Origin of the sequence: Bradyrhizobium archetypum (assembly GCF_013114835.1) — a bacterium.
In the GTDB taxonomy this organism is placed as follows: Bacteria; Pseudomonadota; Alphaproteobacteria; order Rhizobiales; family Xanthobacteraceae; genus Bradyrhizobium; species Bradyrhizobium archetypum.
In genome coordinates this window covers 1-55550 of the sequence record NZ_JAAVLW010000004.1, presented here as the reverse complement: position 1 = coordinate 55550, position 55550 = coordinate 1, and the positions used below count along the sequence as shown (strand labels likewise).

Sequence of the window (55550 nt, the reverse complement as noted above, 5' to 3'; positions counted from 1 at the left end):
ATTGCGCGAGAGAACCTCACGGCGTTCTCGCCGGATAGAGCCGTCCGGCCGGGCTTTCGGTTCGCGGATCGGGCGCCAAGGCGCAAAAACTCCGGCCGCTGATCGCGACCGGAGTTCTGTTTGGAGAACAACCCGATGGAGGAGCCGGGTTTCCTCCAGGCGGCACTTACCGGCTAGTCGCGGGAGGGCTAGCCGCGCCGCCCGTCGCTTTGGGCGCGGCGCCGCCGGCTCCGACGGTGCCTTTCGTGCCGGCACCGGTCTTGGCACCGGCCCTGTGGCTGGTGGCGCCCGCCGGCGCATCCTCGTCCATGCTGCCCGACGCGCCGCCTTGCATCTGGGTCGTGCCCTTTGCTCCGCCGCGAATCTGCGTGTCGGTTGAGGCGCCTTGCGCCAGTACAGGGCCGGCAAGCAGGGCCGAGATTGCAACTGCGATCGCCGAGGTTTTCACTAGCTTCATCCATTTCTCCAGTCTGGTTGGCGATGAACCGTCCGGTGATCCAAGCGCCGCTCGTAGCCCGAACATGTTCGTCGCCGGATCGGTCGTGTGGTGAGCGACGCCGCCGCCATGCAAGCCGTGCGATGTGGTGATCGTGCAGGGATTTCGAGGTCATTTTGCGAATCGTTGGCCACATGCGAACCGCATATGCGGCGCCTCGGCAGCACCCGAAAAGTTCCGTAAAAATATTTTGAGGCACATGCATTTGACGAGGTAGCCGCGTAAAATCGTATTCCAACCTCGAATCAAACCTTGGAATTCATGCCCGTCCGCCAGCTTCCCGAACAAGTCGTCAACCGCATCGCCGCCGGCGAAGTGGTTGAACGTCCCGCGAGCGTGGTGAAGGAGCTGGTCGAAAACGCCATCGATGCCGGCGCCAGCCGCGTCGACATCTTCACCGATGGCGGCGGCAGGCGCCGCATCGGCATCACCGATGACGGCAGCGGTATGACCCATGGCGATCTCGCGCTCGCCGTCGATCGCCATGCCACTTCCAAGCTCGACGATGAAGATCTGTTACGCATTCGCACGCTGGGCTTTCGCGGCGAGGCACTCCCCTCGATCGGCGCGGTGGCGAAGCTCGGCATCACCACGCGCCACGCCAGCGAACCGCACGCCTGGTCGCTCTCGGTCGAGGGCGGCGTGAAATCGCAGATCATGCCGGCGGCGCTGTCGCAGGGCACCCGCGTCGAGGTCAGCGATCTCTTTTTCGCGACTCCCGCCCGGCTGAAATTCCTCAAGACCGACCGCACCGAAGCGGAAGCGATCCGCGAAGTGGTACGGCGGCTCGCCATGGCGCGGCCCGATATCGCCTTTACGCTCGCCGGCGAGGAACGCGCGCCGGTGACCTGGGCTGCAGCGCTACCGGGCGCCGCCGGCCGGCTGACGCGGCTCGGCGATATCCTGGGAAGCGATTTTCGCTCCTGCGCCATCGAAGTGCGCACCGAGCGCGAAGGCGTTGTAGTCGAGGGTTTCGCCGCCGCACCGTCACTGACCCGCGCCAATGCGCTGGGACAATATCTGTTCGTCAACGGTCGTCCGGTGCGCGACAAGCTCATCCTTGGTGCGGTGCGCGCAGCCTATTCGGATTACCTGCCACGCGACCGCCATCCCGTGGTGGCGCTGTTCGTGGCGCTGGAACCGCAGGAAGTGGACGCCAACGTCCATCCGGCCAAGACCGAGGTGCGGTTTCGCAATGCCGGCCTGGTGCGTGCGCTGATCGTGCACGCGCTGAAGGAAGGTCTTGCCCGCGAGGGCCGGCGCACCGCCGCCAATACCGATGGCGCGGCGCTATCCGCATTCCGTCCATCCTTTGCGCCACGGCCGACCAACTGGGACTGGCGCAGTTCGCCGGCCTATCCGGTCAGGCCCGCGCCTTCGTTTGAAAGCGCGGTAACTGCGTTCGCCGAAGCGGGACAGGCCGCGTTCGATGTCGGCGCGCCGACTGCCGACGTGCGCTTCGAGGCGCAGCCATCCGCGGATCTGCTGGACCGGCCGCTCGGCGCGGCGCGGACACAAATCCACGAGACCTATATCGTCTCACAAACCCGCGACGGGTTGATTGTTGTCGACCAGCACGCTGCGCATGAGCGGATCGTCTATGAGAAGCTGAAGGCGTCGCTGGCGAAGAACGGTGTGCAGCGGCAGATCCTTCTGATCCCCGAGATCGTCGAACTCGACGAGGCCACGGTGGAGAAGCTGCTCGATCGCGCCGACGAACTCGCCTCCTTCGGCCTCGCCATAGAATCCTTCGGCCCCGGCGCGGTGGCAGTGCGCGAGACGCCGTCGCTGCTCGGCAAGACCAACGCGGTAGGATTGCTACGTGATCTCGCCGAGCACATGGCCGAATGGGACGAAGCGCTGCCGCTGGAGCGACGCCTGATGCATGTCGCCGCCACCATGGCCTGCCACGGCTCGGTCCGCGCCGGCCGCCGCCTCAAGCCGGAAGAGATGAACGCGCTATTGCGGGAGATGGAAGACACGCCGAACTCCGGCCAGTGCAACCACGGCCGCCCGACCTATGTCGAGTTGAAGCTCGCCGACATCGAGAAGCTGTTCGGGCGACGGTAGTCGATCCCACACACTCACTTGTCGTCCGCCCGGCGAAAGCGGGCGATCCAGTATTCCAGAGACATCAGCAATTCAGGTGAGGCGCCGCGGCGTATTGGATGGCCGCCTTCGCGGGCATGACAGATCAGGATTGGGCAGCAGCCCGCAGAAACACGAACTCCGTATCATCATACGCGCGCCGCTCCAGTTCTTCAAAGCCTTCAGGCACAGCGAACCCCGCCGCCTTCGCTTCTTCCACCACCAATAGCGCATTCGCGGTCAGCCAGCCGCCATCGCGCAACGAAGCAAGCGCCTTCTCGGCAAGCCCCTTGCCATAGGGCGGATCGAGAAACACCAGCGAGAACGGCTCGACCGGATGCGCCGGGCCAAGATTGGTCGCGTCGCGGCGATAGACTTTCGTAACACCGCCCAAGCCGAGCGACTCGACATTGTTGCGCAACAGCGCGCGGGCTTCGGCACCATTGTCGACGAACAGCGTGAACGCGGCGCCGCGCGATACCGCCTCGATGCCGAGCGCGCCGGTGCCGGCGAACAGGTCGAGCACCCGCGCGCCCTCGATCGGGTTGTCGTAGGCGTGGATCAGGATGTTGAACACGGATTCGCGGAGGCGGTCCGCCGTCGGGCGGATCGCCTGCGTGGATGGCGAGGCCAGATTGCGGCCCTTCAGTCTTCCACCGACGACGCGCATAGGCCGGCTACTCGTCCCGCGGCTTCAGATCGCGCTTGCCGTGATAGCCGCGCTTCGGGCGGCGCGGCGGGCCGTAGCCGCTGGCTTCGTCCTCGTTGCGCGCGCGGGCTTCGTCGCTGCCGGTTCGCTGCACCAGCACGCGGCGGCCCTTGCGGTCGGCGATCAACGCGCTCTTGCCCGCCGGCTTGAACGGCTTCTTGCCACGCGGCGCATCATCCTCGGTTTCGGATTTTTCTTCCGGCAGCGGCCGGTTGAAATCGGCCCCTGCGAGGGCAGCGATCTTCTCGCCGAGCTGTTCGCGCAGTACCCGGGTCTTGACCTCCTCGACCTGTCCCTCTTCGAGCTCTCCGAGCTGGAACGGCCCGTAGGAGACGCGGATCAGCCGGTTCACCTCAAGGCCGAGATGCGCCATCACATTGCGTACTTCCCGGTTCTTGCCCTCGCGGATTGCGAACACCAGCCAGACATTGGCGCCCTGGTCGCGCTCCAGCGTCGCATCGATCGGGCCATATTTGACGCCGTCGACCTCGACGCCCTTCTTCAGCTCATCAAGCTGCGCCTGCGTGACCTCGCCATGGGCGCGCACGCGATAACGCCGCAGCCAACCGGTGTCGGGGAGCTCAAGCGCGCGGGCGAGCCCGCCGTCATTGGTCAGCAGCAAAAGCCCCTCGGTGTTGAAGTCGAGCCGGCCAACGGAGATCAGGCGCGGCAATCCTTCCGGCAGATTGTCGAACACAGTTGGCCGCCCCTCTGGATCGGCATGCGTCGTCATGAGGCCGCGCGGCTTGTAATACATGAACAGCCGCGTGCGCTCGCGCGGCGGCAGCACCTTGCCGTCGACGGCGATCACGTCATTGGCGGTGACGTCGAGCGCCGGTGAATTGATCACGCGGCCGTTGACGGTGACACGGCCCTGCGTGATCAACTCCTCGGCATCGCGGCGCGAGGCAAGTCCTGCGCGCGCCACCACCTTGGCGATCCGCTCGCCGGCCTTTTTCGGCTTCGGCTCCGGGCGTGGTGCGCGCTTGTCTGCGTCAGGCGTGCGCTCGCGATAGGCGCCGCGGCCGCCGAAGGCGGGGCGTTTTGCAAAAATCTTGCTGTCGTCCTCATTGTCGCGGCGCGGCCGGTCGCGAAAGCGCCCCTCGCTGCGCGGATGTTCCTGCCACTCGGTGCGGCCCGCCGGCCGCCCGCGGTCATGATCTGGGTGCTCGCGTGGACGATCGAATTTCGGCCGGTCCTCGCGTGCGCGCGAAAACCGCGGACGCTCGTCGCCACCACGATCATTTCGCTTTTGCCAGGGCTTGTCTTCACCACGTTCGGGCCGGTCGCCAAAATCATTGCGCGGCCCGCGCGAGAATCGCTTCTCGCCATCGCGCAGCGGACGATCGCCAGAGGTCCGATCGCCACGCGGACGGTCACCGCCCTTCCGAAAGCCTTCGCCGCGCGGCGTGTAAGGCCGCTTGTCGCCGAACTTCCTGTCCTGGAAACGCCCCGCCGCTCGGCCCTCTTCGCGGCCACCGGAGTCGCGCGTGCGACCCTGACGCGCGGGCCGGTCGTCGCGACCATAAGTCGGCCGCTCGCCACGCGGCTTGAAGGACCTCTTGTCGCCATCGCGATCGTCGCGCGCGCGAAAGTCCTTGCGTGGGCGGCGCGCCGGACGGTCATCGTCGCGGCGGAACGAACCACCTTCCCGCTTGCCTGCGTAAGGCTTCTTGCCGACCGATTTTGTGCCCTCGGATTTTCCGGCATAGGGCTGCCGCTCGCCGCCACGCTGATCGCCGTCATCTCGCCGGCCAAATCCGCGCTTGGCGAACTTCTTCTCCGGCCCCCTCGCCGCCCCCGAGCGGCTCTTGCCGCCGCCAGGCCGGTCACGCGCGCCGCGGGAATCGTTGTTTTTGTCGTTATCGCGGGGCATGAATGGTCTCTCGAGAACTGATGAAATGGCTATCAGGCTGATGCGGATGGGCTGCCATAGCGGTAAGGCGCGCGCGCTTCGTTCAAGGCGCATTCTCACGCAAAACCGGCATCCACGTTTGCTGAAGGCGCAGCTAGTAGCAGGTTTCTTTCGATGATACGAGGCATGACAGCCCCTTCTTTCATGGATTTGGCGCTGCAAACGGCCGAAAACGCCGGAAAAGCCGGCGAAGTTCCAATCGGCTGCGTCATCGTCCGGGATTACGAGGTCATCGCGACCGCCGGCAACCGGACCCTGACCGACCGCGATCCGACCGCGCATGCCGAAATCCTGGCGATCCGGCAGGCGGCCGAGGCCATCGGCGCCGAGCGGCTGGTCGATTGCGACCTCTACGTCACGCTGGAGCCCTGCACCATGTGCGCAGGCGCCATCTCCTTCGCCCGGATCCGCCGGCTCTATTACGGCGCTGTTGACCCCAAGGGCGGCGCGGTCGATTCCGGCGTGCGGTTCTTTGCCCAGCCGACCTGCCACCACGCGCCGGAGGTCTATTCGGCCGTCGGCGAGAGCAAGGCCGCAGCGCTGCTGCGGGAATTTTTCAGGGAGCGGCGGTAGGCTGTCGCGCCTCGCACACCGCTGTCATCATCCGCCTTGTGCGCAATTGCGCACTGGGGCGGATGATCCAGTATTCCAGGTACAGCAGATGAACCGAGAGGCTGCGCCCTGGATACTCCGCTTTTGCGGAGTATGACGAGTTCGATGTGCGGCTAGATTTTCGTCTCACGTCCCCAGGAAAAATTCCCGCAGCAACGTCGCCGTCGCTTCCGGATTCTCTTCCGTGAGAAAATGCCCCGAATCCACCGGCGCGCCGCTCACATTCGTCGCCCATTTCTTCCAGGTATCGAGCGGCGTCGTCGCCGCCGGAGCTATGCCTGCATCGCCCCACAGCGCCAGCATCGGGACCGTGATCTTCCTGCCGGCGTCGAAATCGGCCCTGTCGATCTCGTAGTCGGCATAGGCGCCGGCGCGGTAGTCCTCGCACATCGCGTGCACGCGTGCCGGATCACGGAAGGGCGCGAGATAATGCTCCAGCGCGCGCGGATCGATGGCATCTAACGTCTTCGACTTTGTCTGGCTTGCCATCTTGTACCGGAGGAAAAACTCGCCATTGCTGGCGATCAGCGTCTCCGGCAGCGGATGAGGCTGCGCCAGAAATGCCCAGTGGTAGATTTTCAGCGCCGACAGCCGGTTCAACCTCTCCCAATAATCATAAGTCGGCGCGATATCGAGCACGGCGAGCTTCGACAGCCGGCCTGGATGATCGAGCGCCAGACGGTACGACACGCGGCCACCGCGATCATGGCCGGCGAGCGCGAAATGAACATGACCGAGTTGCTCCATCGCCTCCACCATCGCCTTCGCCATCGCGCGCTTGGTGTAGGGCGTATGGTTCTCGTCGCTGCGGGGCATGTCCGACCAGCCATAGCCGGGCAGGTCGGCAATGATCAGCGTGAACCTGTCGGCCAGTTGCGGCGCGACCGCGTGCCACATCACATGCGTCGATGAAAATCCGTGCAGCAATAGAAGCGGCGGCCCGTTGCCGCCGACGCGGGCGAAAATGCGGCCCGACGAGGTGTTGATCCATTCGGACGCATATCGGGGAAACAGATCGGCAAGATCGGGCATCTTCGCACTCTCCGCTAGCTTCTCTCCGCCTCCACCGCCTGCCAGGCAATGTCGCGGCGGCAGAAGCCATCCGGCCACGTGATCCGATCGACGGCCTGATAGGCACGCGCTCTCGCTTCGGTCACGGTCTTGCCCATCGCGCACACATTCAGCACACGGCCGCCATTGGCAACGATGCCGCCGTCCTTCGACGCCGTGCCAGCATGGAAGATTTCGACGCCTTCGATCCTGGCGGCGTCATCGAGACCGTCGATGCGCGTGCCCTTCTTGTAGTCGCCGGGATAGCCTTTCGCCGCCATCACGACCGTCAGCGCCGGATCGGGGAACCAGCGCAGATCGAAGTTTTTCAACTGACGGTCGCAGGATGCCAGGAACGCCGGCACGATGTCCGACATCATCCGCAGCATCAGCACCTGGCATTCGGGATCGCCGAAGCGGACGTTGTACTCGAACAGCTTCGGTCCGTGTTCCGTCAGCATGACGCCGGCGTAGAGCACACCGCGAAACGGCATGCCGCGCTTCTTCATGCCGGCAACCGTCGGCAGGATGATCCGCGCCATGATCTGATCGTGAATTTCCGGCGTCACGAACGGCGTCGGCGAATAGGCGCCCATGCCGCCGGTGTTCGGGCCCTCGTCATGATCAAACACGCGCTTGTGGTCCTGCGCCGCGGCCAGTGGGATCGCGGTCTCGCCGTCGCACAGCGCGAAGAAGCTGATCTCGCGGCCGGCGAGGAACTCCTCGATCACGACCTCGGTGCCGGCGGCGCCGAATGTGCCCTCGAACATCATGGCGATGGCGGCTTCGGCCTCCGCCAGTGTCTTCGCCACCACGACGCCCTTGCCGGCCGCCAGCCCGTCGGCCTTGACGACGATGGGCGCGCCCTGCGCGTGCACATAGGCCAGCGCATCCGCCGCATTGTCGAAGCGGCGATAGGCGCCGGTCGGGATATTGAACTCGCTGCAGAGGTCCTTTGTGAATCCCTTTGAGCCTTCGAGCTGCGCCGCCTGCTTGCTCGGCCCAAAGGCCTTGATGCCGGCTTTAGCGAGATCGTCGACGACGCCGAGAGCGAGCGGCGTCTCCGGACCGACCACGACGAGGTCAATAGCGTTGGTTTTGCAGAAATCGATCACACGCGAATGGTCAGCGATATCCAGCGCCACGCATTCGGCTTCCTGCGCTATCCCCGCATTGCCGGGCGCGCACCACAATTTGGTGAGCAGCGGGGAAGCGGCGATTTTCCACGCCAGGGCGTGTTCGCGACCGCCGGAACCGAGCAGGAGAATGTTCATGGGGAGTTGCAGCCAATTGGAGGGTTGCCGGCAATTGCGCGACGGTTTAGCACGACAGGGGCCAGCCGCAACACGCGTCCATTCCTGTGTGGATATGTGCCGTGACGCTCCCGTGATGGCCTTGGTACCTTGCGGAGTCGCCGGAAAAGGCCGATTCTAAGCCCTGATATGCCTGCTGAGAACCTGATCAACGCGCCCGAATTCACCGTCTCGGAACTTTCCTCCGCCCTCAGGCGCACGGTGGAGGACCGATTTGGCCACGTCCGCGTGCGCGGCGAAATCTCCGGATTCCGCGGGCCGCACTCCTCGGGCCATTGCTATTTCGCGCTGAAGGACGAGAGCGCCAAGATCGAAGCGGTGATCTGGAAGTTCGCCCACGCCCGGATGCGGTTCAAGCCGCAGGAAGGGCTGGAGGTCATCGCCACCGGCAAGCTCACGACCTATCCGAACTCCTCGAAATACCAGATCGTCATCGACTCGCTCGAGCCGGCCGGCATTGGCGCGCTGATGGCGCTGATGGAGGAGCGCAAGAAGAAGCTCGCGGCCGAGGGCCTGTTTGACGAGGGGCGCAAGCAGTTGCTGCCCTGGCTGCCGGAAGTGATCGGCGTCGTCACCTCGCCGACGGGCGCGGTGATCCGCGACATCCTGCACCGGCTGCAGGACCGCTTTCCCCGCCACGTGCTGGTGTGGCCGGTGAAGGTACAGGGCGAAGGCTCGGCCGAGCAGGTCGCAGCCGCCATTCGCGGCTTCAATGCGCTGCCGGAAGGCGGGCGAATTCCGCGGCCGGACCTGTTGATCGTCGCGCGCGGCGGCGGCTCGCTGGAGGATCTGTGGTCATTCAACGAGGAGATCGTGGTGCGCGCCGCCGCCGACAGCATGATCCCGTTGATCTCGGCTGTCGGCCACGAGACCGATATCACGCTGATCGATTTTGCCGCCGACAAGCGCGCCCCGACGCCGACGGCAGCGGCCGAAATGGCCGTTCCCGTGCGCAGCGAACTGTTCGCCGAGGTCGAAAGCCTGGCACGGCGCACGATGCTGTGCTGGCAGCGCGGCCAGGAGAGCCGCCGCAATGAATTGCGCGCTGCCGCCCGTGCGCTACCGACCCCGAGCGAGCTGCTCGCAATTCCCCGGCAGCGGCTCGACCACCTCGGTGCCGCCCTGCCCCGCGGCCTGAAGGCCAATACGCACGCCCATCACCGCCGGTTCTCGCATCTGAGCGCCGGCCTGACGTTGAAGGTGCTGCACGGACAGGTCGCGCAGGCCAACCATCGCCTGACCGTGTCGGGCGAGCGCATCCGCCTCGCCGCCCGCGCGCTGCTGCGCAACCGGCGCGAACGGTTTGCCGGCCTGGAGGTCAGGCTCAAAGCGTCAAAGCTCTCCAACGCCCAGGCGCAGCGCAATGCGATCGCGCGCGACCGCGAGCGCACGCAACGGTTGGCCGAGCGCGCCCGCCGTGCGCTTCTGACCGCCATGCAGCGCCTCGATGCGCGGGTCGCCCATAGCGGGCAATTATTGTCGGCACTGTCCTACCGCGGTGTGCTCGCGCGCGGCTTTGCCCTGGTGCGCGACGAACATGGCCATGCGGTCCACGCCGCCGCTGCGGTCGGACCAAATGCACGCCTCTCAGTCGAATTCTCCGACGGCCGCGTGGGCGTCACCGCGGATGCCGATCGTCCGGCCGCGACGACCGCCACCACGGGCCCGGCCAAGCCGGCCCCGCGGGAGATCAAGCCCGCCACACCGAAGCGCGTGCCAAAGCCGGTTGATCAGGGAAGTCTGTTCTGATTCCTAGTTTGACGCGTTTTCTTAGCGCGGAACCGGTTCCAACTTCGCTCGAAACCACTCTAACGCGCCAGCCACTCCGTGACACGCTGCTGCGCATCCTTTCGAGCGTCCGCATCGGTGCCGATATGACCGTGTTCGGGCAACGCGGCGTCGGCGCCTGCGATCGCACGCAGCGGAAGGTCGGCGCGGTCGAAATCGTGGGCCGCGCCGGGATAGACCACAATCCGCGCCAGCGCGCTGCGGCCCCGGGCGCCGTCCACCACCTGGCGGCAGGCCGATGGCGAACTGACGTCGTCCTTGGCGCCGATCAGCAATAGCGTCGGCACGCGCGTGCTCCAGCCGAGGCCCGACGAGATCCGGCAGTCCGGATAGAACGCGATGGCCGAGCGGAAGTCCGGTGCAGCACCGCGCGACGATTGCGGACGCACCGCCCACAGCACGGCGCTCGCGCCGTTCGCCCATCCCAGCAGGCTAATCCGGTCACGCGCCGCCCAGGGTTGCTGCAACAGCCATTGCCGCGATGCGCTGATGTCGGCGACCCGCTCGCGGCGGGCCAGCACACGGCGTTCCTTGACGCGGCATTGCGGACCAAGCTCGCGCGAGCCGTAACTGTCCGGCAGCAGCACGGCGTGGCCGGTTTTCACGAGCTGTTCCGCCCACTCAAGGTAGCGCGGCAGCACCGGCTCGGCCTGTCCGCTCAATCCGCCGCAGCCATGCAGCGCGATCACGGTGGGAAACGGGCCGTCGCCGTCGGGCTTGTAGAGCTGCGCATGCAACGTCAGGCCGGCTGCGGGGATATCGACCTGCCGCGGCGCCGGCAATGGCGCCGCGTTTGCCGTGCAGGCCGCGGCGAGGAGCGTCAGGGATAACGTTGCTGACAAAAAACGCATCGGTTTTGGCCGGATGATTGTGGCGCCGCGGGCACAGCGAATTCCAGGCTATCATGCGCCCCGGCACAAAATCATCACAAGTCGGTGGGTTTCCGGGGCGGACAGTACGACCTATCTATGATAGATCGAATTTCGGAAAATACATTTGAGGCCCTCGCGGGCCTGCCTATCGGAGAGTTTTGGCGGTGCTCAATAAATTCGGCCCCTCGGGCCATGGCGAGGCGCAGGTGCAATATCTGGACGGCGATTTCCGCGTGATCTCGCCCGGAACCTATGTGCGATGCGCCATTACCGACGTGCGAATTCCGCTCGACGAGTTGAAGTACTGGAGCGTCGATCTGCAAGAGGCTTACTCGGTTCCGAGCGCCGTGCTGCAGCGGCATTTTCCGGGCGCGCTGAAATCGCAGGGATGAACCCTACGGCCTCTCCCGCGCCTTGAATAACCGATCCGCGACGAACGTCCGCAACAGCGCCGCGTCGTCGAATTCGAGCGTCACCGCGAACGGCACGATCTCTACCGCCCAACCCGGCAGGCTCCCGCCGCGACGCAGCCGCGCCATATCCTTCTCTGTCGTCACCAACGTTAGACCGTCACGCCTGGCCTCAATGATCAGGCTTTCGATCTCATTCTGAGAATATGGATGATGATCGGCGAAAGCGCGCTGCTGGACGACATCGATGCCGCTGGCGCTTAGCGTGTTGAAGAATCGCGCGGGATCGCCGATGCCGGCAGATGCCAGCACGCGTTGCCCTTGGAGCCGTGCCACCACGGCCTGATCCGGCTTCAGATGCGCACGCAACACCGGCTTGCCCTGGGCTACAATCTCGGCCGCCACCGGATCGGCGGCATGGCCGTCGCCGACAATGATCAGTGCGTCGGTGCGCGCCAGTTGCGGCCGCAGCGGCGCGCGCAGCGGACCCGCCGGGAATACCTGCCCGTTGCCGACCCCGCGCTGGCTGTCGATCACGATCAAGGAGGCGTCCTTGACGATCGACGGATTCTGGAAGCCGTCGTCCATCAAGATAACGGTGGCGCCTTGCGCCCGCGCCAGCGGCACGCCTTCGGCGCGCTGGCGCGATACCACCACCGGCAGATGACCTGCCAACATCAGCGGTTCGTCGCCCACATCGGCCGCCGCATGCTGCTCCGGATCGACCCTGACGGGCCCGCGCAATTCGCCGCCATAGCCGCGGCTCAGCACAACCGGTGTCTCGCCGAGCTCGCGCATGAGTTTTGCCAGCGCCAGCACGGTCGGCGTCTTGCCGGCACCGCCGACGTGATAATTGCCGACACAGAGCACCGGAATGCCGGCATTCAATCCCTTGCGCCGCAGGCGCTTGGCGGCGATGGCGCCATAGAGCGCGCCAAGCGGTTTCAACAGATGCGAGTTCAGCGAGGACGGGCCATGCCAGAAGCCCGGCTCACGCATTGGCGGCTCCCATCTCGATCCGCAATTGCAGCAAATACGGCTCAAGTGCCGAGAGCGTTCGCTCCAGCGCGCCGCCGAGCTGACCGACCACACGCTCGGAGGCGGTAAGCACGGCCTCGCGCGCCCTGGGATCGGCGAGCATCTGCCCGAACTGCTTCACCAGCGCTTCCGGCGTATCGGCCCGCCGCGCGCCGCCGGCCGAATCGAGGGCTTCATAGACGTCAGTGAAATTGAAGACGTGGGGACCGTGGACGATCGACGCACCGAGCTTGATCGCCTCGATCGGATTTTGCCCGCCATGCTCGACCAGCGATCCGCCCATGAACACGATCGGCGCCAGGCGGTAGAACAATCCCAGTTCGCCCATGGTGTCGGCAACATAGATGTCGGTGGTGGCGGTCGGCAATTCCTCGCGCGAGCGCAGGCTGGGATTGAGGCCACTTGCTGCGATCATGCGGGCGATCGCTTCGCCGCGATCGGGATGCCGCGGCACGATCACGGTCAACAGCTTTGGAAAATAGCGGGCGAGCGTGCGATGGGTTTCGGTCAGGATCTCTTCCTCGCCGGGATGCGTGGAGGCCGCAACCACCACCGGGCGGCCGCGCGTCATCGACATCAACATATCCAGCTTGTTCGCATCGGCCGGCGGAGCGGGCACATCGAGCTTGAGGTTTCCCGTGACAATGACGTTGCGGCTCCCCAGCGCGGCAAAACGATCCGCATCGGTCTGCGACTGCGCCAGGCAGACGTCGAACTTGTCCAGCAGCGCCGAAATGGTGCCGGCGACCCGGCGCCAGCGCGGAAACGAGCGTTGCGACATCCGCCCGTTGATCAGCACCATCGGCAGCCGCCGCGCGGCGCTCGACAGAATCAGGTTCGGCCACAGGTCGGATTCGATGAACATCGCAAGCGACGGACGCCAGTGATCGAGGAATCGGGCTACGTAGCGTGGCGAGTCGTAGGGCACGTATTGATGGATGACATCGCGGGGAAACCGCTTGGCGACGATCGCGGCCGAGGTCACCGTGCCCGAAGTCAGGAGGATGCGCAGGTTCAAGGCCCGCAGCCGCTCGATCAGCGCCGCCGCCGCCAATACCTCGCCGACGCTGGCGCCATGAATCCACACCAGGGGACCTGCGGGACGAACATCGGCGCTCATGCCGCGGCGCTCGCCGACCCGCGCCGGGTCCTCCTTGCCGAGCCTCAACCGCCGACTGATCAGCGCAGGCGATAGCGGCACCATCGCGGACGACAGTTTCCGGTAGACGCGCAGCGTCATCGGCAGCGAGTTAGCCAAGAGCGGCCTCCGGACGCCCGACGGCCTTATAGGCGCGACGAGTCGCTTCGTTCAGATAAGCTTCTACCTGAAGACGCAGCTTTTCCATAGTCTCGGCATCGGCGTCCGGCGGCACATGAACCGCCTCGATGCCGACCAACGCACCGCGGCCGAATGGCAAATTGATGGTGGTGGAGTCCCAGTTCTTCAACCGGATAAAGCGGCTGGTCACCATCGCAAAGGGCATGATCGGCCGGCCGGACTCCCGCGCCAGCATGATGACGCCAAGGCCCGCAATGCGGGCGCGCTTGGGTACGTCGGCGGTGGTTGCAACGTTCCAGCCACCTTCCAGCGCCTGCACCATCTCCCTGAAGGCGCCGACGCCGCCCTTGCGGTGAAACGCGCCACCATGGTCGCCCGATCCCCTGATGGTTCCGATGCCGAGCCGTTCGGCAGCAATCGCATTGAATTCGCCGTCGCGGTGCCGCGAGATCAGGACCTTGGCGCGGTAGCTCTCCTTGGTCTTGATGAACGGCGTCATGAAGTGCTGGCCGTGCCAGAACGCGAAAATCGCCGGCATCTCCGGCTCGACCCGCTGATAGACGTCGGCCGGCTCATAGCTAAAGCGGTTGGTCAGCCAGACCAGCCGCAGATATTCGGCCGCAAGCACACCCAGCGCGCGCTGAACGAAGGTGCTGCGCAGCAAATCGCGAAGGAGGCGTTTCAACTGGAGGACTTCGTGTCTTGACCTGGATCCAGCAGCCGGTGGAGGTGAACCACGAAGTAGCGCATGTGGGCGTTGTCCACGGTCTGCTGCGCCTTCGCCTTCCAGGCCGCATAAGCGGACGCGTAATTGGGATACACGCCGACGATGTCGACCTGGTCGAGATCCTTGAACGTTACGTGTTCGAGATCCGTCAACTCGCCGCCGATGACGAGATGCAGCAGTTGCTGCGGGGCATTATCTGGCATGATGGTCTTTCCTAACGAGATGCCCGGCAAGCATGAGCGATATCGTGAATCGCGGTATGAATGGGATGATTTGTGGCACGGATTTCGACCGATTCAGGGCAACCGACGATCCCGGAAATGCTCGACAATGCGCGCATGCCGATCGTGTCCTGCCGCCACCAGCATCCCGTGCACCACCTCCCGGCGATTGTACTCAATCGCATCCCCCGAGAGCGCGGTCATTCTACCATTCGCTTCCTGCACGATCAAATTCGCTGCGGCAAGGTCCCAGTCCCGACTCTGGCCGCCTGCAAAAGCGGCATCGAGACTGCCGTCGGCGACTCGGCACAGCCGCAGCGCCAGCGATCCGATTCGCGGATGCAGCCTGATCTCGTTCGGCGACGAACTCAGCCGCTGCACCAGCGGCTTCGGGCCAGCCATGCGGGAAAAATCGAGATCCGTTCCTGCGGTTGCGCGCACCGGCCTGTCGTTGAGCGTGGTGCCCTTGCCGCGCATCGCGAAGAAGAATTCGTCGCTGGCCGGCGCGAACACCGCCGCCAGCACCGGCACTGATCCCACGATCAGCGCCACGCTCACGCACCAGTCTTCGCGGTGTCCAAGATAGGCGCGGGTGCCGTCGATCGGATCGACGATCCAGACCAGTTCCTTGCCAAGTCGCGTATCGTCGTCGACGCTTTCCTCGGACAGCCAGCCATAATCCGGCGTTGCCGCGCGCAGCCGCTGCTCGATGAGATCGTTGACGGCGATATCAGCCTCGGAGACCGGCGACGAAGCGCCCTTGGTCCAGTTCTTCAACTCGGTGCGAAACAGCGACAGCGCCAGCGCGCCGGCTTCGCGCACGGTGCCCTTGAGCAGCGCGGCATCGCGCGCCCAGACCCGCTCGGCGGTATCAACGTCCGCCAAGCGTCAGCCCCTCGATGCGCACGGTCGGCGCGTTGATGCCGTAACGAAATTCCAGATCGTTGGCGGGAACCAGCGATTTGAACATCGGCAGCAGATGGCCCGCGATCGTCACCTCGCTGACGGGATAAGTGATCTCGCCGTTCTCGATCCAGAAGCCCGAGGCGCCGCGGCTGTAATCGCCGGTCACGCCGTTGACCCCGGAGCCGATCAGGTCGGTGACGTAAAACCCCTGCTTGATGTCGGAGATCAGTTCCTTCGGCGTCAACTCGCCCGGTTCGAGATGCAAATTATACGATCCCGGTGAGGGCGAGGACGATACGCCGCGATGGGCATGCCCGGTCGTGACCAGTCCAAGTTCGCGCGCGGTGGCGCAATCGAGCAGCCACGTGGTCAGCACGCCCTCGTCGATGAGCGCGAGCTTCTTCACCTTGACGCCCTCGGCGTCGAAGGTTTGCGAGCGCAGGCCGCGAACCCTAAGCGGATCGTCGATGATGCGGATGTTCTTGGCGAACAATTGCTCGCCCATCCGGTCTTTCAGGAAGCTGGTCTTGCGCGCGATTGAGGCGCCGTTGATTGCGCCGACGAGATGGCCGATCAGGGATCCCGATACCCGCGGATCGTACACGACCGGCACCTTGCAGGTCTCGACCTTGCGCGGATTGGCGCGGGCGACGGTGCGCTCGCCTGCCCTGCGGCCGACGCTTTCGGGCGAATCGAGGTCGGACGCGTGCGGCGCCGAGGTGAAATCGTAATCGCGCTCCATGCCGGTGCCTTCGCCCGAGATCGCGGTCATTGAGATGCCGTGGCTGGAGCGAAGGTAGGAGCCGTGGAAGCCGGTCGAGGTCACCAGCACCATGCCGCCGATGCCGCTCGAAGCAGACGCGCCGCCCGATTTGGTTACGCCCTTGACCGCAAGGGCCGCGGCCTCCGCCTCGCAGGCGCGGCGCTCCAGTTCGCTCGTCGTCGGAATATTGCGGTCGAGCAGATCGAGATCGGCGAACTCGCGCGCCAGCAGCGCGGGATCGGCGAGACCGACATATTTATCGTCAGGTGCGACGCGCGCCATCGCGACCGCCCGCTCGGCGAGCTTGGCGACGCCGTCGCCGGATATATCGTTGGTCGATACCACCGCCTGGCGCTGGCCAACCAGCACGCGCAATCCGACGTCGTCACCTTCGGACCGCTCGGATTCCTCGACCCGGCCATCGCGGACCTCGACCCCTTGCGACACCCCGCGCACCGCCACCGCGTCCGCCGCGTCCGCGCCGGCGCGCCTGGCGGCCTCGACCAGCCGCTGCGCCAGTGTCGAGAGCGCCGATTGATCGAACAGGTCGGAAGCCTCGGAAGCTTTTGAAAGCGGCGACGCGCTGGATGGTGAAGAGTTCACAAACAAAATCCCTGACATTGAAGGGGGGGCCGAGGGCGCAAATCGCCAAGGTCTTCAGATGTGCCGGAATCACGGGGATTTCAAGCATTTTGCGCCGCCAAATACCAAACATTTTCGGTGTTGGCGCAAGGTCTCGTCAATCATGCGCGCCAAGGTCTTGTCAATCATGCGAGGAGATCCAGGGCGGGTGACCACTCCTTAACCAGGCTTTTTAAGGCGAAACGGAAAGGCTTCCGCTAAGGTCTCGCGCATCGACCGGGAACATAATCCCGGCGGGGAGATGAGAGCCGTGAGGCGTCAAACATCAACAAGCGGGATCAATCCCGCCGGGTCGAGCCGTGCACTGCGGCTCGACCCTCTTTCTCTGCCGCTCAGCTTCCATGCGCATGACACCCGCGCAGACGGCGGCGTGCGCAGGATCGAACTTCATCGCGAACGCGTCGTGCTGCACCGTGCCGTCAAGGGCATGCGGATGGCGATCAACGTTCGCGTCAGCGACTTTCTTGGCGTTGCGCTGCGTGGTCTCGACCACGACGCACAGATGCTGGTGCTGGCGCATCGCGACCCATCCTTGAACATTCCCTTGTGCGTGAGCTCCGACCACGAGGAGATCGCCTCCGCCTGGCAGATGTGGAGCGACATCTTCGCGCTGCCGCTGCTGGCGGAAGGTGACGATCGCGAACCGGCCGCGCGCCGCCGCCGCCACAACGCGATCCGCGCCCGGCGCCCGAAATTTTTGGTGCGGCGCCGGCTCGGCAATCTCGGCAACAGCGAGACCGTTCATCACGACGAGCGCGAGATCATCGCGCGGGATTGAGTTTGGACGCATCAGCCGCCGCATGGATTGCTTCGCTTCGCTCGCAATGACGCTGCGTTAGCACCGCACACACCGCTGTCATCCCCGTGAAGGCGGGGATCCAGTACGCCGCGGCTTCTCGGTTCGATCACTGCGCTTCTGGAATACTGGATCCCCCGCCTTCGCGGGGATGACGACTGAATATGCGGCGGCGATCTCGCGACATGAACTGCCCGAGCTTTGCGTCTTCTTTGCCCGCCCTCTCCAATTCAGAGGGCGCAGGGAAGACCGGGTGCGCGCCGCACCCGCGGTCTCGTGTGCTGCTTGCGCAAAAAGAAAATGCACACGAGCATACAGGTACAGCGGGAGCATCCCGGCCTTCCCTGCGCAATGGCTTTACGGCTTACTTCGTGCTCTCCCCGGAGAACGGCTCTTTTGCCTCCGTCGCCCCTGAGCAGCTTTCGCTTCTCAAAGGACTTAACGCCAGCACCGCGGCGTCCGAACCACACGACTTCGCCGTACGCTTACCGCGCGCAACGTCTCTCGCGCCATCCGCGTCCATCGCATCCCACCGCGCGTTCGTGACGTTCGCGAGCGCCCCTCTTCCGCCGTGAGACGGGCGAAGTTATGCGACTGATTTGGGTGAGAACGAAAGCGGAATATTTTTGATTTGCGGGCTTGACACGATTTCTGAAAATCAGAAGCGATTTGCCCGTCGGGCAGTCACATCACGGACGCCGCAGGATGGGCAGAGCGACAGCGTGCCCACCATCAAGCAGCGAGGTCGGTGATAATGGTAGGCACGTCGCTGCCGCTCCTTTTGCCCACCTACGAGATCTGCGCGCGCATCACCGCATCAACCAACAGTCCCGCACACAGCAACAGCCCCGCATCGCGGTTGGATTTGAAGAGGCGCAAGCACAGCGCGGGATCACTGATGTCGAGCCGTTTGATCTGCCAGGCGAGATGCGCAGCAAACGCGACCAGCCCGATCCATGCCGGCCAGCGGGCGCCGCCCAGCGTCAGGGCTGTGCCGATCAGGATCACGGCGAGCGAATATAATACCGCGAGCGCCAGATGGGTGCGCGCGCCGAACAGGCGCGCCGTGGACTTGATGCCGATCAGCGCGTCGTCCTCGGCGTCCTGATGCGCGTAGATCGTGTCATAGCCGATCACCCAGGCGATCGAGCCGGCATAGAGCGCAAGCGCGGTGAGATCGATCCGGCCGAGCGTGACGGCAAATCCCATCAGCGCTCCCCAGGAGAACGCCAGGCCGAGCACGACCTGGGGCCACCAGGTGATCCGTTTCATGAAGGGATAGATCGCGACGATCACGAGCGAGGCGATGCCGGTCAGAATCGCGAAGCGGTTGAACTGCAACAGCACAAGAAGCCCGATCAGCGCCTGCAGGACTAGGAAGGCAAACGCCTGGGTCACGCTGATCTGCCCGGCGGGCAACGGCCGCGACCGCGTGCGCTCGACGCTGGCGTCGAGGTCGCGATCGGTGATGTCGTTCCAGGCGCACCCTGCCCCGCGCATGACGAAGGCGCCGATCAAGAACAGCACGATCACGAGCGGCAATTGCGAAACGTCGCGCGCGATTCCGGCAGCCAGCGCCGCCGACCACCAGCACGGCATCAAGAGCAGCCAGGAGCCGATCGGACGGTCATAACGGGAAAGCCGCAAATAAGGCCGCGACCAGGCCGGCGCGCGCGTGTCGACCCAGTTGCCGGTCGAGTCGGCAACGCGGGCGGTTGCGTCGCTCATCGGAGCGGGGTCATCGCGCGAGAACGTTGCCGTTCAGCGTATCGAAGGTGCTGCCGCCTTTCTTGACCGGCTGCGCCTCGGGGAGCGCCGCGGACGAGCCGAGCACTTCACTGAGACTGGGACCGGCCGGCCTGGCAGCCGCCTGCTGTGCGACGGCGCAGACCTGCTTCTGCATCTTCTCGGTGTTCTTGTGACCGTTCTTGAGCTGCTCGGCGATCTGCGGCGGAATTCCACACCTGGCCGAGTTGGTCTCGACATATTTGATCATCTTCAATTCGGCCTGGCCGAAATTGCCGATCAGCTTGCAAGCCTCATCCGGCGGCGCCTTGCGGTCGCTCGCGGCCTTGATCAGCTTGCCGCGCCGCTCGGCTTCCTCGCGCAGGGGAACGAAGCCCTTCATGCAGGCGTCCGCCGGACCGCCGGCAGCCTGTGGCGGAGGCCCGCTGAATCCCTTGGAGACCGGGGCAGCACCCTCCGTCGGGAACGGCGCCGGAGCGCCGATCGATGCCGATGGCGCAGCGCCGTTGACCGGTGGAAACGGCGAAGCACCGCCCGCGGCCGCGCTCTGGTTCGGCAATGGCGCGGGAAACGCACCTTGCGCAAAGACGTGGCCCGCGTGGAACGTCACGGCGGCAGCAGTCAGCTGCACAATCAGGCGGCGAATCATCAAGGGCGTATCTCCGGCGAGGTCAGGCAACCCCAACGTCTTCGAAAACGAAGCGGATTTGCGATGGTCTTTTTTACGATTCCTGCCGATCCTTAACAACCCGTTGATTGGGGCAGCAGCGCGGCGCGACGCCGCCCAAAAGCCAAAAATGACCTCCGGATTCTAGCGCTTTAGGTTAAAAGCGGCGCGGAAACGGAACCTAAGAGATGCCCGAGCTCGATTTTCGCGCCACTCGCCTGTTCGTCGATGCCCCCTTGCGGGAAGGCGAGAGAATCGCCCTGGAGCGCAACCAGAGCAATTATCTGGGCAACGTGCTGCGGCTCTCGGCGGGCGAGAACATCCTGGTGTTCAACGGTCGCGACGGCGAATGGCGGGCCGCGATCGAGGGCCGCAAGCGGCCCGATGGCCTTGCGATCGTCGCGCAGACCCGGCCGCAGGATCGCCTGCCCGACATCGCCTACGTCTTTGCGCCGCTGAAACATGCGCGGCTCGACTACATGGTGCAAAAGGCGGTCGAGATGGGGGCCTCGGTTCTGCAGCCGGTGCTGACGCGGCATACCCAGGTCTCCCGGATCAACAGCGAGCGGATGCGCGCCAATGTCATCGAGGCCGCCGAGCAATGCGGCATCCTGAGCCTTGCCGCGGTGGCCGAGCCTATCGCGCTCGCCCGCTATCTCGACAAGCGCGAGGCCGGACGCCTGCTCGTGTTCTGCGACGAGGCGAGCGACGTCACCGGCCCAGTGCAAGCGCTGCAGGCGGCGCAGGCCGCAAGCTCCGGGATCGACGTGTTGATCGGCCCCGAGGGCGGTTTTGCCGGAGAAGAGCGAGAGCTTCTCCTGCGCCAGCCGAGCATCCTCAGGCTGTCATTGGGACCGCGGATTCTACGGGCCGATACCGCAGCGGTAGCCGCGTTGGCGCTGGTGCAGGCGGCGCTCGGCGATTGGCAGAGCTAGTCGGGGATGCAGCGGCTGACGGGTTCCCCCCTTGCGGGGGAGGGAGCCCGAGCAGCGTGCTCACCTCAGTCAGTCCCTTGCCGAACCGCCGCTGATGGCCACTGCCCATTAATTCAGTTGGCCAATCCCTGTCGAAACGCCGGTCCAGCCATGCTAAGGCCTGCGCCAAAGAGCCCCCGGACCCCCAGGGAGCCCTAAACAACCCTGGAACCCGGTTTTTCCGGGTATTTGGACGTGAAATGACCGCGACCGCCGCCGCTAAAGGTGCTGCCGGGTCCGCCGCCTGGGCGGACGCGCTGCTATTGTCGTTTGCACAAGGCGGCTACGTCCAGGCCCATCCGGCCATCCTGCAGCAGGCCGAGCCGTTTCTCGACCTCTCCGGCGAGGATATCCGCAAAAGCCTTTACCTGACCACCGACGCGTCCGGCGAGGAACTGTGCCTGCGCCCCGACCTCACCATTCCGGTGGCGCGGGACTATCTTGCCTCGGAACGTGCCGGGAAGCCGGCGGGCTTTTGCTATCTCGGGCCGGTGTTCCGCTATCGCGGCGGCCGGCCCAGCGAGTTCCTGCAGGCCGGCATTGAATCCTTCGGCCGGCAGGACCGCGCCGCGGCGGATGCCGAAATGCTGGCGCTGGCGCTGGAAGCGACCGCAGCCTTCGGACTGAAGGACGTCGAAATCCGCACCGGCGACGTCGCGCTGTTCAATGCGCTGATCGACGCGCTCGACCTCTATCCGGTGTGGCGGCGGCGGCTGATCAAGGACTTCAACCGCAAGGTCAGCCTGACCGAGGACATCGAGCGGCTGACGCTTGCGACCGCACCCGGCCATAACGAATATGAGGGGGTGCTGGCCGCCCTCGCCGGCTCCGACCGCAAGGCGGCACTCGCGCTGGTCACCGACCTGATGTCGATTGCCGGCACCACCAATGTCGGGGGCCGCACCGTCGACGAAATCGCCGACCGCTTTCTCGAACAATCGACCTTGAAGGGCGGCGCGCTGCCACGCGATGCCGTTGCGATCATCAAGCGCTTCCTCGCGATTGCGGGCGATCCCGACGAATCGGTGACGCAACTGCGCGCGCTTGCATCCGATGCCAGGCTCGATCTTGCAGCCGCGATCGACCAGCTCGAGAGCCGTATCGGCTTTATGGTCGCGCGCGGCATCGACACCAAGCTGACGCGGTTCTCCACCTCGTTCGGCCGCGGGCTCGATTACTACACAGGCTTCGAATTCGAACTGCACGCCAAGAGCAACGGCGTCGAGCCGCTGGTGGGGGGCGGGCGCTATGACGGGCTGATGACGCAGCTCGGCTCAGCGACGCCGATCCCGGCGGTCGGCTTCTCGGTCTGGATCGAGGCGCTGACGCAGCTCGGCCTGTCCAGCGCGCAAGGGAGCGCCGCATGACTGCCCCCTTCGTTCTCGCCGTTCCCTCCAAGGGCCGCCTGCAGGAAAACGCCGAAGCTTTCTTCACGAGCGCTGGCCTCTCGCTGGCAAAGCCGCGCGGCGCGCGCGACTATCGCGGCACCATCGCAGGCCTCGACAATGTCGAGATCGCCTATCTCTCCGCGAGCGAGATTGCCTCACAGCTCGCGCGCGGCATGGTGCATCTCGGCGTTACCGGCGAAGATCTCTTGCGCGAAAGCATCCCCGATGCAGACAAGCGCGTGCTGTTGATCGACGGCCTCGGCTTCGGCAACGCCAATGTCGTCGCCGCAGTGCCGCAGGCCTGGATCGACGTCCGCACCATGGCCGACCTCGACGACGTCACCACCGGCTTCCGTGCCCAGCATAACCGGCGGATGCGGGTCGCGACCAAATACATCAACCTGACGCGCAGCTTCTTCGCCGCCCACGGCGTGGTCGACTACCGCATTGTCGAGAGCGCCGGTGCCACCGAAGGCGCGCCCGCGGTAGGCACCGCCGAGATGATTGTCGATATCACCACAACCGGCGCCACGTTGGCCGCCAATGGGCTGAAGGTGCTCGACGACGGCGTGATCCTGCGCAGCCAGGCCAACCTCGTGGCGTCCCGCGATGCCGACTGGTCGCCTGCTGCCCGCGAGACCGCCCGCGTCATCCTCGATCACATCGCAGCTCGAGCGCGGGCCAGCAAGTACCGCGAGGTGCGAACGCGCTTCGCCGGCTGCAATGAGGCGCTGCTTAACGAGGCGCACAACCGTTTCGGCGTCGTGGCGCCGTTCGGCGGGCCGACCTCCTCCGGCATGCTGACGCTGCACTGCCCGCCGGTGCACCTCTATGCACTCGGCAGCTTCCTGCGCGAGCACGGCGCCGACACGGTTTCGATCGCCTCGCTCGATTATGTGCTCGACCGCGAAAATCCGCTATTTGCCAAGCTCGAAGCCTTCTTGCGGCAATAGGGCTGCCGTTTCGTTCATCGTTGCGACAGCCTCGCGCAGGTAACATATATGGTTGGATGATCCTGGGACCCGATTGATGACGCTCGGCTCTGACGTTTCTCGCCTTTCGACGACCGCGGCCGGCGCCGCGGCGCAGGGCCTGTCGATTGTCGTCCCGCTATACAACGAGGCAGCGGGGCTCGCTTTGCTGCACGAGCGGCTAATCGGCCTCGCCGGCACGCTGCAGGCGCGTTACGGCCTTACCTGCGAAGTCGTCTATATCGACGACGGCAGCGCCGACAATACGCTGTCGATCGCGCGCTCGCTTAAAGCCGATAGCCTCGACGTCCAGGTAGTGTCGCTGTCGCGCAATTTCGGCAAGGAGGCGGCGCTGATGGCGGGGCTCGACCATGCCCGCCGCGGCGCGGTGCTGTTCATGGACGGCGACGGCCAGCATCCGCCTGATATGGTCGAGAAGCTCGTCGCGCACTGGATCGATGACGGCTACGACGTCGTCTATACCGCGAAGGCACATCGCGACAATGAATCGTTCCTGCGCCGTCAGGCGGTGCACGGCTTCTACGCGCTGATCAACTGGGGCGCGCGGCAGAAGATTCCCGAGGATGCCGGCGATTTCCGCCTGCTGTCGCCACGCGCGGCGGCTGCGCTGCGCCAGTTGCCTGAGCGCAACCGCTTCTTCAAGGGCCTGTCGAACTGGATCGGCTTCCGCCAGATCCGCGTCGATTATGAGCCGGCGCCGCGCGCGCACGGCGTCACCACGTTCAGCCCGGGCCGGCTGATCGGCCTGTCGATCGAGGGGCTGACGTCGTTCTCAGTGGCGCCGCTGCGCTTTGCCAGCCTGCTCGGCGTGCTGCTCGCGATCAGCGCCTTCATATTCGGGCTGACCATTCTCTGGGAGGTCTGGACCACCGGCAAGCAGGTACCCGGCTATCCCTCGCTGATGATCGGCCTGATGACGATCGGCGGCGTGCAGCTCATCATGATCGGCATCGTCGGCGAATATATCGGCAAGATCCTCTCCGAGCTGAAGGCGCGTCCGATCTACTTCGTCGCCGAGCACACCGAAAAGCGTTCCGATGGCGAGACGGCGGTGAACGCCGAGCGGACCGCCGCCGAATGAACGACGCCGCGCTGCGCCGGATCTGGCTGTGCGCCGACGATTACGGGCTTAGCGAGGGCGTCAACCGCGCGATCCGCGATCTGATCTCGCGCCGGCGTCTCAATGCCACCTCTGCGATGGTGGTGGGACCTGCGATCGGTCGCGCTGAGGTCGCAGCCTTGCAGGATGTCGCGGCGGCGAGCCCGCGTTGCGCGATCGGGCTGCACGTGACGCTCTCGGCGCCGTTCCGTCCGCTGACAATGCATTTCCGCCCGCTCGATGGCGGCCTGTTCCTGCCGTTTCCGAAAATGCTGCGCGCGGGCCTGCTGCGCCGGCTCGATCCAGGCCTGATCGAGGATGAAGTCGCAGCGCAGCTTGCGGCCTTCAGGGAATTGTTCGGCCGCGCGCCCGACTTCGTCGACGGCCATCAACACGTGCAACTGTTCCCGCAGGTGCGCGACGGCTTTTTGCGCGCGGTGAAACAGGCCGTCCCCGGCGCCTGGGTCCGGCAGGGTGGACGCCGCAAACCATTGGCCAAGCTGCTCGGCACGCCCAAGGCGCTCGTGCTCGACATTCTCAGCGCGCAATTCCGCAAGCGTGCCGCCCGTGCTGACATCGCGTTCAACCCCGCCTTCGCCGGCGCCTATGATTTTTCGAAGCAGTCCGATTTTGGCGTGCTGATGGATCAGTTCCTGGAAGGATTGCCCGATGGCGGGCTCGTGATGTGCCATCCCGGTTTTGTCGACGAAACGCTCGCGAGCCTCGATCCCCTGACCACCCAGCGCGAGGCGGAACACGGCTATCTCGCCAGCGATCAATTCCCGGCATTGCTGGCGGCGAATAAAGTTACATTGAGCTGAGACGCTTCGACAAAATCCGCCCGGCGTTTTGTCGCATACCAAAATTTAATTCGGCCGCCCACTACTTGCGACACAAAGCCCATCTTACATCTTCCCGCGCGTCGATTGCCACGCGACGCGATGGAGAGGGCCATGACACCGCAAGAACGCCAACTGATTGACGATCTTTTCGACCGGCTCGCCAAGCTGGAAAGCGCCAAGCGTGATCCGGAAGCGATGTCGGCGATCATGCAGGGCCTGCGCAACGCGCCCAACGCGGTCTATGCACTGGTGCAAACCACGCTGGTGCAGGACGAAGCGCTGAAGCGCGCCGACATGCGCATTCAGGAATTGGAAGCGGCGGCGGCCGGTCAGCAAAACCAATCCGGCGGCTTCCTCGATTCGATGCGCGACGCGATCTTCGGACAGAGCCAGCCGCAAAGTGCGTCGCATGGCTCGGTGCCGAACGTCCGCGCGCCCGAGATGGGCAACCGGCCGACATGGAATAGCGGCCAGGTGCTGCAGCAGACGCAAGGGGGCGCACCCTACAATCAGCCGGCTTACGGCCAGCCCTATGGCGGCGCACAGCAGCAGCCGTCCGCGTTCGGCGGTGGCGGCTCGTTCCTCGGAACGGCGGCGGCGGCTGCGGCCGGCGTGGTCGGCGGCTCGCTGCTGGCGAGCAGCATCCGCTCGATGATGGGTGGCGGCAACCACCAGGCGTTCGGCGATACCGCGGGCCACAGCGGCGGCGTCGAAGACCGCAGGCCGTGGGGCGATCAGTCCGGCGGCGACCTGGCGCGCGACGCCGGCATCAACGACATCGGCTCGTCGAGCCGGCGTGCCGACAGCAACGAAGATTATGGTTCGCGGCAGGGATTCTTTGATCAGGCGTCGCACGAGGAAGGCGACGACATGGATCATGATTCCGACGATTTTGACGGTGACGACGGCGGCAGCGACAGCGATTACGCGTGACACGCGCCGGGGATGAAAACGGAAACGGCCGCCCGACCGGCGGCCGTTTTGATTCTTAGCGACACGAAACTCAGATCACCACCACCTTCGCTCCCACGCCGACGCGGCCGTAGAGATCGATCACGTCCTCGTTGCGCATCCGGATGCAACCGGACGAGACATTGGTGCCGATCGTCCAGGGCTCGTTGGAGCCGTGGATGCGGTAGAGCGAGGAACCGAGATACATCGCGCGTGCGCCGAGCGGGTTATCCGGACCGCCCTCCATGTAGCGCGGCAGGTCGGGACGGCGCGCCAGCATTTCCGGTGGCGGCGTCCAGGCCGGCCATTCCTTCTTCGCCGAGATCGTCTTGACGCCCGACCAGGTGAAGCCGGGGCGACCGACGCCGACGCCATAGCGCAGCGCCTTGCCGTCGCCCTGCACCAGAAACAAGAACTTGTTCGGCGTGTCGATCACGATGGTGCCGGGATTTTCCTTGCCGTGATATTCGACGACCTGCTTTTCAAATTTCGGATCGAGCCGGTACTGCGCCGGGTCAACCACTTCCTCCTCGCGCCGCATCGAGTGCTGCGGATCCATCGGCGGCAGCAATGTGCGCCGGCCGCCGTAGCCGTAATCCGGCTGCTGCTGGTAGACGGGCTGCCGATAGCGTCCGCCCTGCGGCAGATCGCCGAACAGGAATTCGATGAAGCCGCCACCCATGTTGGATCGTTCGCTAGACGCTATGCGCACCGGCGGCGCGGGCCGGTGCGCATAGATCACGTTAGGTTCGGTTGATGATGAGGCGTCGATCGCTGAAGCCTCACCGGTAAAGCAAAGGCAAAACACGCTCGCGAGGAGCGCTAAAGTGATTTTTCCGGACATCGACGTACTCTGTACTGTTCGTCACTGCGGGTTCGCTGGGGCTCGCGGCCGATGCGCCGCTGCACGCGATCAATACAAATCAAAACCTAATCGGTTTGGTAAACAGATCCGGCATTTCGATTCACCACGTCGGCAATCGCGTGTGGATTTGCCCGATAGCGTTTATTTTGCGTGAACGCGGCATCCGCATGGTTAACCGCCGGTGTGCGGCCGGGGACAAATCGCCGGCACGCGATATTGCGCCGTGAACCTGACGTTAAATCGCCATGGTTTAGAACACCTCGGCAATGAAGGGGTGGGAAAAACTCATGTCGGTCAATCGCAAACGTTTTCGTATCGAACAAGCCATTCTGGGCGACACGCCAATCGTCATGCCTGCCGTCGAAGGCGGCGAGATCGGGCCGATGCACCGTGAGATCATGGCTGAGCTGCGCGCGATCCGCGCACAGATGGCAAGCTTCGGCCACGTCCGCGCCGCCGGGACCGAGGTCGCGGATGTTGCGCGCGAGATTGCCGAATCCCACGCGCTCCTCGAAACCTATCGCGCCCAGATCGAGCAGTGCGAGAAGCTGAAGGTCGAGCTCGACCTCATTCACGACGCCATCAACCGCACCAAGCGCGAGATCGCCACCCTGCACGGCAAGAGCTTTGACGGCCAGGAAATGGCCAAGGTCAACGGCGAACTCGGCGCCGTCGTCGGCGGCACCGAACAGGCCACCCAGCAGATTCTGGAAGCCACCGAAGCGATCGACCAGGCGGCAACCGCGCTGTCGAAGAACATCTCGCCCGATCAGCAGAAGCTGCTCAGCGAGGAAATCCAGGAGCGCGTCGTCTCGATTTTCGAAGCCTGCAACTTCCAGGACCTCACCGGCCAGCGCATCAGCAAGGTGATGACCACGATGAAGTTCATCGAGCAGCACATCTACACGATGATGGACATCTGGGGCGGCGTCGACGCCATCAAGGCGCACGCCGCGCCGATCGTCGACACCCGCGAAGGCGACGCCAAGCTGCTCAACGGCCCGAAGCTCGACGGCGACGTCGGCCATGCCTCGCAGGACGATATCGACGCGCTGTTCGATTGATCGGGCTGGTTAACGCGCGCTAATCAAAACGCCGGCAGCATGCCGGCGTTTTTTTGTTGTTTGTTACGATGTCATTCCGGGGCGATGCGAAGCATCGAACCCGGAATCTCGAGATTCCGGGTCTGGTGCTAACGCACCATCCCGGAATGACGCCGCCTAATCCGTTGCCTCACGCCCGCGGCGCGCAGCGCACATACACCATGTTGCCGTAACGGACCGCGGCATCCTTTTCGATGAAGCGGGTCACCAGCACGCGGCCGTCGAAGGAGACGATCTCGCGGTCCTGTTCGCCGCCGGCCGGACCGGGCGGACCGATATAGTTCTTGCCGCTCGGGCTGCCCTTGAGGCGCAATTCCTGTGGCGTGGCCTGGTCGGCCAGGTGCATGACGACGCCGCCGCTGGCGCCGGCGCCGATCACATAGGGCTGCTTGCACTGCCCTCGCGCCGCGGCTTCGGTGCGGGCGCGGTCATTCGGATTCTGGAACGAAGCAAGGCCCCAGCGGCCGACGATCTCGTCGGCGCGGATGGTCGCGGGCATTTCCGGCGCAACCCCGGGCTCGGGCTCGGGCGCCGAACTGGACGATAGCGATGGCAGGCTCATGCTGCCGCACGCCCCCAGCAGAATCGCGAGCGCCGACGCGATCGCCAGGTTGGCAACCGTACGTGCGTTACGTGAGCTGATCATCGCATTCCCCCGAGCAAATCCTGAAGGCCGCTCCCGTCAAGCAGCCAATCCGTCAAGCAGTCGATTCCGTCAAGAGCCAACCGCAAAAAGCCTGCCGGAGCAATGACGTCGGTTGAAATTACGCCGCTGCGCCGATTTGGTTTCCGTGGGAGCATCTTATATTGGCCTCACCAAGGCCTTAACCCCCTTGTTTGCTTGACAGGATCGGCGCCAAGCCATATTCCCCGGCTCCAAGTTTAGCACTCAAATACAACGATTGCTAAGGGTTGTCCTGTCCCGCCCGGGGAGGCGTCGAATACCCGGCATTCGCAGCCATTTTCGATGGCACAGACCTGAAACCGAGCCCTTCAGAGGAACTTCAAGAGGAGACGTCATGGCTAAAACCAAATTCCGTCCGCTGCACGATCGCGTCGTGGTCAAGCGCATCGATGCCGAAGAGAAGACCAAGGGCGGCATCATCATTCCCGACAGCGCCAAGGAAAAGCCGTCGCAGGGCGAAGTCACCGCCGTGGGCCCGGGCGGCCGCGACGAGGCCGGCAAGCTGATTCCGATCGACGTCAAGGTCGGCGACCGCGTGCTGTTCGGCAAATGGTCGGGCACCGAGGTCAAGCTCGAGGGCGAGGAACTCCTGATCATGAAGGAGTCCGACATCATGGGCGTGCTGACGTAAGCTTTAAGGGCCGAAGCGCTGCCGCGCTTTCCTTCGTCATGCCCGGGCTTGACCCGGGCATCCATCCTCTTCGGAAGAGTCACGCGAAGGCGATGGATTGCCGGGTCAAGCCCGGCAATGACGGCGAGGAAAGAACAGCGGCTGATTACCCCAATTTCCAGGAGCAAATTCAATGGCTGCCAAAGACGTTAAATTTTCCGGCGATGCCCGCGACCGCATGCTGCGCGGCGTCGACGTTCTCGCCAACGCGGTGAAGGTGACGCTCGGTCCGAAGGGCCGCAACGTCGTGATCGAGAAGAGCTTCGGCGCGCCCCGCATCACCAAGGACGGCGTCACCGTCGCCAAGGAGATCGAGCTCGAGGACAAGTTCGAGAACATGGGCGCGCAGATGCTGCGCGAGGTCGCCTCCAAGACCAACGACACCGCTGGCGACGGCACCACGACCGCGACCGTGCTGGCGCAGGCGATCGTGCGCGAAGGCGGCAAGGCGGTCGCGGCCGGCATGAACCCGATGGACCTCAAGCGCGGCATCGACATCGCCGTCCAGGCCGTCGTCAAGGATCTCGAGAAGCGCGCCAAGCCGGTCGCCGCCTCCTCCGAGGTCGCCCAGGTCGGCACCATCTCGGCCAATGGCGACACCGCCATCGGCAAGATGATCGCGCAGGCGATGCAGAAGGTCGGCAATGAAGGCGTGATCACGGTCGAGGAAAACAAGTCGCTCGAGACCGAGGTCGACATCGTCGAGGGCATGAAGTTCGACCGCGGCTACCTGTCGCCCTACTTCATCACCAATGCCGAGAAGATGACCGCCGAGCTTGAAGACGTCTTCGTGCTCTTGCACGAGAAGAAGCTCTCCGGCCTGCAGGCGATGCTGCCGGTGCTGGAAGCGGTGGTGCAGTCCGGCCGTCCGCTCCTGATCATCGCCGAGGATGTCGAGGGCGAGGCGCTGGCGACGCTGGTCGTCAATCGCCTGCGCGGCGGCCTGAAGGTCGCCGCCGTCAAGGCGCCGGGCTTCGGCGACCGCCGTAAGGCCATGCTGGAAGACATCGCGATCCTGACCGGCGGTCAGTTGATATCGGAAGAACTCGGCATGAAGCTCGAAAGCGTCACGCTTCAGATGCTCGGCCGCGCCGGCAAGGTGGTGATCGACAAGGAAAACACCACGATCGTCAAGGGCGCCGGCAAGAAGAAGGACATCGAGGCCCGCGTCACGCAGATCAAGGCGCAGATCGAGGAAACCACCTCGGACTACGACCGCGAGAAGCTGCAGGAGCGGCTGGCCAAGCTCGCCGGCGGCGTCGCCGTGATCAAGGTCGGTGGCGCGACCGAAGTCGAGGTCAAGGAAAAGAAGGACCGCGTCGAGGATGCCCTCAACGCGACTCGCGCGGCCGTGCAGGAAGGCATCGTGCCGGGCGGCGGCGTGGCGCTGCTCCGCGCCAAGAAGGCGGTCGGCCGCATCAACAACGACAATTCCGACGTCCAGGCCGGTATCAACATCGTGCTGAAGGCGCTGGAAGCCCCTGTTCGTCAGATCTCGGAGAACGCCGGGGTCGAAGGCTCGCTCGTGGTCGGCAGGATCCTCGAGAACAAGTCCGAGACCTTCGGTTTCGACGCCCAGACCGAGGAATATGTCGACATGGTCGATAAGGGCATCATCGACCCGGCCAAGGTGGTGCGCACCGCGCTGCAGGACGCCTCCTCGGTCGCCGGCCTCCTGGTGACCACCGAAGCCATGGTCGCCGAACTGCCGAAGGAGCCGGCGCCGGCAATGCCCGGCGGTGGCGGCGGCATGGGTGGAATGGGCGGCATGGGGTTCTGAGCCCCGCAGCCCGCTTCCCGCGCCAACGGATCGAAGGCCGCCCCAGGGCGGCCTTCTTTTTTGCGGTGGGTTACGAACAAAGACCGGGAGTGACGGCGTTCAGGAAGCTGTGATCTCTCTCATGTGAGGTGGAGCAAGCTGGCGGGGCTCCCTCCCTTGCGCGAGAGGGAACCCTTCCGCCGGTGCGTCCCTGGCAAATGGATGACAAGCACAAAAATGCGATGTCGTTCGAAGCAACGTTTCTTGCCGGGCAGACATCTCGCCGATTTTCGTTAAAGCGGTGAGCGGCATGACGCCCCCTCACCGCGTTCTTTTTGGCTGAAGACACCGGAGTTTGCTGATAGGACGTCACCGATTTCATCTTTCCGGGACATTTCGCATGCGCGCGCTCTGCCTTCTGCTGCTCGGTCTGGCGACGGCCATCCCTCACCTCGCTTTCGCCCAGACGAAACTTCCCTCCAAGACGGCGCCCGGCGGCCCTGAGACGCGCTATTTCACTGCAATCGACGGCCTGATGGATGGTAATGCCGACGTCGTGCTGAAGGAGACCCGGCAAGGCAAGACTGTCACCGCGGCGACTCTCGACGTCTGCTATCCCGCCGCGAAGGGCTCCGACCGCAAGGATCGCTTCGTCGCCAATCTCACCGTCAACGGCCAGAGCCTGACCGGCACCACGCAGAGCCTCGGTGACAAGCAGCCGGTCACCGTCAAGCTCACGCGCAAGCCTGTCGGCGACACCTTCGAATTCCGCGGCCAGATCGCGATCGGCCAGACCGTGACCGAAGTGGCGTCGACGGACAATTCCGATCTCAGCGAGAAGGAGTTTCTGGAGAGCCAGACCAGCGACGACGGCATCACGCCGGCGCCGAAGGATTTTACCGAGGTTTCGCCGGAGGCGATCGGCGTGCGGATCAAGCTCGACACGGCGCTCGATTTCCTCAAAAGCCTGAAGGGCGAGGCCGTCGAGGTTGCCCTCTCCAGCCTGTCGATCACCTGCGATGCGCTGCGCGCCGGCGAGCAGACCATCAACCTCACGAGCGATCCGGAGCGGGCCGCTGCGCTGATTGCGAAAGCCAAGGCGATGCCAGGCGTGGTCGCCGCCGGTTGGACCAGCGGCGCCATCGAGATGGACCGCACCATACGCTTTGCGGCCGCCGAATGGCGCGATGGCGACAAGATCAACAGGGACAAGATCGCGGCCGCGATTTCGGGCGTGCTGGCCAAAACGCTTTCCGCCAAGCCGGCGGAGGCGAGCTGGGATGCCAATACCGGAAAACTGGAACTCAGCTTCAAGCGGCCGAGCCCGATCTATCCGCCGCTCGGCCTCACCGAAACTGTTGAGATCACCGCGCTGGTCTCGCCGGACAAACCGGGCGCGACCGACCGGCTGATGCTGTGGGTCTCGAGCCCGGTGATCACCACCGCCGATGAAGGCGCGGGTCCGAAACTGCACCTCACCGAAGAGTCCACCGGCGACGAGGAAGGCGGCGAACCAAAGGATGACAATGGTTCGCTTGATGCGCTGGCGAAGGAGTTCAAGGGCCAGCGCTGGGACGCCGACCGGAGTGTGTGGAAGTAGCAGGCAACGCATTGGGCGCGATGACGAAAGTCCAGATCGACGTGATCGGGAAATAACGATGCCAATACATTACGCCCCCCGATCGTTAAGACTCGATTCAGTTTAAAGGAACATCATCGGCCAGTTGAACCGGGGTCACGCCATGCAAGACCGCGAGCCGAGTACCTTTGAAAGCATCTGGCCGGGGAATGTGACTGATGGCCGAGGGCCGGAGCAGCCGGCGAGCCTGTGGAATTTCCTCAAAGCCGACCGCGACGAGATTTTGGTGGTGCGGGAGCCATTTGGCGACCGGGCGCGCGCCGCCTTGCTGGTGACTGTGGCAGTGGTGGCAAGTTTTGCGCTGGGCTGGGCCGGCGGTCTGAATTGGCCGCAGTTCGCAGGCACGCTCGGCCTCGAAGAGGTTGCGCAGAAGGAAGCCCCCTCCCCGCGCATTGCCGAAGCACGACCGTCCGGCAGGATCGAAGGCACCCGAAAGACGGCATCGGCGCTGGACTCGCCCGCCATCGTCGGCAGCATTCCCAAGCCGTCCGCCCTGTTGCCGGGCGGCGCCCGCCCGTCTTCGGGCCCGGCCTCCCAGGCAAATGTGAATCCTTCCCCTGCTGCGCTCGCGATACGGCAGCAGCCTTTGGTGGCCGCGCCGGAAACCAGGCCGACCACTATTTCCGGATGGACGGTCGTTGATGTCAGGGACGGTACCGCCGTTCTCGAAGGCCCCGACGGCATCAGGATGGCCGCGCGCGGCGACACCATTCCCGGCATCGGACGCGTGGAGTCCATCGTGCGCTGGGGCGGCCGTTGGATCGTTGCCACCGCCAGCGGATTGATTGCGACGCCGTAACCGCGCGATAACGAGGACGGGGTTGGGCCACCCTGCCCACGGTCAATGCGCGCCACTACGAAAAACGGTTTCTTCCCCGCCAGCCGGACTGAGCTTTGGTTCACAGTGCGCAAGCCAACTAGATGAGCGCGTGCAAAGCCTTGACCGCGGCCTCGCGGCTCTCGACCGGAATAAACAGATTTACCGAATGCGATGACAGAACATATTTGTCGGCGACAATTCCGTGATGTTTCAAAATCTGAATCGCCTTAAGCGGCAGGTCCGAAGCAACGCCGCCGAAGCAGGTGAGGCTCACCGAACTTAAGGTCTCACGTTGCTTGCGCAGGTCCTTGCTCTGTTCCAGCGTGCGTAGCAAAGTGTCGAGCGACTCCGAATCGCACGTCATCATCATGCGCGTCTTTCCATCGGTGAAAGCCGAAGCGAGGAGTTGCGGCCAAGGCAAGCCATTTTGTTTGAGATGTTGCGCGAATTTCTCGAAGCCTTGATTGAGATCCGCCGAATCGATCTCCACATGCTCAATGCGCGCCATCGAGTTGACGGCCAAAACTTTTCCGTTTTCCATTCCCGTCATCTCTTTCATCACTTGGGTGCTGTGTTCCGCGTCGCCCCATTTTTTTAGAACCAAAGGCACATTTTGGCTTTGGGCCAGCGCCACGCTGCGAAAGTGCAAAACCTTGGCGCCCCAAAAACACATTTCCGATAGCGATGCGAAATCCAGCTGACGCAAGGGTTTTGAATTCGCCACGATGCGCGGATCGGCCGTGCAAACGCCGTCGACCTCTTTGATGATTTCACAGCATTCGGCTTTTAGCGCCGCGGCCATGGCGACAGCGGTGGTGTCGCTGCCGCCCCGGCCCAGCGTGGTGATTTCCTTGGTCACCGGGTTCACGCCCTGAAAGCCGGCCAGGACCACGATGCGGCCGCGATCGAGTTCTTCGCGCACGCGAATCGGCCGCACATCCAAAATGCGCGCGGAGGAATGGGACTCGTCGGTCATCACTCCGGCTTGACTACCGGTAAAACTGATCGCCGGCACGCCGAGATCAGATAGCGCCATGCTCATCAGGGACATGCTGATGCGCTCACCGGTCGTCAACAACATGTCGAGCTCGCGGCGATTGGGATGCGGGCTGACCTGATAGGCCATTCTGACAAGTTCGTCGGTGGCCTTACCCATCGCCGAAACAATCACCACGACGCGATGACCACGGCCATGCAACTCGGTCAGTCCGCTCGCGACCGCGCGGATTTTTGCCGGCGTTTCAAGACAGGCGCCGCCGTATTTCTGCACGATGATGGGATTGTTGCGCATGCACCCCACGGAAAATGCCTTGAGGGCAGCATACATGCTAACACGACGATCGGCGATAGGGCGGCTATCACCGCCACCGCGTTTACCTTAACCTTCGGTATTGTGAGCGCGCGTCCTAATTCGTATTGATCCGGAACCGCAGCGTCTTGGTGCCGACAAACGACACGAAGTCGCCCTGCCGCTTCCAGGTACCCGCCTCGGCGAGCGCTGCGATCAGTTCGTCATCCTGCTGCGCGCGATCCGGCGGACAGGGGCGGTTTTCCATCGCGCCGGGAACGAAGATCACGCTGTTGCCCGCCACCGAAAACTGGCCCTTGCCGCCCTTGCACCAGAGTTCGAGCACCACCTCGCCCTTGTCGCCGATCTCCAGGTTAGGGATCCGCTTCGATCCGCGCTGACGGTCGACGTCGAGTGTCATTTCGGAGCCGAAGGGAAAGCCGTCATCGGCGCGCCCCGCGCTGAACGGCAAGGCGGCTGCGAACAGCAGGAGCGAAGCGGCGCCTGCACGGGCCGTACCTACGAATGAAATCATGTCCCCTCTCAAAACATTCCGACCGACCACGCCGCGCGCCGTTCTATTGAACGGCGAGGCGATTGGCTAGGGCAAGAATGTCACCGGCTGACAGGTAAGGCTCCCTCCCCTTTGCGGGTCGAGCGGTGCAACCGCGGCGCCTACTTCAGCACCAGCATCGTGAACGGATAGACGTAAGCCTGCAGCGTCACCAGCACGCCGACAAGGCAGGCCAGCACGATCGAATGCAGGAAGACGTAGCGCAGGATCGAGCCTTCGTGGCCGTACCAGTTCGTGGCGGTCGAAGCGACGACGATCGATTGCGCGTCGATCATCTTGCCCATGACGCCGCCGGAAGAGTTAGCGGCGGCCATCAGCACCGGCGACAGGCCGAGCTGTTCGGAGGTGATCTTCTGCAAGTTGCCGAACAGCACGTTTGAAGCGGTATCCGATCCGGTCAAGGCGACGCCGAGCCAGCCGAGCAGCGTGCCGAAGAAGGGATAGAGCACGCCGGTCGCAGCGAAGGCCAAGCCGAGGGTGGCATCGACGCCGGAGAGTCGCGTCAGCGTTCCGATCGCGAGCATCGCCGAGATCGTGACCAGCGAAATCGCGCACAGCCTGATGGTGCGGCCGTATTCCGCGACCATCTTCAGCGGCGAGAAGCCCATCAGCAGGCCTGAGACGATGGCGGCGAGCAGCATGCCCGTGCCGGTGAAGGACAAATAGGTGAAGTCGAACAGCGCCGCCTCCGGCGTCGGCTTCGCAGCCACCGGCGGTACCTTGTTGATCATGTTGTGCAGCTCGGGCACCTGATATTTCCAGGCAAAGTTGGCGTTCGCCCAGCCCTTGAACGCGCCGCTGCCCCAGATCAGCATCACCACGCAGACGATGATCCACGGCAACAGCGCACTCCACAGCTCGCTTTGGCTGAGCTTCGTCGTGTCCAGCGGCTTGGCGGGCGCCATGGTCGCAGCCGACTCATCGCGTCCGCGCAACGCCGGCGAGGTCCAGAGTTCGCGCGGCTGCCACACCTTCAGAAAAAGGATCAGGCAGCCCATCGAGATCAGCGACGCCCCGATGTCGACGATCCAGGGGTTGATGAAATTCGAGATCACGAATTGCGGGATGGCGAAGGAGACGCCGGTGACGAGAATGGCGGGCCAGATCGCGATCATGCCGCGCCAGCCGGCGAACGCCCAGATCAGCCAGAACGGCACGATCAGCGAGAAGAACGGCAATTGCCGGCCGACCATCGCGCCGAGCACATAAGGATCAAGGCCGGTCACCGACGCCAGGCCCTGGATCGGCGTGCCGAGCGCGCCATAGGCGACAGGGGCGGTGTTGGCGATCAGCGAGAGGCCGGAAGCCGCCAGCGGCGAGAAGCCGAGGCCGATCAGGACCGCGCCGGTGATCGCCACCGGCGTGCCGAAGCCCGACGCGCCTTCGAAGAAGGCACCGAAGGCAAACGCGATCAAGAGCAGTTGCAGCCTGCGGTCGGTGGTCACGCCGCCGATCGCGCGCTGCAGGAGCTCGAACCGCCCGGTCTCGACCGTGATGCGGTAGAGGAAGATGACATTGAGCACGATCCAGCCGATCGGGAAGAAGCCGACCACGACGCCGAGCAGCGAGGCGCGGATCGACATGCCCGCGGGCATGGTGAAGATGGCAATGGTGACGATATTGGCGACGATGAGTGCGATGATGGCCGCGAGATGGGCCTTGACCTTGCCACTGGCGATCAGCACCAGCAACGTGACCACAGGCACTGCGGCGGCGATCGTCGACAGCGCGGTGTTGCCAAGCGGATTATAAATTTGATCCCACATTGCGGTTCTCCCCACATCTGTTATTGACGCGCCCGTCGGCGCCGATTGGCCGGGCACTGGTTGGACGATCGCGGGAAGCCGCGGGAGGCGTGGGATTGCCTTGGTTTCGCCAACGCTCACAACCTCGCGAAGTTCGAGGAGCCATCGTCCCCCGCCGCCGCGGCCATGCTAGGGTCTGACCCAACCTGCGACAAGTCGCCGCAGCCAGGCCTTTCCATGGGCTTCGTAGAGGCGCCTAATTCTTCCATTCCTTCAGGGCCTTAAGCCCATCCTCGGAGACGGCAATCCTGTGAAAAACCTCCGCTCGACGCTCGCCACCGTATGGCGCATCTCCGCCCCCTATTTCCGCTCCGAGGACAAATGGGCCGGCCGCGGGCTGCTGGCGGCCGTGCTCGCCATTGAGCTTGCGATCGTCGGCATCAACGTCCTGATCAACCAGTGGAACGCCCGTTTCTACAACGCGCTGCAGGAACGAAACTGGGACTCCTTCGTCAGCGAAATCATCTATTTCAGCGTGCTCGCCGCTATTTTCATCCTTTTGGCGGTCTACCAGCTCTATCTCAATCAATGGCTGCAGATCCGCTGGCGGCGCTGGATGACCGCGCAATATCTCGGCGACTGGCTGCATCAGGCCAACCATTACCGGATGCAGCTTCAGGGCGATGCCGCCGACAACCCCGACCAGCGCATGACCGACGACGTCAAACTGTTTGTCGATCGCACGCTCAACATCGGGGTCGGTGTGCTGAGCTCGATCGTCACGATCGCGTCCTTTGTCACGATCCTGTGGGGCCTGTCCAATGCCGCGCCGCTGCACCTGTTCGGTCAGGATTATCCGATCCCCGGCTATCTCGTCTGGGGCGCGCTGATCTATTCGGTGCTCGGCACCATCCTGACCCACCTGATCGGCTGGCCGCTGGTCGGCATCGATTTCAAGCAGCAGCAGTATGAAGCGGATTTTCGTTTCAACCTGGTGCGCGTGCGGGAAAACTCCGAGCAGATCGCGCTGCTGCACGGTGAGCAGGCGGAGCGCGAGCGCCTTCTGGTTCGCTTCGGCCGCGTGGTGGAGAACTGGCTCGCCATCATGAGCCGGACCAAGAAGATCACGGCGTTCACGGCGAGCTATAACCAGGCTTCGGTGATCTTTCCCTATGTGCTGGTGGCACCGGCCTATTTCGCGGAGAAGATTCAGCTCGGCGGCATGATGCAGACCGCGTCGGCGTTTTCCAACGTGCAGGGTGCGCTTTCGTTCTTCATCACCATCTATCGCCAACTGGCGGAGTGGCAGGCCGTGGTCAACCGCCTCGACGGGTTCGAGGCGGGGATCGCGGCGGCGAGAGAACTCGCAAGCCGCAGCGAGCGCATTCACGTCGTCAAGACGGGTAGTGGCACCATCGACATCAAGGAGCTTGTGCTGCGCCTGCCAAACGGAACGCCGTTGGTGAACGCGGACGGATTCAGCCTGCGCAAGGGCGAGCGCACGCTGGTCACCGGCCCGTCCGGCTCCGGCAAATCAACGCTATTCCGCGCCATCGCCGGCATCTGGCCGTTCGGAAGCGGCTCCATCACCGTACCGGCAGGGGCGTCCTTGATGATGCTGCCGCAGCGGCCGTATTTCCCGACCGGCACGCTGCGAGCAGCGGTCGAATATCCGGCCAAGGAAGGCGCGTTCACGCCTGCGCAGATCAGCCAGACGCTCGAATTGGTCGGATTGCCGAAGCTCGCGTCGCAACTCGACGAACATGGCCACTGGAATCGGACACTGTCGCTCGGCGAGCAGCAGCGCCTTGGACTGGCGCGTGCGCTGTTGCATGTGCCGCAATATCTGTTTCTCGACGAGGCAACGGCGTCGCTCGACGAACCATCGGAGGCGGCACTGTATCGCCTGCTCGAGGCGAAATTGCCGGCAACCACCATCGTCTCGATCGGCCACCGCTCGACGCTCGACGTCTTCCATGACCGCAATGTCGTGCTTGCCCGAGCGGGAGATGGATTCGCGCTTCAGGACAACAAGAGCGCCGCTGTGTCGTAACGGCTACGATTTCCCTATAGCCACCGCTGCGGCCACGATTGGCGGCGCACCCCGCGGTGCCAGAAATAACAAAAGGCAGTCAGCATCAGCGCGCCGGCCAGCACCGGCGCCAGCAGGAACGTCCATGGCAGATTGCCCGATACGATCAGAAGCGGGTTGATGCCTGCTGGGGGGTGAAAGGTCCCGGTCACATACATTGCCAGGATCGACAGGCCGACAGCCGCGGCCGCCGCCCAGGCTTGCGGGCCCGCCAGCTTCAGCACGAGGATGCCAATCAAGGCCGACACCAGATGCCCGCCGACCAGGGCGCGCGGCTGCGCCGGCTCCGCGTTCGGCGATCCGATCACCAGCACGATTGAGGTCGCGAACGGAATCACCGCGAGCGGGTAATGCGCGGCGAACGAGAACAGCTCCATGATGCCGATGGCGATCGCGCCGCCAAGACCCGCGACCGCGCCCGCCGCGGCGCCGTAGTGATCGTTGCGGACGATTGCTTTGCGCAGCCCGCGCCGCCAGGCCCGTTTCATCACATCCATCCAAAAGAAAGGGGGCGGCAGATCGCTCTGCCGCCCCCTCCTCCTCGACAGGAAGATCTTACTTCAGGTTGGTTATCGCGGTCAGGTCGGCCGACAGCTTGACGATGCCGGCGGCGCCGCACCAGTTCGAACCGACGCCCGACGGATTAATCGGGGTAACGAAGGTGCCCGACGATGCCGTGATATTGCCACGCGCTGCGAAGTCGCTGGTGAAGGCGTTGCAATCACCCTTCGACAGGTTGGTGTCGGAGTAGCGGAAGTCCAGCGTGAACACCTTGTAGGTGAAGCCGATGCCGACGTTCCAGGTGTTGTAGTCGGCATAGTTGATGCCATTCGGAAACAGCGCGGTGCCATAGAACGAGTCGGAGGTGCCGAGCCACTGGCGGCCGAACTCACCCGAGACATACATGCCGATGCCGCTGGTGCCGAACCAGGCGCTCGGCGCGATCGCCTTGCCGACGATCGAGGCATAGGTGCCTTCGGCGCCGCTGTTGAGGAAGCTCGGCGTATAATAGACGTTGCCGCCCAGCGAGAAGTTGTCGTTGAACGTATAGTTCACCTTGCCATAGACCTCGAAGAAGCTGAGGTCCTTCTTGATGACGTTGCCGTTGACCAGAGCGTTCTGCAGACATTCGGCGCTTAGCGGATTGCCTGCAAAATCGGTCGGAGGGACGACGGCGCCGTAGTGGCAGGTGCCGCCCGGATACATGTAGCCCCAGGCGCCGACATCGAAGGCCCAGGAGCCGGCCGTGTAGCGGACACCGCCGTAGGCGTCGACTTCAGCCGCAGCGCGGTTCGGGAACGAGATGCTGGCGCCGCCCAGGCCGACATAGAGCTGCAGGTCCTTGGTGACGTTGTAGCGCGGCTCGAAATAGACGTTGACCGACGGCTTGTGGTTGGACTGGGTGATGCCGCGGAAGATATAGTCGTTGGTGATCCCGCCACCGAAGGCGAAATCCCAGGGTTCGAAGGCCGGAGGCGGCGGCGCCTTGACGGCCTTCACGCGCAGATCTGCAGCGAGAGCCGAACCCGATACCATTGTCAGCGCCGTTGCCAACAAAGCCAGTTTCTTCATGACTATCCCCAATTACCCTTCTTGGCAGTCCGTCCCCGGCCCCCCGGGCAAGCGCCGACTGCGGCCAAATGTCTTCGCGTAGCCACACAGTGGGCTGGCGCGTCATTGTCGTGAAGCAAAAAAGTCAAGCACGTGCCGCCTTTTTAGGCGTTTGGGCAATTCCGGCAAATCTTGTCGGCGTGTGTTGCTTTCTCACAACAAATTTGAGGGTTCCCGGGCCACCTGGACCGCACCTGAAGCCGGGACAAGCGGCACTGGCGACACACCGAACGATGCCATTTTGCGAATCAACTTCCCCGTGAAAATACGGCCGCGGTCGCCTCAACCAATGGTCTCACGAAAAAGGCCGCAGCGCTGGACGCTGCGGCCTCTGCCAAATGTTTTCGGCGGACGGCTTGCCTAGTTGTGGTCGCCGCCGTTGGACGACCCGGCCGCCCATGAGGGATTGGACGGCTCGGGGGAAGCCCAGCTCTGCGACGAGGCAGCTTCGGCTTCCGGTTCGGGCGTCGTCACCGCCGGCTCCGCCTTGGGAGTGGCAGGCTTGGCAGCGGCCTTCCGTTTCTTCGGCGCGCTCTTCTTTGCGGCCTTCTTCGGTGCGGCGGCCCTTGATTTCTTGGCGGCCTTCTTTGCGACCTTCTTGGCGGATTTCTTCGCGCCCCTCTTCGCCGATTTCTTTGCAGCCTTCTTCGCGGACTTCTTCGCCGCTAGGGCCTTCTTGGCCTTTTTAGCCTTCTTGGCCTTCTTACTCTTCTTCGCCATCTGGTCCTCCTGTTGTCGCTGTCGATGTCTGTCGAGCGCTTCGAATAGTCCGTGGGCCAGACCGGGACGACACTTCTTCGAAGTGCCCTCCCGCTCCATCCCTTGTCCGGGCGCGATCTGCCGACAAACGCTCTTCACGCCTGCCTGAAGAAAGAACCGGTCCCCATCCGGCTATGCCGGCGCGGGGCGGGCTTTCCGGATCATGCCCGTAGGCCGATCGATCAATTCAATCTTGTCTATGATCCAGGCTTTGGACCTCCTGTCGCCCAATCGAGAAGCTCAATCGTGTGCACCACAGGAACTGACGTACCGCCGGCAATTTGAACCATGCATCCAATATTGCCTGCAGCGATCATGTCCGGTTTGACTGTCGCAATATTGGCGATCTTCCGATCGCGCAATCTGCTCGCAATGTCAGGCTGGAGAATGTTGTAGGTCCCCGCCGAACCGCAACACAAATGGCTCTCGGGCACATCTTTCACCACGAATCCATTCTTGGAAAGCAATTCTTTCGGAAGGCCTGTGATTTTCTGTCCATGCTGCAGCGAACAGGCGGAGTGATAAGCCACTGTTACGTCGCCTTTCTGGTGCGATGGCGCGAGTTCGAGGCCTGAGAGATACTCGGTGATATCCTTTGCCAGCGCGGAAATTTGCGCTGCAGAAGCGGCGTAATCGCGATCCTCGCGCAGCATGAAACCATAGTCCTTGATGACCGTGCCGCAGCCCGATGCTGTGATCAGGATGGCGTCGAGGCCGCCTTGTTCCACTTCCTTTTTCCACACTGTGATGTTGGCGCGTGCCCGTGCCAGCGCGTCGCCGTCCTGCCCGAGGTGATGGGTGAGCGCGCCGCAGCATTGCTCGTCCCGGACGAGGACGACCTCGACGCCGTGGCGCGTTAAAAGGTTAATGGCGGCCTGGTTGATGCGCGGCGCCAGCACCTGCTGGGCGCAGCCCTGCAGCAGCGCGACCCGCCCGCGCCGCTCGCCGTGGGCCGGAAAGACGCTGCCGCCTGCAGGTCCCGGCGGAGGAAGTGCTTTCGGCGCGAGCGCCAGCATCGCCTTGATTCGGCGCAACAGGCCGGGTGCCGCTGCCGCCTCCGGCGCCGGCAGGAGCGCCGCAAACGGGCGGGCAAGCCGTGCCATGATCATGCTGGCGCGAAACAGGTTTGGCCGCGGCAACACGAGGGCGAGCACCGCGCGCAAGGCGCGCTCGGCCAGCGGCCGCGAGTATTCCTTCTCGATCCGGACCCGCGCCTGATCGACCAGATGCATGTAGTGCACGCCCGACGGACAGGTGGTCATGCACGCAAGGCATGAGAGGCAGCGGTCGATATGCTTGACCACTTCCGCCGTCGGCGGACGGTCCTTTTCCAGCATCTCCTTGATCAGATAGATCCGCCCGCGCGGGCTATCGAGCTCGTCGCCGAGCAGCACATAGGTCGGACAGGTCGCGGTGCAGAACCCGCAATGCACGCAGGCCCGCAGGATCTTGTCGGCCTCGGCAATATCGGGATCGGCGAGCTGGGCCAGCGAGAATTCGGTTTTCATGCCGGAGCTCCCCGCACCATCCGGCCGCGGTTGAGGATGACCTTGGGATCGAAACTGTGGCGCACGCGTTCGCTCAAGGCGGCGATACCGCTGGGCTGCGGATGGAAGACATCGACATTCCGCCTGGTCTCCTCGGATGCGCGGATCAGCGAGCCGTGGCCGCCCGCGGCTTCGACGCGCTGTCGCACCAGGGCGGCTAGCGCATCCGGCTTGGGGGGCAATGCGGCCCAGATCAGTCCGCCGCCCCAATCATAGATCATATCGCCCCCGGTCTCGCGCGCCAGCACCTGTCCCAGCGCGCCGCCGGACGCCGGCGGACAGACGATCCGCCACACCGGCCAGGCGCCGAGTGCGCCGCTGGCGGCGAATGGTTCGACGTCGCGGATAGCACTCCAGATTGCCGCCGACGCCGCGTCCTGCAACATCTCCACCGTGCCGAATGAGGCCAGCGCTTTGACGAGCGAACCGGCGCGATCCGCAACCGATGCCGCGATGCCTTCGAGCCGCAGCAGCGTCACCGCCCGGCCCTGCGCCGCAAATTCCGCGAGCGCGCCGGTCGCAGGCCGGAACGCCGAATTCGGCAGATGCGCCGCGCCGGAGACGTCGAAAGGCGAGCCGAGCGCCGTCGTCATCGCCCGGTTCGCGGTCAGATCGTCAAGCCCCGAAAGCACCAGCGTGCGCTCGCTCTCAGGCTTCGGCATCACCTTCAGCGTGACCTCCGTCATCACGGCCAGTGTGCCCCACGACCCCGTCAGGAGCTTGCAGAGATCATAGCCGGTGACGTTTTTCACCACCTTGCCGCCGGTCTTGAAGCCGTCGCCGAAGCCGGACACCGCATGCGCACCAAGCAGGTGATCGCGCGCACCGCCGGCCCTGATGCGGCGGGGACCGGCGAGGCCGGCGCCGATCATGCCACCGATAGTGCCGTTGCCGTAGACGCCGAGCAGCTTGGAGGTGTCGATCGGCTCGAAGGCGAATTGCTGGTTCTTGGAATCGATCAGCGACTGCACGTCGGCAAGCGGCGCGCCCGATTGCGCGGTGATGATCAGCTCGTTCGGTTCGTAGGAGGAGACCGCGTTCAGCGCCGACACGTCGAGCACGGCGTTGGTCGCCATCGGCTGGCCGATCGTGCGCTTGGTGCCATGGCCGATGATCTCGAGCGGCTGCTCATTGGCAATCGCCGCCCGCACGACTTCTTCGACGTCCCTGCCGTCACGGACCTTCAAGGTATCCACGATGCTATGCCCGTCCGTTGGCATCATCGTCCGCCTTCTGCGCAATTGCGCACTGGGGCGGACGATCCAGTAATCGCTAGCGTCGAGATAAGGCACTGGCGGCGCGGAATACTGGATACCCCGCCTTCGCGGCGTATGACGATTGAAAGGTTGGCGACAGTCATCCTCAAAATCTCGGCAAATCCGGAAACGCCAATTGGCCGGCATGGACATGCATGCGGCCGAGTTCGGCGCAGCGGTGCAGCGTCGGAAACACCTTGCCGGGGTTGAGCAGGCCTTGCGCATCGAAGGCGCATTTCAGCCGCTGCTGCTGGTTCAGGTCTGCTTCCGAAAACATTTCGTCCATCAGGTCGCGCTTCTCGATGCCGACGCCATGTTCGCCGGTGAGCACGCCGCCGAATTCGACGCAGGCCCGCAGGATGTCGGCGCCGAAGGCCTCCGCCCGCTCGATTTCGCCCGGCTTGTTGGCGTCATAGAGGATCAGCGGATGCAGATTGCCGTCGCCGGCGTGGAACACGTTGGCGACGCGCAGATCGTATTTTGCCGAGAGGTCGCGGATGCGCGCGAGCGCCTTCGGCAGTGCGCCGCGCGGAATCGTGCCGTCCATGCAGAGATAGTCTGGCGAGATCCGCCCGACCGCGGGAAACGCCGCCTTGCGCCCGGCCCAGAACAGATTGCGCTCGGCCTCGGAGGTCGAGATCTGGCAGGTCGTCGAGCCGCAGCCTTGCGCGATCGCCTCGACGCGCTTGATCAGTTCATCGACCTCGACGCTCGGGCCATCGAGCTCGATGATCAGGAGCGCCTCGACATCGAGCGGATAGCCGGCATGGACGAAAGCCTCCGCGGCATGGATCGCCGGCTTGTCCATCATCTCCATGCCGCCTGGAATGATGCCGGCGCCGATGATCCGTGCCACGCATTCGCCGGCGGCTTCGACCTCGGCGAAGCCGACCATCAGGGCTCGCGCCGTTTCCGGCTTCTGCAGGATGCGCACCGTGATCTCGGTGATGACGCCGAGCAGCCCCTCGGAGCCGGTAATGATTCCCATCAGGTCGTAGCCTGAGTTCTCGGCCGCCTTGCCGCCGATCCGCAGGATCTCGCCCGACATCAGCACGATCTCGCAGCCGAGCACGTTGTTGGTGGTCATGCCGTATTTCAGGCAATGCACGCCGCCGGAATTTTCCGCGACATTGCCGCCGATCGAGCAGGCGATCTGCGACGAGGGGTCGGGTGCATAGTAGAAGCCGGCATGCGCCACCGCCTGGCTGATGGCGAGGTTGGTGACGCCGGGCTCAGTCACCACGACGCGGTTGTCGAAATCGATCTCGCGGATGCGCTTGAACTTGCCCAGCCCCAGCAGCACGCCGTCGACGAGCGGCAGCGCACCGCCCGACAGCGAGGTGCCGGAGCCGCGCGGCACCACCTTGATGCCGTGCTCGAAGCAGTATTTCAGGACCTGCGAGACCTGCTCGGTGGTGTCCGGAAGCACCACGACCATCGGTGGTTGCCGGTAGGCGGTGAGACCATCGGATTCATAGGCGAGCATCTCGGCCGCGCTGTCGATCACGCCCTCGCCCGGCACGATCGCGCGCAAGGCGGCCACGATTTCGCCGCGGCGGCCGAGAACCGCCTGATCCGCAGCCGGCATCATGATGGCCATGCGTGTTCCTCCAAGCGCCCGTTAGCCTCGCGCTTTATCGATTTATCGCGACAAATCAAGCACGTCCGACCCGGTTTGGGTAGGCCACCAAGGTCGGATGGCCGCTCCAATCGCAACTTCTCTCTCGGGCAAGTCCGCCGCCGCGAAACCTGTCAATGTTTCGTGGCTTGTCCAATCAAAGCGGCCCATGCCACAAGCAATGGCCCCCGACAAACCACAGGGAAGAGACAAAGAGCACCCCATGAAGAAATTGACCTTGAGCGCGCTGGTTGCCCTCACCGCGATGACTGCCGCAACATCCAGCGCGCTGGCGCAGGACGTCGCTGCCGGCAAGACCTCGTTCAACAAATGCCTGGCCTGCCACGCCATCGGCGAAGGTGCCAAGAACAAGGTAGGCCCTGTGCTGAACGGCCTCGATGGCCGCAAGTCCGGCACCGTCGAGGGTTATTCCTACTCCGACGCCAACAAGAATTCCGGTATCACCTGGGGCAAGGATGTGTTCCTCGAATACATCAAGGATCCGAAGGCCAAGATCCCCGGCACCAAAATGGTGTTCGCCGGCATCAAAAACGAGAAAGAGGCCAACGATCTGTGGGCCTATGTCTCCTCGTTCGACAAGGACGGCAAGCAGAAGTGAGAGCTGCGTCTTCACCCTCCCCTGGAGGGGGAGGGTCGCCGCGCAGCGGCGGGGCGGGGTGAAAGTCTCTCCGCGTCCAACAGTGCCCGAGTGGAGAGATCACCCCACCCCGTCTCACATTTCGCTGCGCTGCATGTGAGCCGACCCTCCCCCTCCAGGGGAGGGTGGTTACGCCAGCGTATGCACGATCACTGGACCCGCCATTGCGGTCACCGGGCCGGTCAAGAGCGGCGCCAGATCGTGCTCGCTCCATGCCAGCGCGCGCTTGTTGGATTCCTCGGCGGCGGCAAAATTGTTGAAGAAGCTAATCGCTATCACGGTGTCGTCGGGCGCATAGACCACGTAATAGCCCATGAAGCCTTCGACCCCGCTGATGACGGGAATCGCGCCCTCCTTGATCCTGCGTGTGAGCTCTTCGGCCTTGCCGGGCTTTGCCTTGCCCTGACGAATGGCGGCATACATGGCGCTCTCCCTCGAAGGTCGGCTGCCCGGTCGCGACGCCTTAAGTTTCACCCCTCGCGGGGACGAGCAGCGGAATCCCGCGCGCATTGATCGTATCCCATCCGGAGCCGTCAGGCCACGCACCTCACCGCGCCGACGCAGCCGCCATACTCGGCGCGGCCGGGCCGATCATCGCTTCGACTTCTGCAATGACGAGATCGGGAACCGCATGCTGGATCATGTGACCGACGCCCGGCAGCACGATCAGTTTCGCGTGCGGCGCGGCTGCCGCGAACGGCCGTGAGTGTCTGTCAGTCGACACCGTCTTGTCGGCGTCGCCGGTGATGATGGTGAGCGGCGCCTTGATCTCACCGTAGCGCGGCGCCTGCGCGGCGACCGCCGCCTTCAGCGTCACCAGGTCGCGCGCATTGGCGATGAATTCGCGCGGACGCAGCAGCAGCGGGGTTGCGGTGTTCTTGACAAAGCCGTCCGGCATGGTCTGCGGCAGGAACACGCTCCGCGCGCCCTGTTCCGCCAGCAGCAGGCCGAGCGGCAGCGTGATCGTATAGGCGAACAGCGGGCCGATCACCGGCGTGGCGATCAGCCTGTTGTAACGCCCGACGCCGCCCGGCCACGGGTAGGCCACCGGCGCCAGCATCACGATGCCGGCGACGGCTTGCGGATAATCCAGGGCGATCCGCGCCCCCAGCGCGCCGGACCAGGAATGCACCACAAAGATCGCGCTGTTGACGCCGAGCTTGGCCAGCGCCTCGCCGATCATGCGGGCCTGAACTTCGGGGGTCGAGTCCGCGAGGCGGGCGCGGGTGCTCCAGCCATGCCCGGGACGGTCGATCAGGATCACACGGTGCTTTCCGGCAAGCCGCTCGCCGACCGGTTGCCGCATCACCTCAAGATTGGAACTCGCGCCATGCAGCATCACGATCGCCGGACCGACCGCATCGCGCGGTCCGATATCGAGGACGTGGAGGGACCCGCCCGCCACCTCGACCATCCTGCCCTGGGCCGGATGCGCCCGCTGCGCCATAAGAACCCCGGCTTGGGTGGCCAACGCCAGCACCGCCAGCGCCGCCACCACAATCACGACCGCCATCGAGAATTTCCGACTGATCCTTTGCACCTGCGAGCTACGGCCTGGATCGGCGCAGGTTTCGGAGATTGTCCACAGAGGGCCAAGCCTGTGGATAGCGGGGTCATACTGACGTCATCGACAGATTTGTACAATCGCATTGCCACTTTCGCCATGTGTGCACGTGCCTGATTGGCGGGTAGCCGGGCGCCTGCACCAATGTACCCAACATCCACAGGAACAGGGCCGCTCACTACAAATTGTTCCAGCGTATCATCGGAGGACTGCCATGATTTCCGACGCAAGCGAAGCCGCCATCGATCAGATCGTAGCGAGTTGCAATGGCGACATCCGCGGCGCACTCAAGGCGCTGCTGCGGGTCAACGAGCAGCTTGAGACGGAATTGGCTCAGATTTACGCAGCGGTTGGCCTTGACAGCCTGGCCCGCGGTAGTAACGCCATACACTAGAGCCTCTGGGCGGACGCGCTATAAGGCGCGAACCGGCTTGCGAAGCTCTAGTCGGATTTGTCCTTGCCATCCGGCGTCTCCGCGGGCGGCTCTTCTACCGCCGGGCATTGGCCGATGGTCGAACGGGCCAGCTTCGCGTCGTCGAGCGACCTGTACGGACCGGCTTCGAACCAGATATTTCCGCCAAACTGGTCGACGACGGGATTGCTCGTGACAATCTCGCATTTCGCGGTGGCCCGGTTGCCGACCACCCAATAGCCGCCTTGCGCGAAAGCGCAGGTTCCGGTCGCGACAATCATCGCGCCGGTCAGCACCAATGGTCTCATGGCTCGCTCCTGTCACCCAGTCAGCGAATAATAGCGCGTTGGCGGCGCTACGTTCCGGCCTGAGGCAAATCGTCGGAAATCAGGGTTAATCGCGATTTGTTCGATTGAGCATGATCTTATCGGAAAACCGGTACCCACTTTGCGCTACGCGGCCCTGCGGGTCCGGATCATGCTCGGAATCAGATATCGCGGCCTTCGACCTTTTCGGTGAGGCTCTTGACCAGCTCCGGCACCTTCTCGAGGTGCGGATTGACGGCCAGCGCCTTGCGGAAGGCTTCAAGAGCGCGCTTTTCGTCGCCGATGTCCTGCATGATCATACCGAGCCCGGCCAGCGCGCCGAAATGCCGGGGCTCGCGGATCAGCACCTGCCGGATGTCGTCCAGCGAATGGGTGTAGTCGTTCTTCAGATAGTACAGCGTCGCGCGCCGGTTCCATGCCTCGATATAATCGGGACGCAGCTTGATGACGGCATCGAGGAGTTTCAGCGCGACGTCGACCTGCTGCGCCTCAATCGCGGCCTTGGCACGCAGCATTAATAGCGCGGCCGTGTCGCTCGGGGTGTGCATCCACAGCGCCCAGATCCGCGCCTCGACGTGCTTGGCGCTGGCTTCATCAGGGGCGGCCTTTAGCGCACCGAACAGGAAATCCAGCCCGCGGGTGCGGTCGGCGCCGACCTTGGGAAGTTTGCTAGGCGCCTCAGGCAATTTCTTCTGGGCTTTCGGCGGGGGAATGACCCTGGGGTCGTTCTGGGCAAACGCGGCCGCGGGCGCGGCTATCATGACCGCGGCGAGGACTAGGATCCGGCAATTAAGGGTGTCCAGGAATCTCAAAACCATGGGCCAAGTCTAGACGCGCAAATTCGCGTCGCAAAGCAGCCGATCGTCAAAGACCTGTGAAGCGAAGAAAAAAGCTCAGCGCTTTGACGCTCAACCCTGGCGAGCCTTGAAGCGGCGCTGCACCTTGTTGATCACGTAAACCCGGCCCTTGCGGCGGACCAGACGGTTGTTGCGGTGACGGCCGCGCAGCGATTTCAAGGAGTTACGGACCTTCATGGGACAATCCTGATGCTTTGAAAGGCCGTGCTGGAGGCCCGAACCTGAGCTACCCGAAAGTGGCAAAATGGGATTAATCCCGAAGAGCGGCCAGCCGCCCGGGATGGGCGGTTTCTAAGCAGCGCGGGGCCGAATGTCAATGCAGAAGGGCTGTTTCGGGGCCTGTTGCCTCCAGGCTCCTCGGAAAATAGCCGTCATTCCGGGGCGATGCGCTGCATCGAACTACCGTGCGCAATTGCGCACCTGGGGTCTGGTCCTTCGGACCATCCCGGAACGACGCCCGATCCAATTCACTGACAGAACAGGTCGCGCGGGAACTCGACCAGGGCCTCGCCGGTCGCGACCTTCTCGCCGGCCTGGTTCTTCACCACCACGTCGATCATCACCCAGCGGGATTTTTCGGTCACCTGCTTGGCCTTGATGATGCCGGAGGGCTGGATGGTGTCGCCCGGCCGGACCGGCTTGACCCATCGCGTTTCCAGCCGACGGTGGATCGCGCCCGCGGGGTAGGCCCAATCGGTGATCATGCGCGAGATCAGCCCGAAATTATTCATGCCGTGCATGATGATACCGCCGAAACTGGTCTTGCCGAAATTGCCCTTCATGTACTCGTCGTCGAGATGCAGCGGGTTGTAGTCGAGCGAGGCATCGCAAAACAGGCGGATGGATTCGCGTGACACCGCGAATGTGGGACCATCGATGGCATCGCCGGCTTTGAGCTTTTCGAACGTCGTGGTCATCGCGCCCTCCTCGCTCACATCGGCCGAATCGTCCAGCCGCGGCCGGAACAGATTACATTGCCCTTCTGGTTGAAGAAGACGTTGTCATGCACCACGAACAGCCGTTCGCGCTTGATGAACTTGTCGAGCGCGCGCGCCTGCAGCGTGATGACGTCATTGGGCCGCGCCGGAATGTTGTAGCTCCAGGACTGCCCGGCATTGACGGTTCCGGGCGAACGCATCCAGTCATCCACCGGCGTGCAGGAGAACATCAGCAGGATGTGGATCGAGGGCGGCGCGATCAGTCCACCATAGCGGGTGGTCTTGGCATAGGCTTCATCGAAATAGATCGGATTGGTTTCTCCGACCGATCGGCAGTACAGCTCGATCGCTTCCCTCGTCAGCGTGTAGGGGATGGTCTTGCGCGGCTCGCCGGGGACGATGTCGTCCCAGACTTTCCTTAAGTTGGCGTCTTTCCAGAAATCGGTCTCGAAGGCCTGCATCTCCGCCATGCCGCACTCCCCTCATTTTCCGCCTTTTGTTTCTGCCGCCTTGCGGAATTTGTTATATAGTATAATCAATTTCCAGACTCAAAAATCAAGCCGGCGGGAAACCAGAGATGCCCAAGCTCAAGCTGCCCGATATCGAAAAAGTCGTCGCGATCGACATTCACACCCATGCGGAAGAGCCCTGCGGCCTGCACGCCGATGACGGCTATGACGACTTCCAGGAGCGCATGGCGGAATATTTCAAATCGCCGCACAGGCATCCGCCGACCGTGCCGGAGACCGCGGGCTATTACCGCTCGAAGAACATCGCGGCCGTGATCTTCCCGGTCGATGCCGAGCGCGAGACCGGTTTCCGCCGCTACAACAATTACGAGATGCTGGAAGTCGCGTCCGACCATCTCGACGTCCTGATCCCCTTCGTCTCGATCGATCCCCACAAGGGCAAGCTCGGCGTGCGCGAAGCGCGCAAGCTGATCGAGGAATACGGCGTCCGCGGCTTCAAATTCCATCCGACCATGCAGGGCTTTTACGCCAACGATCGCATGGCCTATCCGCTCTATGAAGCGATCAATGAGGGCGGCGCTATCGCGCTGTTTCACACCGGTCAGACCGGCGTCGGCTCGGGCATGCCCGGCGGCATGGGCATGCGCTTAAAATATTCCAACCCAATGTATATGGACGACGTCGCGGCCGACTTTCCCGACCTCAAGATCATTCTCGCGCATCCCTCCTTCCCCTGGCAGGAAGAGGCGCTGTCGGTCGCAACCCACAAGCCGAACGTCTATATCGACCTCTCGGGCTGGTCGCCGAAATATTTCCCGCCCATTCTAGTGCGCTACATCAACTCGATTTTGCAGGACAAGATGCTGTTCGGCTCGGACTGGCCGGTGATCACGCCGGACCGCTGGCTGGCCGATTTTGCCAAACTCGACATCCGCGAGGAAATCCGGCCAAAGGTTTTGAAGGCCAACGCAAGGAAGATTTTGGGCATCTAAAGGAGTATCATCGGCGGCACATTTGCGAGGTGTTCCATCACGAGCTTCGCCGGAATTGCCGCCCTCATCGCCTTGGCCCGCGGCGGAAATGAGAGACAAGTGATCATCAAAGCCGTTGTCTTCGATGCCTATGGCACGCTTTACGACATCCAATCGGTGGCCGATGTCACCGAGGATGCGTTTCCCGGCTACGGCGAAATCATCACCCAGGTCTGGCGCATCAAGCAGCTCGAATACACCTGGCTGCGATCGCTGATGCAGCGCTACCGTGACTTTTCCGAAGTGACACGCGATTCGCTGATCTACACGCTTGATAGCCTCGGGCTGCAACATGACGACGATACGTTCGCGCGCATCATCGACAAGTATCTGCATCTCGATCTCTATCCGGATGCGCTCGCCACCCTGTCGGCGATGAAGGATAAGAAGCTCGCGATCCTGTCGAACGGCAGCCCTGACATGCTCAATGCGCTGGTGCGCAACAGCGGGCTCGACCGCATGCTCGACGCGGTCATCAGCGTCGACGCCAGGAAGATCTTCAAGCCCAGCCCGGAAGCCTACGCGCTGATCGAGGAGGTGCTGCATGTGCGGCCTGCCGAGGTGCTGTTCATCTCGGCCAATCCGTGGGATGCCTGCGGCGCCAAGGCGTTCGGGCTCAATGTCGCCTGGATCGAGCGGGTGACGCCGCAAGCGATGGCGATGGCCTGCCTCGATAGCGAGACGCTGCCGCCATTGACGATGTTCAAGGCGCTGCGTACCCAGATGGATGAACTCGGCGTGACGCCCGACCATCGCATCCATGCTCTCGCCGAGCTGCCCGCCCTGGTGTCTGTCCAAAGGTCCTGAAATGAGTCTTGCTTCCGTTCGCGCCTTCTTCGCCGAGAAGGCACCCGATATTGCCGTGATCGAATCCGAAATGAGTTCTGCCACCGTCGCGCTGGCGGCCCAAGCCTACGGCGTCGAGCCGGCGCGGATCGCCAAGACGCTCTCCTTGCGGGTCGGCGAGCGCGTGGTGCTGATCGTGGCCGCCGGCACGTCGCGCATGGACAACAAGAAGGTGAAGGCGCTGTTCGGGGAAAAGCCGAAGATGCTCGGGCTCGAGGAAGTCGCCGAGATCACCGGCCACGAAGTCGGCGGCGTGTGTCCGTTTGGGCTGAAGACGCCGCTGCCGGTCTATTGCGACGTGTCGCTGAGAGCGTTCGATATCGTGGTGCCGGCCGCGGGCTCGACCCACAGCGCGGTGCGGATCACACCTGCGCGCATGGCGGAGCTGACGTCGGCCGAGTGGGTCGACGTCTGCGAACTCAGGCCCGCCGAGGCTACGTCAGCCTAATCGTCTGCAAAGTACGGCCTCGGCTGGGGCGGCACGGCCTGCGGCTGCACCGGCGGGACGCGGGCCCGCGGGACCGGCTGCTGCGGCCCACCGCGCGGCGTCGCCGGCTGCGCGTTGGCCTGCGACTCGAATACCGCGCGGCAACCGGTGGAAAGCTGCGGCGTGTTCTGCCGCAAACATGCCACGATGCGGTTGACGTCCGGGATCTGGTCGCCACAGAGCCGCCAGACGTCGGGTGTGCAGGCCATCTGCTGTTCCCAGGTTCCGCGATATTCTTGCGAGAATGCCGGCACGACGCCGCCGATCGCGAGGGCAAGGCCGAGGACAATCCGCTGCGTTCGCATGCACGGGTCCTTTCTCTGTACTTTCTCGTCGTATTTTCGTTAGGCGCGGAACTCCGCGCGGCGAGGGCATCAAGCCTGTCGAATGAATGCGGCCACGCGACGTTGGTGCGAACAAAAAAATGTGAAGCGGGTTCCCTACTCCACCTTGCCGATCTTCTTCACCGCCGCGACCAAACGCGCGCTGTCTTCCGCGACGAACTTTGCGAATTCGGGCGCGTCGAGATAAGCGACCGGGCTGCCGGCGGTCTCGTAGGTCCTGACCACCTCGGGCGCCTTCGCCGCCTCCGCCATCGCTTCGCGCAGCCGCGTCATGATCGGCGCCGGCAGCGCTGCTTGCGCGAACAGTCCCGCCCAGATGTAGAACTCGACGTCCTTGTAGCCGAGCTCCTTGAACGTCGGCAGATCGGGGAAACTCTTGACGCGCTCGGCGCCCCAATTGGCGAGCACGCGCATTTTGCCGTCATCGACCTGCTGTTTCAGCGTGCCCGGCGCGGACGCCACCGCCTGCACGGTACCGCTCAGCAGAGCAGTCAGCGCAGGACCGGCGCCACGGAACGGCACGTGCAGCAGTTTGATGCCGGCGCTCGCCGCAAACATCTCCATCGCCACGTGCAGCGTGCCGTAGGGACCGGACGAGCCGTAAGGAATTTGCCCGGGACGTTTCCTCGCGTCGTCGACGAACTCCTGCAGCGTCTTCCATGGCGCAGACGCCGGCACCGCGAGCAGCGTCGGATCGGCGAGCACGCGCGCGATCGGCGCAAACTGCGAGACTTCATACGCCACCGGGCGGTCGAACAGCCGGTCGGCCTCGGGCAACACGGCGAGCGACGAAAGCGTCATCAACAGCGTATGCCCATCCGGCTCGGCGCGCGCCGCCGCCGCGTTGCCGACCGACCCGCCACCGCCGCCGGCACGGTTGTCGACGATCACAGGCTTGCCCAGGATCCGCTCCAGCGCCTGCGCCACCGGCCGCGCCGCGAGATCGGCCTGGCCGCCAGGCGGAAACGGCACGATCATGGTGATGTTGCGCGAGGGGTATTGGCCTTGCGCGACGGCGGTGTTGGAGAGCGCAGTATGCGCCAGCGGCAGCGCGGCAGCGGCCTTGAGAAGTTCGCGGCGGTTCATGGCAGTTTCTCCCGGTGCTTTTGTTTTGATTTGTTGGAGGCAGCCTAGCCCGAAGCTGGCGGCGTTGCGATAGCCGCGCGCTTCATCCTCCCTGGAGGGGCAGGGTCGGCTCACAGCGAGCAAAGCGATATGTGAGGCGGGGTGGGGTGATCTCTCAACACGGGCACTGTTGGATGTGGAGAGACCGTCACCCCACCCCGCCGCTCATTGCATGAG

General features: G+C 64.0%; 56 protein-coding genes. 22 read left to right on the top strand and 34 right to left on the bottom strand.

Translation table 11 applies throughout. From position 1 onward, the window contains the following. Positions 1 to 166 precede the first annotated feature (166 nt). Complete coding sequence (locus tag HCN50_RS12955) at positions 167 to 457, bottom strand: hypothetical protein (RefSeq protein WP_171710066.1); 291 nt, start codon at positions 455 to 457, stop codon at positions 167 to 169. Between the two features lie 300 nt (positions 458 to 757). Between HCN50_RS12955 and mutL the strand changes: the two genes are divergently transcribed. Then, entirely contained in the window at positions 758 to 2566 is a 1809-nt protein-coding gene (gene mutL, locus HCN50_RS12950) for a DNA mismatch repair endonuclease MutL (protein ID WP_171710641.1), read from the top strand. A gap of 124 nt (positions 2567 to 2690) precedes the next feature. Here the strand turns inward: mutL and rsmD are convergent, their stop codons facing one another. Beyond that, a complete protein-coding gene (rsmD, locus tag HCN50_RS12945) occupies positions 2691 to 3254 on the bottom strand; it encodes a 16S rRNA (guanine(966)-N(2))-methyltransferase RsmD (protein ID WP_171710065.1) in 564 nt (187 codons plus the stop codon). A 7-nt stretch (positions 3255 to 3261) separates the two neighbouring features. Next, positions 3262 to 5169, bottom strand: coding sequence for a pseudouridine synthase (locus HCN50_RS12940; RefSeq protein WP_171710064.1), 1908 nt, complete (start codon positions 5167 to 5169; stop codon positions 3262 to 3264). A 165-nt stretch (positions 5170 to 5334) separates the two neighbouring features. On the opposite strand from HCN50_RS12940, the gene HCN50_RS12935 reads away from it, so the two are divergent. Continuing rightward, positions 5335 to 5781, top strand: a complete 447-nt coding sequence (locus tag HCN50_RS12935) for a nucleoside deaminase (protein WP_235976951.1) — start codon at positions 5335 to 5337, stop codon at positions 5779 to 5781. A 165-nt stretch (positions 5782 to 5946) separates the two neighbouring features. On the opposite strand, the gene HCN50_RS12930 is transcribed toward HCN50_RS12935, so the two are convergent. Together HCN50_RS12930 and purD are read right to left on the bottom strand one after the other, a co-directional pair. Beyond that, complete coding sequence (locus HCN50_RS12930) at positions 5947 to 6852, bottom strand: alpha/beta fold hydrolase (RefSeq protein ID WP_171710062.1); 906 nt, start codon at positions 6850 to 6852, stop codon at positions 5947 to 5949. Between the two features lie 14 nt (positions 6853 to 6866). Further along, positions 6867 to 8144 carry a phosphoribosylamine--glycine ligase gene (gene purD / locus HCN50_RS12925; protein WP_171710061.1) on the bottom strand — a complete coding sequence of 426 codons (1278 nt, stop codon included), beginning with the start codon at positions 8142 to 8144 and terminating at the stop codon, positions 6867 to 6869. 168 nt (positions 8145 to 8312) lie between these two features. Between purD and xseA the strand changes: the two genes are divergently transcribed. Then, positions 8313 to 9932: an exodeoxyribonuclease VII large subunit gene (gene xseA, locus HCN50_RS12920; RefSeq protein WP_171710060.1), complete on the top strand. Its 1620-nt coding sequence runs from the start codon at positions 8313 to 8315 to the stop codon at positions 9930 to 9932. Between the two features lie 59 nt (positions 9933 to 9991). Here the strand turns inward: xseA and HCN50_RS12915 are convergent, their stop codons facing one another. Continuing rightward, complete coding sequence (locus HCN50_RS12915) at positions 9992 to 10822, bottom strand: dienelactone hydrolase family protein (protein WP_171710059.1); 831 nt, start codon at positions 10820 to 10822, stop codon at positions 9992 to 9994. Between the two features lie 185 nt (positions 10823 to 11007). Between HCN50_RS12915 and HCN50_RS12910 the strand changes: the two genes are divergently transcribed. Beyond that, complete coding sequence (locus tag HCN50_RS12910; RefSeq protein ID WP_057861041.1) at positions 11008 to 11235, top strand: DUF2093 domain-containing protein; 228 nt, start codon at positions 11008 to 11010, stop codon at positions 11233 to 11235. Positions 11236 to 11238: 3 nt separating this feature from the next. Here HCN50_RS12910 and lpxK read toward each other — a convergent pair whose 3' ends face one another. The 6 genes from lpxK to HCN50_RS12880 form a co-directional block, all read right to left on the bottom strand. Beyond that, a complete protein-coding gene (gene lpxK, locus HCN50_RS12905; protein WP_171710058.1) occupies positions 11239 to 12252 on the bottom strand; it encodes a tetraacyldisaccharide 4'-kinase in 1014 nt (337 codons plus the stop codon). Next, complete coding sequence (locus HCN50_RS12900) at positions 12245 to 13531, bottom strand: 3-deoxy-D-manno-octulosonic acid transferase (RefSeq protein WP_171710640.1); 1287 nt, start codon at positions 13529 to 13531, stop codon at positions 12245 to 12247. The genes lpxK and HCN50_RS12900 overlap by 8 nt, the downstream gene beginning before the upstream one ends. Positions 13532 to 13541: 10 nt before the next feature. Continuing rightward, on the bottom strand, positions 13542 to 14255 hold the full coding sequence (locus tag HCN50_RS12895) for a lysophospholipid acyltransferase family protein (RefSeq protein WP_171710057.1): 714 nt from the start codon (positions 14253 to 14255) through the stop codon (positions 13542 to 13544). Then, positions 14252 to 14500, bottom strand: coding sequence for a DUF4170 domain-containing protein (locus HCN50_RS12890; protein ID WP_171710056.1), 249 nt, complete (start codon positions 14498 to 14500; stop codon positions 14252 to 14254). Before HCN50_RS12890 ends, HCN50_RS12895 begins: the two co-directional genes overlap by 4 nt. A gap of 93 nt (positions 14501 to 14593) precedes the next feature. Continuing rightward, positions 14594 to 15403, bottom strand: coding sequence for an inositol monophosphatase family protein (locus HCN50_RS12885; RefSeq protein WP_210264913.1), 810 nt, complete (start codon positions 15401 to 15403; stop codon positions 14594 to 14596). Continuing rightward, positions 15390 to 16790 (bottom strand): TldD/PmbA family protein, encoded by a 1401-nt coding sequence (locus tag HCN50_RS12880; protein WP_311968041.1) that lies wholly within the window; start codon positions 16788 to 16790, stop codon positions 15390 to 15392. Before HCN50_RS12880 ends, HCN50_RS12885 begins: the two co-directional genes overlap by 14 nt. Positions 16791 to 17079: 289 nt before the next feature. On the opposite strand from HCN50_RS12880, the gene HCN50_RS12875 reads away from it, so the two are divergent. Further along, entirely contained in the window at positions 17080 to 17607 is a 528-nt protein-coding gene (locus HCN50_RS12875) for a DUF6101 family protein (protein WP_171710054.1), read from the top strand. 807 nt (positions 17608 to 18414) lie between these two features. Here the strand turns inward: HCN50_RS12875 and ubiA are convergent. After that, on the bottom strand, positions 18415 to 19353 hold the full coding sequence (ubiA, locus tag HCN50_RS12870) for a 4-hydroxybenzoate octaprenyltransferase (protein ID WP_171710053.1): 939 nt from the start codon (positions 19351 to 19353) through the stop codon (positions 18415 to 18417). 10 nt (positions 19354 to 19363) lie between these two features. Next, the gene (locus tag HCN50_RS12865) at positions 19364 to 20020 is read right to left on the bottom strand and encodes a hypothetical protein (protein WP_171710052.1); all 657 of its coding nucleotides are present in this window, start codon (positions 20018 to 20020) and stop codon (positions 19364 to 19366) included. Between the two features lie 206 nt (positions 20021 to 20226). On the opposite strand from HCN50_RS12865, the gene HCN50_RS12860 reads away from it, so the two are divergent. The 6 genes from HCN50_RS12860 (at position 20227) to HCN50_RS12835 (ending at position 26266) form a co-directional block, all read left to right on the top strand. Next, a complete protein-coding gene (locus tag HCN50_RS12860; protein WP_171710051.1) occupies positions 20227 to 20973 on the top strand; it encodes a 16S rRNA (uracil(1498)-N(3))-methyltransferase in 747 nt (248 codons plus the stop codon). 239 nt (positions 20974 to 21212) lie between these two features. Continuing rightward, positions 21213 to 22379: an ATP phosphoribosyltransferase regulatory subunit gene (locus HCN50_RS12855; protein WP_171710050.1), complete on the top strand. Its 1167-nt coding sequence runs from the start codon at positions 21213 to 21215 to the stop codon at positions 22377 to 22379. Further along, positions 22376 to 23353 carry an ATP phosphoribosyltransferase gene (gene hisG / locus HCN50_RS12850; protein WP_171710049.1) on the top strand — a complete coding sequence of 326 codons (978 nt, stop codon included), beginning with the start codon at positions 22376 to 22378 and terminating at the stop codon, positions 23351 to 23353. Before HCN50_RS12855 ends, hisG begins: the two co-directional genes overlap by 4 nt. A 76-nt stretch (positions 23354 to 23429) precedes the next feature. Next, a complete protein-coding gene (locus tag HCN50_RS12845) occupies positions 23430 to 24473 on the top strand; it encodes a glycosyltransferase family 2 protein (protein ID WP_171710048.1) in 1044 nt (347 codons plus the stop codon). After that, the gene (locus HCN50_RS12840; protein WP_171710047.1) at positions 24470 to 25312 is read left to right on the top strand and encodes a ChbG/HpnK family deacetylase; all 843 of its coding nucleotides are present in this window, start codon (positions 24470 to 24472) and stop codon (positions 25310 to 25312) included. Before HCN50_RS12845 ends, HCN50_RS12840 begins: the two co-directional genes overlap by 4 nt. 132 nt (positions 25313 to 25444) lie before the next feature. After that, positions 25445 to 26266: a DUF2076 domain-containing protein gene (locus HCN50_RS12835; RefSeq protein WP_171710046.1), complete on the top strand. Its 822-nt coding sequence runs from the start codon at positions 25445 to 25447 to the stop codon at positions 26264 to 26266. Between the two features lie 70 nt (positions 26267 to 26336). Here HCN50_RS12835 and HCN50_RS12830 read toward each other — a convergent pair whose 3' ends face one another. Further along, entirely contained in the window at positions 26337 to 27128 is a 792-nt protein-coding gene (locus HCN50_RS12830; protein ID WP_171710045.1) for a L,D-transpeptidase, read from the bottom strand. Between the two features lie 308 nt (positions 27129 to 27436). Between HCN50_RS12830 and HCN50_RS12825 the strand changes: the two genes are divergently transcribed. Continuing rightward, complete coding sequence (locus HCN50_RS12825; protein WP_171710044.1) at positions 27437 to 28213, top strand: protein phosphatase CheZ; 777 nt, start codon at positions 27437 to 27439, stop codon at positions 28211 to 28213. Between the two features lie 169 nt (positions 28214 to 28382). Here the strand turns inward: HCN50_RS12825 and HCN50_RS12820 are convergent, their stop codons facing one another. Continuing rightward, on the bottom strand, positions 28383 to 28898 hold the full coding sequence (locus HCN50_RS12820) for a hypothetical protein (protein WP_171710043.1): 516 nt from the start codon (positions 28896 to 28898) through the stop codon (positions 28383 to 28385). A 373-nt stretch (positions 28899 to 29271) separates the two neighbouring features. Between HCN50_RS12820 and HCN50_RS12815 the strand changes: the two genes are divergently transcribed. The 4 genes from HCN50_RS12815 to HCN50_RS12800 all read left to right on the top strand — a co-directional run bounded on the left by HCN50_RS12815 (position 29272) and on the right by HCN50_RS12800 (position 33804). Beyond that, positions 29272 to 29568 (top strand): co-chaperone GroES, encoded by a 297-nt coding sequence (locus HCN50_RS12815; RefSeq protein WP_171710042.1) that lies wholly within the window; start codon positions 29272 to 29274, stop codon positions 29566 to 29568. A 172-nt stretch (positions 29569 to 29740) separates the two neighbouring features. Next, positions 29741 to 31387 carry a chaperonin GroEL gene (gene groL / locus HCN50_RS12810; RefSeq protein WP_171710041.1) on the top strand — a complete coding sequence of 549 codons (1647 nt, stop codon included), beginning with the start codon at positions 29741 to 29743 and terminating at the stop codon, positions 31385 to 31387. A 379-nt stretch (positions 31388 to 31766) separates the two neighbouring features. Further along, on the top strand, positions 31767 to 32966 hold the full coding sequence (locus tag HCN50_RS12805; RefSeq protein WP_171710040.1) for a hypothetical protein: 1200 nt from the start codon (positions 31767 to 31769) through the stop codon (positions 32964 to 32966). A 142-nt stretch (positions 32967 to 33108) separates the two neighbouring features. After that, positions 33109 to 33804 (top strand): hypothetical protein, encoded by a 696-nt coding sequence (locus HCN50_RS12800; protein WP_171710039.1) that lies wholly within the window; start codon positions 33109 to 33111, stop codon positions 33802 to 33804. Positions 33805 to 33922: 118 nt separating this feature from the next. Here the strand turns inward: HCN50_RS12800 and HCN50_RS12795 are convergent, their stop codons facing one another. The 3 genes from HCN50_RS12795 to HCN50_RS12785 all read right to left on the bottom strand — a co-directional run bounded on the left by HCN50_RS12795 (position 33923) and on the right by HCN50_RS12785 (position 37453). Next, complete coding sequence (locus HCN50_RS12795; RefSeq protein WP_171710038.1) at positions 33923 to 35116, bottom strand: aspartate kinase; 1194 nt, start codon at positions 35114 to 35116, stop codon at positions 33923 to 33925. A 115-nt stretch (positions 35117 to 35231) separates the two neighbouring features. Further along, positions 35232 to 35648: an META domain-containing protein gene (locus HCN50_RS12790; protein ID WP_171710037.1), complete on the bottom strand. Its 417-nt coding sequence runs from the start codon at positions 35646 to 35648 to the stop codon at positions 35232 to 35234. Between the two features lie 140 nt (positions 35649 to 35788). Then, positions 35789 to 37453 (bottom strand): L-lactate permease, encoded by a 1665-nt coding sequence (locus tag HCN50_RS12785; RefSeq protein ID WP_171710036.1) that lies wholly within the window; start codon positions 37451 to 37453, stop codon positions 35789 to 35791. A gap of 289 nt (positions 37454 to 37742) precedes the next feature. On the opposite strand from HCN50_RS12785, the gene HCN50_RS12780 reads away from it, so the two are divergent. Continuing rightward, positions 37743 to 39485: an ABC transporter ATP-binding protein/permease gene (locus tag HCN50_RS12780; protein ID WP_171710035.1), complete on the top strand. Its 1743-nt coding sequence runs from the start codon at positions 37743 to 37745 to the stop codon at positions 39483 to 39485. Between the two features lie 14 nt (positions 39486 to 39499). Here HCN50_RS12780 and HCN50_RS12775 read toward each other — a convergent pair whose 3' ends face one another. The 6 genes from HCN50_RS12775 to HCN50_RS12750 form a co-directional block, all read right to left on the bottom strand. Then, complete coding sequence (locus HCN50_RS12775; RefSeq protein WP_171710034.1) at positions 39500 to 40012, bottom strand: HPP family protein; 513 nt, start codon at positions 40010 to 40012, stop codon at positions 39500 to 39502. A 67-nt stretch (positions 40013 to 40079) separates the two neighbouring features. Next, a complete protein-coding gene (locus HCN50_RS12770) occupies positions 40080 to 41096 on the bottom strand; it encodes a TorF family putative porin (protein ID WP_171710033.1) in 1017 nt (338 codons plus the stop codon). A gap of 399 nt (positions 41097 to 41495) precedes the next feature. Beyond that, positions 41496 to 41855 carry a histone gene (locus tag HCN50_RS12765; protein WP_171710032.1) on the bottom strand — a complete coding sequence of 120 codons (360 nt, stop codon included), beginning with the start codon at positions 41853 to 41855 and terminating at the stop codon, positions 41496 to 41498. 236 nt (positions 41856 to 42091) lie between these two features. After that, positions 42092 to 43402, bottom strand: coding sequence for a glycolate oxidase subunit GlcF (glcF, locus tag HCN50_RS12760; RefSeq protein ID WP_171710031.1), 1311 nt, complete (start codon positions 43400 to 43402; stop codon positions 42092 to 42094). Then, a complete protein-coding gene (locus tag HCN50_RS12755) occupies positions 43399 to 44637 on the bottom strand; it encodes an FAD-binding protein (protein ID WP_171710030.1) in 1239 nt (412 codons plus the stop codon). The genes glcF and HCN50_RS12755 overlap by 4 nt, the downstream gene beginning before the upstream one ends. A gap of 166 nt (positions 44638 to 44803) precedes the next feature. Next, on the bottom strand, positions 44804 to 46297 hold the full coding sequence (locus tag HCN50_RS12750) for an FAD-linked oxidase C-terminal domain-containing protein (protein WP_171710029.1): 1494 nt from the start codon (positions 46295 to 46297) through the stop codon (positions 44804 to 44806). A 241-nt stretch (positions 46298 to 46538) separates the two neighbouring features. Between HCN50_RS12750 and cycA the strand changes: the two genes are divergently transcribed. Beyond that, positions 46539 to 46934, top strand: coding sequence for a cytochrome c-550 CycA (cycA, locus tag HCN50_RS12745; protein ID WP_171710028.1), 396 nt, complete (start codon positions 46539 to 46541; stop codon positions 46932 to 46934). Positions 46935 to 47102: 168 nt separating this feature from the next. Here cycA and HCN50_RS12740 read toward each other — a convergent pair whose 3' ends face one another. Together HCN50_RS12740 and HCN50_RS12735 are read right to left on the bottom strand one after the other, a co-directional pair. Further along, complete coding sequence (locus HCN50_RS12740) at positions 47103 to 47396, bottom strand: antibiotic biosynthesis monooxygenase (RefSeq protein WP_171710027.1); 294 nt, start codon at positions 47394 to 47396, stop codon at positions 47103 to 47105. Between the two features lie 124 nt (positions 47397 to 47520). Further along, a complete protein-coding gene (locus HCN50_RS12735) occupies positions 47521 to 48486 on the bottom strand; it encodes an alpha/beta fold hydrolase (protein WP_171710026.1) in 966 nt (321 codons plus the stop codon). 265 nt (positions 48487 to 48751) lie between these two features. Between HCN50_RS12735 and HCN50_RS12730 the strand changes: the two genes are divergently transcribed. Further along, positions 48752 to 48931, top strand: a complete 180-nt coding sequence (locus HCN50_RS12730; protein ID WP_171710025.1) for a hypothetical protein — start codon at positions 48752 to 48754, stop codon at positions 48929 to 48931. Between the two features lie 47 nt (positions 48932 to 48978). Here HCN50_RS12730 and HCN50_RS12725 read toward each other — a convergent pair whose 3' ends face one another. The 5 genes from HCN50_RS12725 to HCN50_RS12705 all read right to left on the bottom strand — a co-directional run bounded on the left by HCN50_RS12725 (position 48979) and on the right by HCN50_RS12705 (position 51540). After that, complete coding sequence (locus HCN50_RS12725) at positions 48979 to 49257, bottom strand: hypothetical protein (protein ID WP_171710024.1); 279 nt, start codon at positions 49255 to 49257, stop codon at positions 48979 to 48981. A 179-nt stretch (positions 49258 to 49436) separates the two neighbouring features. Continuing rightward, positions 49437 to 50036 carry a tetratricopeptide repeat protein gene (locus tag HCN50_RS12720; protein WP_235976949.1) on the bottom strand — a complete coding sequence of 200 codons (600 nt, stop codon included), beginning with the start codon at positions 50034 to 50036 and terminating at the stop codon, positions 49437 to 49439. A 147-nt stretch (positions 50037 to 50183) separates the two neighbouring features. Further along, a complete protein-coding gene (gene ykgO, locus HCN50_RS12715; protein WP_002718645.1) occupies positions 50184 to 50309 on the bottom strand; it encodes a type B 50S ribosomal protein L36 in 126 nt (41 codons plus the stop codon). Between the two features lie 290 nt (positions 50310 to 50599). After that, positions 50600 to 51049, bottom strand: coding sequence for a MaoC family dehydratase (locus HCN50_RS12710; RefSeq protein ID WP_171710022.1), 450 nt, complete (start codon positions 51047 to 51049; stop codon positions 50600 to 50602). A 14-nt stretch (positions 51050 to 51063) separates the two neighbouring features. Further along, entirely contained in the window at positions 51064 to 51540 is a 477-nt protein-coding gene (locus tag HCN50_RS12705; RefSeq protein ID WP_171710021.1) for a MaoC family dehydratase, read from the bottom strand. 107 nt (positions 51541 to 51647) lie between these two features. Here HCN50_RS12705 and HCN50_RS12700 point away from each other — a divergent pair, with 107 nt between their 5' ends. The 3 genes from HCN50_RS12700 to HCN50_RS12690 all read left to right on the top strand — a co-directional run bounded on the left by HCN50_RS12700 (position 51648) and on the right by HCN50_RS12690 (position 53865). Beyond that, positions 51648 to 52532: an amidohydrolase family protein gene (locus HCN50_RS12700; protein ID WP_171710020.1), complete on the top strand. Its 885-nt coding sequence runs from the start codon at positions 51648 to 51650 to the stop codon at positions 52530 to 52532. A gap of 99 nt (positions 52533 to 52631) precedes the next feature. Continuing rightward, positions 52632 to 53378, top strand: coding sequence for a haloacid dehalogenase type II (locus HCN50_RS12695; protein ID WP_171710019.1), 747 nt, complete (start codon positions 52632 to 52634; stop codon positions 53376 to 53378). Position 53379: 1 nt separating this feature from the next. Then, entirely contained in the window at positions 53380 to 53865 is a 486-nt protein-coding gene (locus tag HCN50_RS12690; protein WP_171710018.1) for a YbaK/EbsC family protein, read from the top strand. Here the strand turns inward: HCN50_RS12690 and HCN50_RS12685 are convergent. After that, positions 53862 to 54209 (bottom strand): hypothetical protein, encoded by a 348-nt coding sequence (locus tag HCN50_RS12685; RefSeq protein WP_171710017.1) that lies wholly within the window; start codon positions 54207 to 54209, stop codon positions 53862 to 53864. The two genes, HCN50_RS12690 and HCN50_RS12685, sit on opposite strands and share 4 nt — an antisense overlap. 135 nt (positions 54210 to 54344) lie before the next feature. Beyond that, on the bottom strand, positions 54345 to 55334 hold the full coding sequence (locus HCN50_RS12680) for a tripartite tricarboxylate transporter substrate binding protein (protein WP_171710016.1): 990 nt from the start codon (positions 55332 to 55334) through the stop codon (positions 54345 to 54347). Between the last annotated feature and the right edge of the window lie 216 nt (positions 55335 to 55550).

Bases quoted from the DNA above. Each gene is read 5' to 3' on its own strand.
- groL (WP_171710041.1), top strand. From the start codon at position 29,741: ATGGCTGCCAAAGACGTTAAATTTTCCGGCGATGCCCGCGACCGCATG.
- HCN50_RS12900 (WP_171710640.1), bottom strand. From the start codon at position 13,531: ATGACGCTGCGCGTCTACCGGAAACTGTCGTCCGCGATGGTGCCGCTA.
- HCN50_RS12955 (WP_171710066.1), bottom strand. From the start codon at position 457: ATGAAGCTAGTGAAAACCTCGGCGATCGCAGTTGCAATCTCGGCCCTG.
- HCN50_RS12830 (WP_171710045.1), bottom strand. From the start codon at position 27,128: ATGTCCGGAAAAATCACTTTAGCGCTCCTCGCGAGCGTGTTTTGCCTT.
- HCN50_RS12865 (WP_171710052.1), bottom strand. From the start codon at position 20,020: ATGATTCGCCGCCTGATTGTGCAGCTGACTGCTGCCGCCGTGACGTTC.
- ykgO (WP_002718645.1), bottom strand. From the start codon at position 50,309: ATGAAGGTCCGTAACTCCTTGAAATCGCTGCGCGGCCGTCACCGCAAC.
- hisG (WP_171710049.1), top strand. From the start codon at position 22,376: ATGACTGCCCCCTTCGTTCTCGCCGTTCCCTCCAAGGGCCGCCTGCAG.
- HCN50_RS12800 (WP_171710039.1), top strand. From the start codon at position 33,109: ATGCAAGACCGCGAGCCGAGTACCTTTGAAAGCATCTGGCCGGGGAAT.
- HCN50_RS12795 (WP_171710038.1), bottom strand. From the start codon at position 35,116: ATGCGCAACAATCCCATCATCGTGCAGAAATACGGCGGCGCCTGTCTT.
- HCN50_RS12820 (WP_171710043.1), bottom strand. From the start codon at position 28,898: ATGATCAGCTCACGTAACGCACGTACGGTTGCCAACCTGGCGATCGCG.
- ubiA (WP_171710053.1), bottom strand. From the start codon at position 19,353: ATGAGCGACGCAACCGCCCGCGTTGCCGACTCGACCGGCAACTGGGTC.
- HCN50_RS12750 (WP_171710029.1), bottom strand. From the start codon at position 46,297: ATGGCCATCATGATGCCGGCTGCGGATCAGGCGGTTCTCGGCCGCCGC.
- HCN50_RS12710 (WP_171710022.1), bottom strand. From the start codon at position 51,049: ATGACCACGACGTTCGAAAAGCTCAAAGCCGGCGATGCCATCGATGGT.
- HCN50_RS12735 (WP_171710026.1), bottom strand. From the start codon at position 48,486: ATGGCGGTCGTGATTGTGGTGGCGGCGCTGGCGGTGCTGGCGTTGGCC.
- HCN50_RS12770 (WP_171710033.1), bottom strand. From the start codon at position 41,096: ATGAAGAAACTGGCTTTGTTGGCAACGGCGCTGACAATGGTATCGGGT.
- HCN50_RS12790 (WP_171710037.1), bottom strand. From the start codon at position 35,648: ATGATTTCATTCGTAGGTACGGCCCGTGCAGGCGCCGCTTCGCTCCTG.
- HCN50_RS12705 (WP_171710021.1), bottom strand. From the start codon at position 51,540: ATGGCGGAGATGCAGGCCTTCGAGACCGATTTCTGGAAAGACGCCAAC.
- HCN50_RS12860 (WP_171710051.1), top strand. From the start codon at position 20,227: ATGCCCGAGCTCGATTTTCGCGCCACTCGCCTGTTCGTCGATGCCCCC.
- HCN50_RS12730 (WP_171710025.1), top strand. From the start codon at position 48,752: ATGATTTCCGACGCAAGCGAAGCCGCCATCGATCAGATCGTAGCGAGT.
- HCN50_RS12930 (WP_171710062.1), bottom strand. From the start codon at position 6,852: ATGCCCGATCTTGCCGATCTGTTTCCCCGATATGCGTCCGAATGGATC.
- HCN50_RS12785 (WP_171710036.1), bottom strand. From the start codon at position 37,453: ATGTGGGATCAAATTTATAATCCGCTTGGCAACACCGCGCTGTCGACG.
- lpxK (WP_171710058.1), bottom strand. From the start codon at position 12,252: ATGCGTGAGCCGGGCTTCTGGCATGGCCCGTCCTCGCTGAACTCGCAT.
- HCN50_RS12835 (WP_171710046.1), top strand. From the start codon at position 25,445: ATGACACCGCAAGAACGCCAACTGATTGACGATCTTTTCGACCGGCTC.
- HCN50_RS12940 (WP_171710064.1), bottom strand. From the start codon at position 5,169: ATGCCCCGCGATAACGACAAAAACAACGATTCCCGCGGCGCGCGTGAC.
- xseA (WP_171710060.1), top strand. From the start codon at position 8,313: ATGCCTGCTGAGAACCTGATCAACGCGCCCGAATTCACCGTCTCGGAA.
- HCN50_RS12840 (WP_171710047.1), top strand. From the start codon at position 24,470: ATGAACGACGCCGCGCTGCGCCGGATCTGGCTGTGCGCCGACGATTAC.
- HCN50_RS12890 (WP_171710056.1), bottom strand. From the start codon at position 14,500: ATGCCAGATAATGCCCCGCAGCAACTGCTGCATCTCGTCATCGGCGGC.
- HCN50_RS12685 (WP_171710017.1), bottom strand. From the start codon at position 54,209: ATGCGAACGCAGCGGATTGTCCTCGGCCTTGCCCTCGCGATCGGCGGC.
- HCN50_RS12855 (WP_171710050.1), top strand. From the start codon at position 21,213: ATGACCGCGACCGCCGCCGCTAAAGGTGCTGCCGGGTCCGCCGCCTGG.
- HCN50_RS12690 (WP_171710018.1), top strand. From the start codon at position 53,380: ATGAGTCTTGCTTCCGTTCGCGCCTTCTTCGCCGAGAAGGCACCCGAT.
- HCN50_RS12825 (WP_171710044.1), top strand. From the start codon at position 27,437: ATGTCGGTCAATCGCAAACGTTTTCGTATCGAACAAGCCATTCTGGGC.
- HCN50_RS12915 (WP_171710059.1), bottom strand. From the start codon at position 10,822: ATGCGTTTTTTGTCAGCAACGTTATCCCTGACGCTCCTCGCCGCGGCC.
- HCN50_RS12720 (WP_235976949.1), bottom strand. From the start codon at position 50,036: ATGATAGCCGCGCCCGCGGCCGCGTTTGCCCAGAACGACCCCAGGGTC.
- HCN50_RS12845 (WP_171710048.1), top strand. From the start codon at position 23,430: ATGACGCTCGGCTCTGACGTTTCTCGCCTTTCGACGACCGCGGCCGGC.
- HCN50_RS12935 (WP_235976951.1), top strand. From the start codon at position 5,335: ATGACAGCCCCTTCTTTCATGGATTTGGCGCTGCAAACGGCCGAAAAC.
- HCN50_RS12725 (WP_171710024.1), bottom strand. From the start codon at position 49,257: ATGAGACCATTGGTGCTGACCGGCGCGATGATTGTCGCGACCGGAACC.
- mutL (WP_171710641.1), top strand. From the start codon at position 758: ATGCCCGTCCGCCAGCTTCCCGAACAAGTCGTCAACCGCATCGCCGCC.
- HCN50_RS12765 (WP_171710032.1), bottom strand. From the start codon at position 41,855: ATGGCGAAGAAGAGTAAGAAGGCCAAGAAGGCTAAAAAGGCCAAGAAG.
- HCN50_RS12815 (WP_171710042.1), top strand. From the start codon at position 29,272: ATGGCTAAAACCAAATTCCGTCCGCTGCACGATCGCGTCGTGGTCAAG.
- HCN50_RS12680 (WP_171710016.1), bottom strand. From the start codon at position 55,334: ATGAACCGCCGCGAACTTCTCAAGGCCGCTGCCGCGCTGCCGCTGGCG.
- HCN50_RS12775 (WP_171710034.1), bottom strand. From the start codon at position 40,012: ATGAAACGGGCCTGGCGGCGCGGGCTGCGCAAAGCAATCGTCCGCAAC.
- HCN50_RS12700 (WP_171710020.1), top strand. From the start codon at position 51,648: ATGCCCAAGCTCAAGCTGCCCGATATCGAAAAAGTCGTCGCGATCGAC.
- cycA (WP_171710028.1), top strand. From the start codon at position 46,539: ATGAAGAAATTGACCTTGAGCGCGCTGGTTGCCCTCACCGCGATGACT.
- rsmD (WP_171710065.1), bottom strand. From the start codon at position 3,254: ATGCGCGTCGTCGGTGGAAGACTGAAGGGCCGCAATCTGGCCTCGCCA.
- HCN50_RS12740 (WP_171710027.1), bottom strand. From the start codon at position 47,396: ATGTATGCCGCCATTCGTCAGGGCAAGGCAAAGCCCGGCAAGGCCGAA.
- glcF (WP_171710031.1), bottom strand. From the start codon at position 43,402: ATGAAAACCGAATTCTCGCTGGCCCAGCTCGCCGATCCCGATATTGCC.
- purD (WP_171710061.1), bottom strand. From the start codon at position 8,144: ATGAACATTCTCCTGCTCGGTTCCGGCGGTCGCGAACACGCCCTGGCG.
- HCN50_RS12805 (WP_171710040.1), top strand. From the start codon at position 31,767: ATGCGCGCGCTCTGCCTTCTGCTGCTCGGTCTGGCGACGGCCATCCCT.